This window comes from Roseofilum halophilum BLCC-M91 (genome assembly GCF_030068445.1).
Lineage (GTDB): Bacteria > Cyanobacteriota > Cyanobacteriia > Cyanobacteriales > Desertifilaceae > Roseofilum > Roseofilum halophilum.
The window spans coordinates 1-42503 of the sequence record NZ_JAQPOK010000062.1; the positions used below are offsets into that span (position 1 = coordinate 1).

Consider the following 42503-nt stretch of genomic DNA (forward strand, 5'->3'; position numbering starts at 1 on the left):
GCGGTAATGGGTAATGGGTAATTGGTAATGGGAAAACCATTTTTCACGCTATAATCCCCATTTTTCAGGCTTTTCATGGGAAGGCACTCAACCCTTAAAATTTCGATAACTGTACCTCATAACATCGAAAAGCGCTGTAAGCTCCGGGAAAAATTAGGAGACGACCTGAAGAAATATAATTTTCGTTCTAAGGTAGAGAAAATAAATAGGGCTTCTCAATCTTCACAATATGGTCACTGTTTACAAGTTGATACTGTTAATGTTGGTGGTCAGTTTATACAAACGATTAAAGATGTACAAAACCGATCGCCCTCCGAGTCCTCTCCCCCAAACTCCACTACCCAACATCCCTCACCTATCATCGACTTAACCGACGCACCGGAACTCACCGACTTTTACAACCGCACCACCGAACGCTCCACGCTGAAACAGTGGATATTAAAAGACAAGACGCGCTTAATTGCCATCTACGGTTTGAGTGAAATTGGCAAAAGCACCCTCACGCTCAAACTCATCGAAGAGATCCAGAGAGAATTTGACGCGATTATCTGGCGCAGTCTGAGCCATACTCCCACCTTATCGACGCTGCAAACTGAACTGAAAGAATTTTTGGCCCCATCTCAACCGAACCCATTACCAACCCTTCTTGACACTTTTCGCCACACTCGCTGTTTAGTCATCCTCGATGATGTGCAGAGTCTTTTTCAACCCGGTAAACTCGCGGGGGAATATTTAAGCGACTATAAAGACTATGGCCAATTTTTTAAACAAATCGCCAGAACACTGCACTACAGTTGCGTCATTCTCCTGAGTTGGGAAAAACCGAGAGAAATTGACACATTAGAAGAAACCCATCGATACACGCGCAGTTTGCACCTCAAAGGATTAGAATCTGAGGCTGAGGAAATTTTGAGAAAAGCGGAATTAGTTGACGAGGAAAACTGGCCAGAGTTGATCGAGTTGTATCAAGGACATCCCGTCTGGTTAACGATTATTGCGGCAACAATTCGGGAACTTTGTGATGGTCAAGTTTCCCGCTTTTTAGCCGATCCCCCCCTTGAAAAGCAGGGGCAAAGAGAAGAGATATATTTAGGAGACGTAAAACCCATTCTAGAAACTCAGTTAGAACGATTATCAGACTTAGAAAAACGAGTGATGGTTTGGTTAGCTCGTCAGGAGGGAGGGATCGATCTGGTGGCAAAATTGCCCGATCGCGAGTTCTCTAAATCCCAATTATGGGATGGGATGCGATCGCTAGGAAGACGGGGATTAGTGGAAAAACAATTAGCAGGAGAGCGATCGCACTTTGTCCTCCATCCCCTCTGGCAACAGCATTGCCTTGAGCTACAATAGTCGGTAGCGTGGCTGACAAACCCGGTTTCTGGGTTCACAATAATTAAATCATCATGTCCTATGGCACAACTCACCCTCAATATTCCTGACGAACTTGCTGAACGTCTCCGACCTCTACAGAATCAACTTCCGGAACTCCTCTGGCAGTTGTTAGAAATTCATGGATACTCTGAATCAACTCCATCTACAGCAAGTCATTCTCACCCAGAATCTTCTGCTGTGTATCAAGAAATTCTTGAGTTTCTGCTCCAGCGTCCTACCCCAATGGAAATTTCTGATTTTAAGGTTTCACTAACAGTTCAGAAGCGGTTGCAGACTTTATTAGACAAGAATCGCGAAGATAGACTAACTCCATCAGAAACCGCCGAGTTAGATGCTTATGAACAGCTGGAACACTTGATGTTATTACTGAAAGTGAAAGCCTATTCTGTGATGCAATCATGATCGGTTCCCAATTGCGTAAGCTGGTTACAGAACGGGCAGAAGGACGTTGTGAATACTGTCTAATTCATCAAGATTTTTCTATTTATGCTCACGAAATAGACCACATTATCCCTATCAAACATGGCGGAAAAAACCATCCTGATAATTTAGCTTTGTCTTGCTTATCCTGTAATCGCCATAAAGGTTCTGATTTTGCTACCATTGACCCTAACACGGGTGCAATTATTCCTTTATTTAACCCCCGTAGCCAAGTCTGGACGGAACATTTTATCCTGCGTGAGGGTATAATCGAAGGCTTAACTCAAATGGGTCAAGGGACAGCTAGATTACTCCAGTTCAACACTGCTAAACGGATTCTCCAACGTCAGTTGTTGATTGACCAAGAAAAGTATCCCTAGCGGTTAGGGTGCATTAGTGACAGCGTAACGCACCTACAGGATTGACCTACGGTAATTTGCTGCGCTATTTATTATTGAAACAGTGATGAAAACTAGGGAGGAAACATGAATTCATACGGTATAGAGCGGGAATGGTGGACGCAACAATGGTTAGATTTACTCAATTCCTATCGGTTCAAGAAACGACTGGAGCGGGGGCGCAATTATGCACGAGAAGGGAATGTTTTATCGATTCAGTTTCGCGAGCAAAAAGTGGTGGCTGAGGTGCAAGGAAGTGATGATGAACCCTATCGTCTTTCGATTGGGTTAGATGCGTTTACTTCGGAAGATTGGGATCATGTGATTGAAACGTTATCGGAAAAAGCGATTTATGTGGCTAAGTTGTTAGCAGGAGAAATGCCGGATAATATTGAATCGGTGTTTGCTGCTAATGGGTTAAGCTTATTTCCGTTTACGTTGGGGGAAGTCCATTCTCGATGCAGTTGTCCGGATAAGGCGAATCCCTGCAAACATATCGCGGCAGTGTATTATTTGTTGGGCGATCGCTTCAGTGCCGATCCCTTTGTGCTGTTTCAATTGCGCGGCAAAAGCAAGGATGAGATCATCTCTGCGCTGCGTGAAAAGCGGGGAATTGCACCAGAAAACCCAGAGAATGAACACCCACCCCTAACTTATCCCCAGGTTGCTCTAGACCAGTTCTGGCGCTACGATCGCGAATTAGAATCCTCCCTCGTGGTAATTGCGCCCCCAGGGAGTTCAGAGACGGTGTTAGATGTGCTAGGGCCGATTGTACCAGAGCGCACTAAAACCCCTGAATCTAAACCGTTAATGGCTTACCTGAAAACCTTATATCAGGATGTGAGCTTAAACGCCACGCGATCGGCTTTCCGGGGAGACTAAGGTAAGATTCTGGCGATCGCCAGAAAAACTGTGACCCTTCCCTCAACCCTAAAATACAACAATGATGCTCAATCGACGCAAATTCATAACTTATATGACAGGTGCAAGCGGTACAGTGCTGCTGAGTCAATGTAGTCACAAAACCCTGAGCCGATCGCAAACTTTTCCCCAGAACTATATCAGCCAAGACGGATTATTATCCGTGGATATGGTTGCCCAAGAAACACCCATGCAGTTAGGCAGAAATCGGCTGAAGCAATGGGGCTATAATGGGCAAATCCCTGGGCCAAGACTAGAAGCAAAACCGGGAGATACAATTAAAATTAATTTTCAAAATCAATTACCGCAAACCAGCAATCTCCATTATCACGGGTTGCATATTCCCCCCACAGGTACAGCAGATAATGTGTTTGTTGCGGTTCCCCCAGGAGAACAATTTAGTTATGAATTTACCCTCCCTAAAAAACATCCGTCGGGAACCTTTTGGTATCATCCCCATTATCATGGACAGGTAGCCGAACAGGTGTTTAAGGGATTAGCAGGCTTATTGATTGTGCGGGGAGAATTAGATGAAATTCCAGAAATTCAAGCCGCTTCTGAACAGTTTTTAGTCTTCCAAGATTTTACCGCTAATCCTAATCCTAACCTCTCCCGTGGAGCGATTATGTTAGGCAGAGAAGGGGAATTGGTAACGGTGAATGGAAAACTTAAGCCAGAGTTTTCCATTCCTACCCAAGGTTTGGTACGCTTGCATCTGCTTAATGCGTCGATTTCCCGGTTTTATCGCCTATCTTTAGATGAACATCCGTTTTATTTAATTGCCACCGATGGAGGTGCAATTTCGGAACCCGTAGAATTAACCGAGTTACTCTTAGCACCAGGAGAGCGAGTACAAGTTTTAATTCAAGGCGATCGCCCCCCATCCCAGTATCAGTTACTCAGTTTACCCTATGACCGGGGAACCATGGGCATGATGGGCCATATGGGATTATCCTCTAGCAGCAACCCAACCCAGGCGATCGCCACCTTTAACTATACCGAACCCGTCGCCCCCACTCCCCTACCCAAAACCCTAATCCCCATCACCCCTTTACCCGAACCTCAAACCCTGCGTCAGTTTACCCTCAATCATGGCATGAATCCAGGCATGGGTATGGTGTTTTTGATTAATAATCAAGCCTTTAATCACCAACGCATCGATGTTAAGGCCAAATTAAATCAAATTGAAGATTGGGAAATCATTAATTTAGGAGGAATGGATCATCCCTTTCATATCCATGTCAACGCCTTCCAAATCATCAGTCGCAACCAAACCCCTGAACCCCTTTTAGCCTGGAAAGATGTGGTTAACGTGCGTCGCGGAGAAACCGTGCGCTTGCGGATTCAGTATCAAGATTTTATCGGCAAAACCGTTTACCACTGTCATATCCTCGATCATGAAGATCGAGGCATGATGGGCATTTTAGAGATAGCTTAATTTCCCAAGAGTATTCTCTATCGAGTTAACTTAACCGGCAGATCATGGCTAAAAAACAAAAATTTCCGTTCCTAGTTGGCTCCAAATGGACAGCCAGACAAACGACCTGGGGATGGCGACATTTTCAGGTCACCAACCGCAAAAATCAGGGAAAGTTTATTTTTGCGGAAATGGTGGCTTCTTGCGATCCCAATGTGCGCTTTTGGTTAAACGCTGCCCAACTGAAAGACCGTGACTTATGGCAACCGGGATGGCAAACTCTCCAGGAGATGGCGGAATACAACACAAAGTGCGGTAATGAGGCTTTCCGGCCGGAAAGCCCCTAAAGATTATCGTAAACCCACTCTTGCGAAGCGCTATAACTGCCTTAGCCCACTGCGCGTTTGTAGGCTTCATCCAGAACTTCGGAGAGCGTCGGATGGGTATGGACTAAATGGGCGAGGGTGTGGATGGATTCCCGTTTGGCGATCGCCGCCGATGCTTCATGGATCAAATCTGCTGCATGGGGGCCGATAATGTGAACGCCGAGAACTTCCCCATTATCCTTACGGTAGATGACCTTAGCCATACCTTCGGTCTCTCCTTCGGCGATCGCCTTAGAATTGCCCTTAAAATAAGACCGTACTGTAGCCACCTTAAAGCCTTCCGCCTCTGCAAGTTCCTTCGCTTGCGGTTCGCTCAACCCCACATAACTAATCTCTGGATGAGTAAACGCCGCCGCCGGAATCGAGCGATAATCAATGGTACGGGGGCGATCGCACATATTTTCCACTGCCACAATCCCTTGAGCCGAAGCCGCATGGGCCAACATCATCTTACCCGTCGCATCCCCGATCGCCCACAGATGGGGAACTTTTTCGCCATCCGACAACACCGCCATCGTATCGTCAACGGGAATAAAACCGCGCCGATCCAACTCTACCCCCACTGATTCTAAGCCCATATTCTTCGCCGTAGGAATCCGCCCCGTTGCCACCAAACAAGCATCAACTTCTAAAACCTCTTTAATTTCCTTCGTTTTCGCATCCGCTAACTCAATCACAACCGGAGATCCCGGCGTAACTTTCATCGCCAACATCCCCACACGGGTTTCAATATCACGAGGCGCAATCAAAGTCCGTTGTGCTTGTTTGGCAATATCGGGATCGAACGTCGGCATCAACTTATCCAACGCCTCAATCAGCGTCACCTCGCAGCCCAACGCCGTATACACATCCGTAAACTCTAGGCCAATATAGCCGCTACCAATCACCGCAATCCAGGGGGGGAGAGACTCCAGACGCACCGAATGGTCGCTCGTAAACACCGTTTTACCATCAATTTGAATTCCTGGAGGCACAAACGGAACCGAACCCGGAGCCACCATAATATCTTTTGCCGTAAACGTCTTCAAATCTCCCTCATTTTCCACCGTCACCTTTTGGGGAGCTGCCACCTTACCCCAACCGCGCAGAATATCCACCTTCAGCCGCTTAAGACTATTCGTCAGGTCAGATTGAATTTTATCGACTAAATTATTAGCATGATCGGCGATCGCCTGACGCTCAAAACTCACACCCCCCACTTGAATCCCCAAATCCTTCAAGTGATCCGCATCCTGCAACTCTCGCACCCGTCCAGAAGCAGCCAACAGAGCCTTAGAAGGGATGCATCCTCGGTTAACACAGGTTCCTCCCATCTCTGCTGCTTCCACAATCGCCGTTTTTAGCCCACAACTGACAGCATGGAGAGCTGCCCCATGTCCCCCAACTCCAGCACCAATAATGATCAAATCGTAATCAAACTCACTCATGCTTTGCTCCTGCTTCTGTAATTCACTAACTCGTTTGACCTTGATTTTACAATGCTTCGGGGTTCAGACGATTCAGCGCGTTATAACAGAAGACAAACTCAAGTATGGTGGCATCAACAGAACCTGGCGTATTCTTTTTACCGTTATGAATCAAAATCCACAAGACCCACACACCCATGCCGAACAAGAATTTCAGCACTCCCTGCATCAATTGGGAGAAACCCTGAAAACCGGTAAAATTCCCCAATCTTCTACCCAAAAGTCAGACCCCTTGAGAACCCATCAGTTTCAAGAACCAGAGCCTATGGATGAAGCTACCCTAGAGGAAGCAGCAGCAGACATTGAAGAGTTTATGAACCAATTATCAGAGGATGAATAGTCCAATAGTCCCTTAACCTCCAACCAACCATGAACCCAACCTCCCTGAAAAGTCCCCTGATCTATCCCGAACCCGATGGAGCGCCCATGGCTGAAAGTGACCCCGCTCGCGATTACCTCGTTTATGGCGTAGAATCCCTGAAAGTTTACTTTCAAAATCGTTCGGATGTTTACGTTTCTGGCAATCTCTGGCTCTCCTACGAACAGGGTGTCCCTGATGCAGTGATTTGTCCCGATGTATTCGTCGTTTTTGGAGCCGAAAATCGCCCCCGCAGAAGCTACCGCGTCTGGGAGGAAAATAACCGTCATCCCGATTGGGTTTTAGAAGTGACTTCCATGAGTACCCGACATAAGGATGAGCGCGATAAACCCACGACTTATGCCCAAATGGGAGTAACGGAATATTTTCAGTATGACCCCAGTGGTGATTATTTGCAGCCTCGTTTGCGAGGACGCAGGTTAGTCAATGGAGAGTATCAATTATTGACTCTCAATGAGTTAGCCGATGGGACATTATCCGTTTTCTCTCAGGCTTTAGGTTTGGAGATGCGAGTGTTACCAGATGGTAAGTTACGGTTTTTTGACCGGGAGAGTGGGGAGTATTTACGCAGTCCGGATGAGTCGGAACGCGATCGCCTTTACGAACGCCAACGCGCCCAACAAGCAGAACTAGCTCTAGAGGAGGAACGCAGACGCGCCGAACAAGCAGAAGCCCAATTACAAAAATTACGCCAGCATCTGCTAGAACAAGGCATAGATCCCTCCAACCTATAGTCCCTTAACCTCCAGTCAACCATGAACCCAACCTCCCTCAAAAGTCCCCTGATCTATCCCGAACCCGATGGAGCGCCCATGGCTGAAAGTGACCCCGCTCGCGATTACCTCGTTTATGGGGTAGAATCCCTGAAAGTTTACTTTCAAAATCGTTCGGATGTTTACGTTTCTGGCAATCTCTGGCTCTCCTACGAACAGGGTGTCCCTGATGCAGTGATTTGTCCCGATGTATTCGTAGTCTTTGGAGTGGAAAACCGTCCCCGCAGAAGCTACCGCGTCTGGGAGGAAAATAACCGTTATCCCGATTGGGTTCTAGAGGTGACTTCCATGAGTACCCGACATAAGGATGAGCGCGATAAACCCACGACTTATGCCCAAATGGGGGTAACGGAATATTTTCAGTATGACCCCAGTGGTGATTATTTGCAGCCTCGTTTGCGAGGACGCAGGTTAGTCAATGGAGTGTATCAGTTATTGACTCTGAATGAATGGGCTGATGGTACGTTATCGGTGTTCTCTCCAGTTTTAGGGTTAGAGATGCGCGTACTGCCAGATGGTAAGTTACGGTTTTTTGACCGGGAGAGTGGGGAGTATTTACGCAGTCCGGATGAGTCGGAGCGCGATCGCCTTTACGAGCGCCAAAGGGCTGAACAAGAATTCCAACGGGCTGAACAAGCAGAACTCGCTCTAGAGGAGGAACGTAGACGCGCCGAACAAGCAGAAGCCCAATTACAAAAATTACGCCAGCATCTGCTAGAACAAGGCATAGATCCCTCTACACTGGAATAAGTTAAACCGGGATAGACCGATCGCATCGGTTATCCCTGATTTACAATACTATTGATCCCATTGTTCATTGTTAATTGTTAATTGTTCATTGTTAATTGTTCATTGTTAATTGTTCATTGATTGTTTCATGGCTCAAACCCAAGCTCTAGTCATCCTTTCCGGTGGACAAGATTCGACCACCTGTGCTGCATTAGCTACCCAACAATTCGATCTCGTCCATGGGCTGACGTTCGACTATCAACAGCGTCACCGGATTGAGTTAGAAAGCGCTCAGGCAGTGGCTAAAAAGCTGGGATTGGCAAGCCATGAAATCGTCTCTGTGGGGCCAATTTTGGCGAGTACGAGTCCTTTGGTGAGCCAAACCCCTTTGGCGGAGTATGAGAGTGCGGAAGCGCTGCCAGGGGGCCTTGAGGCCACGTTTATTCCAGGACGTAATATTTTATTCTTGACCTTAGCGGCGAATCGAGCAGCCCGTCTGGGGATTCGCGACATAGTGTTAGGGGTGTGCGAGACCGATTTTGCCGGGTATTGGGATTGTCGCCAGAGTTTTATTGATGCCATGGGTGTAGCGTTGGGTGAGGGGATGTATGGGGATGGTGGAGCCTATCAGATTCATACCCCCTTGATGAATTTGACGAAAGCGGAGTCAGTAAAGTTAGCTCAGGAGGTATTAGGCGATCGCTTCGAGTCGGTGATGGAGTTAACCCATACCTGCTATGGGGGGGTGAAGGGGGGATGCGGTAAGTGCCATGCCTGTATCTTAAGAGACCGAGGGTTTCAAGAAGCGGGGGTTAACGATCCGATTTGGAAATATCGGGGGGCTGTAGTACAGGAATCGGAAGATAATACTTATGGCGATCGCGCGATCGAACACGCTGCCAACAGTCCCCTAGAAATTTGGCCCAACCCTTCCCCGAATCATGATTATGCGATCCATGTGGAACATCCAGAGTTTACCGCCCTTTGTCCGCGATCGGGTTATCCCGATTTTGGCACAATTGTGCTTGATTACTTTCCGAGTCAATCAGTTTTAGAACTCAAAGCCTTTAAACTTTATATCAACAGTTTTCGGCAACAAAGAATCAGCCATGAAACCGTAGTTAACCAGGTTGCCGATCGCCTAATGGCAGAAGTCAAACCCAAAGCACTGCGAATTATCGGCGATTTTACTAGGCGCGGAGGCGTAAAAACCGTGATTACCGCTTATCGGGGTGAACAAATACAGTTTCCAGAGTATCAGCCCAATGTGCTTTAATTCCTCTGGGTATGAGGGGCTAAAAGTTATAGTAGAGAAAAATGCTGTAAAATCAGGCATTAAAATACCGTACCATCGCTTTCAATGAGTAGGGGAGGAATTCCACCGGGGCGAAGTTGGGCGGCAATTTTTCGTCCTGCTGTCCAACTTCCACCTTGCAAGAGTTTGACTAGGGGAAATTCATCGGCAGTTAAGCTGAATTTTTCCCGGATAATTTCGGCAAGTTGGTCGAGTAAAATCAGGGTTAAGGCTCGCCATTCAATAATCAGTTCTGAATCAACGTTATGGGAGACTTGCAACTGGGAAGGATCTTTAAGTTCTAATACGCCTAAGTCTAAGAACAGTCCGCCATTGCGATATTCAGGTAACCCAGTGAGTTGATTTAAATCGGTGATAATTAATCCCAGTTCTTGCAAGGGTTCCAGGAGCGAGTAGGTTAACCATTGGGAGAGTTTATGAAAAGGAATCAATTGGGAACCTATGCCAGTATTGGGTAGGGCAGAATGTTGCCAAACATCCCCTAGGTTAACGCCATCGAGGGTTAAGCGTCCAGGCCAAATTTCTCCCAGGCTTTCTAGAATGGTTTGGAAAATGGTAACAGTAGATAAGCGATCGTTTTGGGTTTGTATTAGCCAACCGTGAATTAAATCGCTCGGACGGGGGGGAGAGCCGGGAAAAAATTGGGGAGAATTAGAGAGAACTTGACCCAATTTTTGCAGCAGTTGCAGTCGTCCAGAGATGCCAACTAAGGGATTTTCAGGGGTAACTTGAAAGGCGGTTTCTAGGGCGGGTTGGGTGAGGTTTTGCAGGGCAAGACTATCGACTTGATAGGGATGCTCTGGGTTGCTGGAAAAGAGTCCTTGGTAAAAGCTGTGAAAACTGGCAACGGCTAATCCTTCAGAACGGCTATAAATCTGGTTGGTTTGCGGTTCTTGATAGTGCCATTTTGCTCCTGCTCCGGCATCTAGGAGGACGCTGATTATGGCTAAGTCGAGTTTTGATTTGGCTTGTTCTAGGGCAGAGGAGCGCAAGAGAGATGCTTGCAGTTGCTCTAAGCGAGATTTTCCCCCTATTTCAAAATGTCGCCACCGGGAATGAAAGGGAACGTTGAGATCGGGATATTCGCTGCGGATGACTTCAATGACGTAATCAGCAACATCGGGTAGTTTGGATAGGTGGCAATGAAAGCCGGATAGCTGGTGAGATTGGGCTAAGTTGAATAGGATTAAGGCGCGATCGCGAATGGTTTGTGGCGCTCTTAACTTTCTGATAACGTCCTGCATCCATCTTCCTCCTTATCCTCTCCAACCGCTTGCAAAACATTGTGATTTCGTAGGTTGGGTTGAGGAACGAAACCCAACAAATACGTTCGGTTGACGTTGGGTTTCACTGCGTTCAACCCAACCTACGGGAAAATGGCGAAGGCATTGATAAAGGAACTGCATTAGCTATAATCCTGAAACTCATCTAAGGGAGCATCAAAATCATCAGAGAGGATGACGCGATCGCGATAATGCGACCCATCGCTGACGCGATCGCAGCCAAACCGAGCAGGAGGAGATGCAGACACAGGCGCGATTTTAATCTGTTGATCCTTCTGGTTCGTGATCACAATTTCTTGTCCTGCAAACGCCATTTCTAGCAGCTCGGCAATTTTAGGTAAGGCTTGATTAATATCAATATTCTCCATATCTCACCTCAAGATGCGCCTAAACTGGCTAAGACTTCCCGTAAAATGTCCTCGGAAACTCGATCGGTAATTTCAGCGTTGGCTCCTGCTCCTCTACGTTCTTTATTAAAAGTCTTGTTAGAAAAGTAGGGTAAAATAAACCGTACCCGACCCGATTTTACCTTTTTATCCGTTTGCAAACTCTCCAAAATGCTGTCAATGGTGACTTCGGAGGGAATGCGCGTAGGGAGTCCGGCTTTTTCAATTAAGGCTAACTGACGCTGATCCCAATTTTGTCCCCATCCTCCCATCTTCAGAGCTATTTTACTGGCTGCCACCATGCCGATCGCCACTGCTTCCCCATGAATCACCTGCTCGTAACCCGTTAAACTCTCGATCGCATGACCAATGGTATGCCCATAATTGAGAATCGCCCGTAACCCCGCTTCCTTCTCATCCTGACTCACCACCTGAGCCTTGGCTTCACAGGAGCGAGTTAAAATCAAATTCAATAACTGGGGGGGAACCGCCTCAAACCGATCCAGCCTAGTTTGCTTTTCAAGCTGCTTAAACAGCTCCAAATCCCAAATCACTCCATACTTAATCACCTCCGCCATTCCTGCCCGAAATTCGCGCTCTGGCAGGGTCTTTAGCACCTGACGGTCAACCAAAACGAGGCGCGGTTGATGGAATGCCCCAATCAGGTTTTTGCCGAGGGGATGATTCACCCCCGTTTTGCCCCCAATAGACGCATCCACCATCGCCAGTAAGGAGGTAGGGACTTGGACAAAATTAACGCCTCTGAGCCATGTAGCAGCAGCAAACCCCGTCATATCGCCAATCACACCGCCTCCCAGAGCAAGTAGGGTAGAGGAGCGCTCTAGACGATGTTCCAGGGCACAATCATAGATGGTTTGAATGGAATCTAGGGTTTTGTGTTGCTCTCCGGCGGGGATGAGATGGGAAAAGACCGTAAAACCGGCGTTGGTTAAGGAGGCTAACGCCCGTTCTGCATAATAATCGGCGATCGCCGGATTAGAAACCACCAGCACCTTATTCCCCAAATTCAACTGAGCCATAGGAAAGCCAAGCTCATCAAGACTCCCTGGGGCGATCGCAATCTCATAGGACTTATCCCCCAACTCCACCCGCACCGTAGACCCTGAAACTAATCCATCCATCATCGCTTTGTGGTTCAACTCTTTGTCAATCAGTTGTATCCTAGTTTACGGAATGTTGCGATTAATCTCAAGACTTTACAATCTAGTTAACACAAGGAGAAAAAACATGAGCATTGGTGGAGCCATTACCTACGTTGCCTTCCTCGGAGGCATGATCGGTGTAGCGATTGCCCTGTGGTTTGGACTACGGGCGATTAAGTTAATCTAACCTTCCCTCCTGTGCCCTGAGCGCAGTCGAAGGGCACAGGAAGGGTAGGAGAACATTAAAACGGTGAAATCATATGGTCGATGTTCCCGAACACAATCAGGCAAACCAAAAATCCCCACAGGAAAAGCTTCGAGAAACGGTCAAAATCAACCTATACTATATCGGTTTAGTGGCGATCGCCTCGACAACGGCCCTCCTGGGTAACGCACTCCATATTCCCGTATCCTGGCTCGTTGGCCCCATGCTCTTTGGTCTCATTTGGGCCATTGTCCGAGGAGAAGCACAACCGCTCCCCTCTATTTTTTCCATTATTGGTCAAGCCATTATTGCCCTCACCACAGCAACCCGTTTCTCCCTAGACACGCTAATTTTAGTAAAAACCTACGCTCTACCTCTTCTGGGTTGCATCACCATTACCGGCCTATTAAGCGTTTTCAATGGCTATCTTCTCAGTCGTTGGGCTGGACTTGACAAAGCAACCGGTTTTTTAGGCTGCCTTCCTGGAGCCGGGCCGAGCTTAATTGCCCTCAGTGAAGATTTAGGCGCAGATGCGATCGCCGTTGCCTTTCTGCAATACCTACGCATTCTCTTAGTCTCTGTGATTGTCCCTTCCCTGGTTACCTTCTGGTCGGGCGAAACTATAAATCAACCCATCCCTCCCCCTGATGTCTCTGCCTCAACCTCTAGCCTTTCCCCTAGCCTCAACCTCGGTATTTTAGCCCTCTGCTCTCTTTTCGGTGTCCTCATAGGAAGGGGGATAAAACTGCCCGCAGCCGTCTTTCTCGGCCCCTTTTTCCTCGGCTTAATCACCTTCTGGAGTCTCCCCTATCCCCTGCACGTTCCCGCTCCCATTTTTGCAGCCGGTTTGTTATTGTTCGGATTGTCCATTGGCCTCAAATTCGATCGACAAGTAGCCCAAAACCTGATTAAATCCATGGTGATTCAACTAGGATTAGTGATGATTTTAATCGCCATTTGTTTAGGGGTTGGCTATGAATTTCATCAACTCACCCACATTGACACCTTAACCGCCATTTTAGGCACAACACCAGGGGGAATTAGTTCCATGACGGCAACCGTCATCGAAATTGGAGGCAATGCGGGCTTAGTGGTCGCCATGCAAATGACCCGCATGTTCCTGATTTTATTACTCAGTCCCTGGTTGGCCTCATCTCTACTGTCTTCTCAACCCGTGAAAGAATGAGATAATCTCCCCATCCCTAACGGGTGACTCTAGGCAAACGATGCTTAAAGCTACATAAAATTTCCCAAGAAATCGTTCCTAGAATAGTGGCCCAACGATCGGCAGTAAACTGATGGTCTCCATCTTGTCCCAAAAGAGTGACCACTTCGCCCACTTGCAGATCTCGAATATTGCTCACATCAAGCATTAACTGATCCATGGTGATGGCTCCCACTTGGGGAATACGTTGCCCTCGAATGCCCACTTGTAGTTGATTGGAGAGGTTGCGGGGAACACCATCAGCGTAACCAATACCGACGACAGCAATCGTCATATCGCCCGGAGCAATATATTGATACCCATAGCTAATTCCTGTACCCGCAGGAATGGTTTTGATTTGGGTGATCCTTGCTCTGACTTGCATCACCGGTTTGAGGTGAATAATTCCTTGTAGATGGGGTGCGGGATAGAGTCCATAGGTGGCTAGTCCGACGCGCACCAGGTCATAATGGCAGGTGCGATCGCATAAGGTAGCCGCAGAATTGGCTAAATGGAGCTTCGGTAACGGTAACCCCATGGCTTGAATTTGGGCGATCGCCGCTTCAAAGCGCTGATGCTGTTGGTTCATAATCTGCGGATCGGGACTATCGGCTGTTGCCAAGTGGGAATAGACGCTGCCAATCTGGAGATAGGGGAGGTGGGAAACCCGTTGGTAAAACTCCGCTCCTTCTTGCCACGGAATGCCTAAACGGGACATTCCCGTATCCAGTTTCAGGTGGACGGTGAGGGTTTTTTGCAGTTCATTGAGGGTTTCCGAGACAATTAAGGCTTGTTTGGCACTACAGAGCGTCGGTTGCAGATGCCAATGGGCGATCGCCTGGATTTGTTCAGGGGTATTAACCGCTCCTAAAATTAGAATCGGGGCTTTGATTCCTGCTTCCCGTAGTTGTATTCCCTCTGGAATGGTTGCCACCCCTAACCAACTTGCCCCCGCTTCTAGGGCCGTTTCAGCAACGGCGATCGCCCCATGACCATAGGCATCTGCTTTCACAACCGCCATTAACTGGCACTTCTGGCTCAAATGCCGTTTAATTTCTCGTACATTATGGGCGATCGCCCCTCGATCGATTTCGACCCAAGCTCGCTCCCGTAAAGACACACTTGGCCCGCTCTCTGGTAACGACGAATGATTCGATTTGAGTTTCAGCGACGATTCTTGACTGAGCATATTCACTCCCACAGACCACACCAAATTTATCCCACACTGTATCCGGAGTTCCGGATTCCTACAAGAGGAAATGGGGACGATTAACCAGGGATCTGAACGCCGAGAAAAAAAAATTGGATTGGGGGTTGACAGATCCAAAAACCTTAGTTAGGATAATTAAGGTGAATAAAACAAGCCCCCATCGTCTAGAGGCCTAGGACACCTCCCTTTCACGGAGGCGACAGGGATTCGAATTCCCTTGGGGGTATCAAGAATACCAAAAAAAAGGAGAGAGTCGTAACCCACTCTCTCCTTTTTTTGCCTTGCCATTTTTCAAAGCACGATCGGCTCCTGGCGATCGCAAAGCGTATGCATTTCCCCTTCAGAGTCGATGATTTTAATTTCTAGGCGATAATCGCGCTCCGGCTGGATTGCTTCTGGGTGATAAAATTGGGCAATCCAACCACTATAAACATAATCCGGTTTTCCCCAATATTGGGCCACATCGGGACGCAGACAAGTGGGTAAACAGCGCTGCTTCAGGGTTCCATTGAAGTAAATTTGGATATCTTCCACCGTTATATCAGAGTGTAGGACAACAACCCATCCTTCCAATTCTAAAATTTCCCCTTGGCTATCTAAAGCAGGTTTAAGGGTGGCGCTCTCTAGATGAGATTGAATATTATTAGACCAAATATTATCTAATATTTTGGAGCGCCACCAATTGGACTGAGAGCGAATCGCGTCTTTCCAATTGGTTTTGGTCGCTGGTTGAGCCGGAATTCCATGGGGTAATAAAGTTTTTATCCAGTTTAAGTAAATAATCCGTTCTTTTTGGCGATCGCTCACAGCTTTAATCATAATCATATCTGTTTCTAAATCCACCTTTTCGGGCCAACTGAACGCACAGCACCAACCGGATTTTTGCGCCCATTGAGGATCGATTTCCAGCACTTGCACCGCTTTCTGAGACAGATAGAACGGGATGCAACGTTGCCATAATTGATGAGTGCGGGGTTCTCCAGATTCCCCCCTGTTTCCGATCAGCCAAACTTGAATGTCTACCACCCCATGATCCGGTTGCACAATGGCACTCCATCCCCGCAGGAAAAATCGCCCCTGAGCGTCCATAAAATAGCTCTCTAGAGCGCCTTTGGGCGTATAATCGATGTTTAAATCAGAAAAGTCGCAATCCGGGGTTTTAACGACCACATACAAGTCTTGTAGCGTAAAAGCTCTGGGAAATCGAGTATAAGAGACTTCATTCCCCATAGACGCGGCGATCGCCCCCTTAACAAACTCCTCCGTCACCCAACTTGAGCCATATTCTGCCCGATCCAGAGATTGACTTTCGCTTTGCTCCACAAATAAAATCCCCGATTCCGGCATATCATAACCCGGTGGTTTCACGGCTCCATCGTGAACGCTAAAAAGCAATAATCCATCAGGTAAAAGTAAATCATATAAACCCTTAAGCCATTGAACAAAGCGATCTTTTGGCAAATGGCTAAACAGGGAATAGACTACAATACAATCAAACTTTTCCTCACAGCGATAACCCTCCGGATCGATCGCCGAATAAATCCCATTCACACCCAATTCTTGGCTCACAAAATCAACCGCATCTGGATAAATATCAGAAGCCCAAATCTTTTGCGGATCGAGCTTTTCCACCCAAAATCGCGTTAATCTTCCATAGCCACAAGCAAACTCTAAAAAACGGTCTATCTTATGCCAACCCTGATGATGCCATTGAATGACCTGATCTACGCGATCGACAATCTCCTGAGCTGACTTAAAATAGGCAAGAATAGCTTGCTCCTCTTGCCCTTGATAACTTTGTGCATCGAGCAAAAACAGCAGCATCTCATCTTGGGGATGAATGTCGGTATTCAGAGACTTAAAGCCAGAAAATTGATCCGCCAAGTATTCTCCCAGTAGATCATAAGTAGATGGCTGAATTTTTTGATTGCACATTTTGGACATTAAACTCTTAACGATTATAATCTGATTTTACGTTTTTTTGTTTGAGTTCCGCTATGACATATAATGTTAAAGTTGAGCGGTGTGGAAGCATCTTACGATGTTTGAGGGAGGTGACTTTCATAAGATTTGGATTTGAAAAGCATGAACAAGACTAACATTGATGCCGGAATGGATATCGTAACTGATGTCGTAATAGTGGGGAGTGGATTTGCGGGACTCAGTGCTGCGATCGCCGCCGCTCAAGCAGGAGTATCCGTCATTCTGGTGGAAAAAGAAGCAAGCTGTGGGGGAAACTCCCTGGTCAGTGGTGGTGCTTTGACCGTCGTGGGTTCCCCGATTCAGACACGAGAAGGCATTACAGACTCCTTTGCCTTGCTCAAGCAAGATATGTTAACCGCAGGCAGACAACTGAATAATGTGGCCTTAGTTGAGACGATGGTTCAGGAATCCTACCCAACGCTGCAATGGCTTACAGAGGAACTAGGGGTAAAATTCAAGGATCGGGTCGATCAGTATGGGGGTCATTCTGTACCCCGCAATCACAATCCTGAAACGCTTTCAGGCTCTGAAATCCTGACCGCAATGCTGACCCAGGCCAAGTCCCTAGGGGTTGAGATTAGAACCCAAACCCGACTCATTCGGCTCTTGACAACACCGGCTCAAACGAACACCACGCCTCCGATGGTTACGGGGGTTGTCGTCAAAACCCCCGATCGGGAGATTAAGCAGATTGGGGTAAATCAGGGCGTTGTATTAGCGACTGGTGGGTTTTCTGGCGATCGCGCTTTTCTGCAACAACAGGCTCCCCACTTACCAACTGGATTGGATCATACCAATGTTCCGAATGCCACCGCCGAAGCCCTGATTGAGGCGATACGGATTGGTTCCCAGTGCGTGGACTTAGAGCAGGTACAGCTTGTCCCTTGGGTCTCCCCAGATGAAACGGGATATGGCATTGCCCCTCTATTTGGCAGTTACACCGTTTTAGCCTATGGGTTGGCCATTGATCCGGTAACTGGAAAGCGTTTTATTAATGAGCTGGCCGATCGCAAAACCTGGGTAGACACCCTATTGACCCTGGGACATCCTTGTATTGGCATCGCTGATACGGCGGGTATGGAAAATTCTGGGATTGATATTGAACCCTATTTAGCCGATCAAGCAGTCGTCAAGAAATTTTCAACCCTATCTTCCCTTGCCGCAGAATATAGCATTCCCGATACCGCATTACAGCAAACCCTGGATCGATACAACTACTTTGTGGAACAACTCCATGAAGATCGAGATTTTGGCAAATCCTTACGCGATCAGGCAAAACCCTTAAACCCGCCATTTTATGGTGTACGCTTATGGCCTAAAGTGCATTACACCATGGGGGGGGTGAAAATTGATGCTCAAGCACAGGTTCTTGGGGTTGGGGATCTTCCCATTGCCGGACTTTACGCTGCGGGTGAGGTCACAGGTGGAATGCATGGGGCTTGTCGTTTAGGAGGCTGTTCCATAACAGAATGTATTGTGTTTGGTCGCATTGCAGGGCAAAATGTAGTTAAGCATAGCATTACTTAAAATCATGATTAATCATCAAGAACGATACGATCGCTCGGCCCCTGATTACAATCAAGATGTTGCAGAAAGAAACTATGATGGCTCTAAAACTGTGGGATAGTATTGATGAATAAAAATAGCCACAAGCAAGACAAACTCTCCTTAGATGAGATAGTGACGGCTGGTTTGTGTATGGGTTGTGGACTGTGCCGCAGCATAGCCGGTTCGGAGCGAGTGGAAATCGCCATGACCCCTGAAGGAAGAGAACGACCGATCGCACTGAGTCCATTAGACGAAAAAACTTTGGAAGCGATCGACGCCACTTGTCCGGGGATACGGGTTCCCAGCGCAGAGCCAGAATCGATACCCGAGGGGGCAGAGACGGACATTTTATGGGGACCCGCCACGCAAATGGCGATCGGCTACGCAACCGATCCAGAAATCCGCCACCGTGGTTCTTCAGGCGGCGTGTTGACAGCTCTAGCCACCTACTTATTGGAGAGCAAAGAGGTGGATTTTATCCTTCATGTCGCCGCTTCAAAAGAAAGACCGATCGTCTCCGAACCCCGCCTGAGCTTCGATGCTGTCAGCGTCTTGGAAGCATCCGGCTCCCGCTACGGTCCTGGGGCGCCCTTAGCTAATTTTATGGAGGTTTTGGACTTCAATCGGCCTTTTGCAGTGGTCGGCAAACCCTGCGACATTACGGCGATGAGGAACCTAGAGCGTCGCGATCCGCGCGTGAAAAAACTGATGCGCTATTGCCTGTCTCTGATTTGTGGGGGGATGTCCGATTTATCCAAAATACTGAGCGCACTCGACCAGTTCGGCATCCGAGAGTCAGAACTGCGAAGCTTCCGATATCGCGGCTACGGCAATCCCGGTTTGACCCGAATGGAAACAAAAGACGATAAGACTTTTGCCCTAACCTACAACGACTTATGGGCAGACGAGGCCAATTGGGGAACCCAGCCCCGCTGTAAAATCTGTCCGGATGCCGTGGGCGAAGTGGCAGATATCGTGGCAGCAGATTGCTGGCCGGGAGCGAGTCCGACTGGGGAAGATGAGGGATTCAACGCGATCGTCGTCCGCACCAAACGAGGACAAGAACTATTCGAGAAGGCTATGGCCGATGGGGTGCTGACGACGATCCGAGAGATTACATTTCGCGATCTAGATCGCTTTCAACCTCATAAGGTACGGCAGAAAAAAGCCGCCTGGGCTCGTTTTGCAGGTATGCGTGCTGCTGGCTTGCCGGTGCCAAATACGGAAGGCTTGCGGCTGGAAGAACTGGCGCGGGAACAGGGCTGGAAAAAACTTCTGGCTCAAGCACGGGGGGCGCGCGATCGCGTGAAAACAGGCCGACTTGGAGAACCCTCAGCAACGAGAGAACCCTCAAAAAATGACGAATCATATGGTTTTTATTAAAGAAATGGCCTATCAGGCACTTCCCTATAGGCAACGCAAAACTGCTCTATCCAACAGTTTTAGAGTAGATGCTCTACTAAAGCAAGATATGTTAACCGCAGGCAGACAACTGAATAATGTGGCCTTAGTTGAGACAATGGTTCAGGAATCCTACCCAACGCTGCAATGGCTTACAGAGGAGCTAGGAGTAAAATTCAAGGAGAATGTATTGTGTTTGGTCGCATTGCAGGGCAAAATGTAGTTAACCATAGCATTACTTAAAATCATGATTAGTCATCAAGAACGATACGATCGCTGGGCCCCCGATTACAATCAAGATGTTGCAGAAAGAAACTATGATGGCCCCCAATATATTGTCAACTATCTTATGGAGCTAAAAGACAAAGGGCAAATTGCTATTCATCCAACCCCTGAGTTCAAAGTCATTGATGTGGGGTGTGGATCGGGCCTCGTGGGTCAAGTCTTACGAAACCAGGGTTATCACCATATCGATGGAACAGATTTGTCCCAAGGCATGATCGGGGAAGCTAAAAAAACAGGAGCCTATCAAACCCTGATTGGCTGGCAAGACTTAAATCATCCCCTCCCCTTTTTTCTACAGGGTCAGTACGATCTGACCATTTGTTGTGGCGTATTTGCTTTGGATTTTGTCAAACCTGAGTCCTTGAAATGGTTAGCCCAAGTCACTAAACCGGGAGGAATTGTCGCCCTGTCTACCAAGACAACCTATTACGACACCTACGATTTTGAAGGCTATTACAAGCAATTACAAACAGAGGGTAAAATTCAACTGATTGATTGTCGGATGAATCAGCCTTATCTCGGTGCTGAAGCCGATGGTCATTACTGGGTGTTTTCAGTCAAAGCGATGTGAAAAAATAGGATCGAAATAGCGCCCAATAATCTGCAAGTTTTAAAATGGTAAAAACCTGTTTGTTTGTCAATAATCGCGAGCCTTACCCTGAAACCTGTTTTGACCATATTTCTGGTATTGATATGGTGTGGTACCAGGATCATTCCGATCGCTTTTCCCTAGAAGAAGCGATCGCCAACAACCCCACAACTCAGATCTTAATCACCACCCTGATGGACTGGAGTGCAGCTCATCTTAAGCAGTTTCCCAACCTTGAACTGATTATTACGATTACGACGGGAACTGACTACATTGATAAAAATTACTGTCAACAGCACAACATTAAAGTCCTTAATACCCCTGGCTTCACGGGGGCATCCGTTGCTGAACATGCCGTTGCCCTAATGTTGGCCGCAGCAAAACGGTTGGTTGATTTTAACCACAAAATTCGCACAGGTGACTATCAAATCTTTGAGCATCAGGGCATTGAACTGTTTGGCGCTCAAGCTGGCATTATTGGCATGGGCCGGATTGGATCGCAGGTTGCCCAAATGTTACAGGGCTTCGGGATCAACGTTGTCTACTGTAACCGCACTCAGAAGGTCAGTGATTTTGGGGTGCAGGTCGATCTCGATACATTAGTGAACACTAGCGATATCATCTTTTTAACTCTCTCCTTAAATGAGACTTCTCGTCAGATGATTAATCAAGACACCCTTGCTAAAGTCAAACCCGGTGCTATTCTCATCAATATTTCCCCTGACGATCTCATTGAGTTTTCTGCCCTCCAAAGCGCCTTAACCAAGGGTCAGCTCTCCTATGCGGGCTTAGATATTCACCATGAGGACGATCGATTCTTGAACCTGCCTAACACTATTTTGACACCTCGCCGTGCTTGGTATACCCAAGCTGCCTTTGAGCGTCGGATCAAAATTTTTAGTCAAACCCTTGCCGATTATATGCAAACTCAGCACTAGCTAGTATTCTGTCAGGATTATTTTGCGATGACTCTCAAGCTTTTACTCATTCAGGGGGCGAACATGGCCTCTCTGGGCGATCGCCAAGGTAGTACCTATGGCGATCTCACAGCCGATCGACTTAATCAAATGTTGCAACAACATGCCAGTAAATTGGGCTACAAACTCGATGTTTTTTACACCAATATTGAAGGTGAAGCGATTAATAAAGTCTATGCTAGTGTGACGGATGGCATTGATGGCATCCTGGCAAATCCAGCAGGCTTCACCTACAATGCTTATGCTCTGAGAGATTGCCTCACCTACGTTGCCCCTCCCTATCTGGAGATTCATATCACCAATATTGATAAACGAGAGATCAAATCAGTTCTATCCGTGGCAGCCGCAGGAGTTGTCTATGGATTTGGTATTGATTCCTATTTTATCGCTCTTGAAGCAATGTTGAGGCTGCTTAATCATGAAACCTATCAAAATCATTGAAATCTGTTCTGAACTCGGTGCGGCCCAATTGGGAGCGAGTATGGGGGCTGATGCAATTCGCATGGCTGCCCACAAAGCGGGGAGTGATTTTTTTAGCAAATATCCAACGATTCGATTGCCCGATCGCAATTATTTGTTATCCGATCGCCAGCACAATCAGGGCTGTTCTCACGTTAAACGACTTCGCTATATCCTCGAAACCTGCCAAATCGCCTGTAATACAGTAACGGAAGTATTGGAGCAGGGTGAGTTTCCTCTCGTGTTTTCAGCCGATCACTCCTCGGCTGCCGGAGTCATTGCCGGAGTTAAGCAAGCCTATCCTGAAGAACGCCTCGGCATTATTTGGATTGATGCCCACAGCGATATGCACTCTCCCTACACCACCCACTCTGGCAATATGCACGGAATGCCCCTCGGTAGTGCGCTAGGCTTGGATGCAGAAGCCAGAGAATGGTTGAATACTAAGCCCAATCCCTTGCCCTTGGCAACCCAAAAACAATGGACGCACCTGAAGGAGTTGGGAGGCATTTCACCCAAGGTACAGCCTCAAGACTTAATTTTGATTGGAGTGCGCTTCTTTAAACCGGAGCATTCTATTTTGATTCAACAATTAGGAATTACACTCCACGGTGTGGCTGATATCCGAGAGCAAGGTGTAGCATTGCATATCGAGCAAATCAATCAGCAGCTCCAGGACTGCGATCGCCTTTACGTTTCCTTTGATGTGGATAGTTTAGATTGCCATACCGTCTCTTTTGGCACGGGAACGCCTGAACCGGATGGGTTGTATTTGTCTGAGGCGATCGCCCTGCTAAAATCGATCGTGGCGAATCCTAAAGTCTGCTGTTTGGAGATTTCGGAAGTCAATCCTGTCTTGGATAATAAAGGTAACGCAATGGGTGAGGCTGCTTGGCAAGTCTTAGAAAAGATTACTTGAATATGACCGATACAGCAGTTTTCGCTGCTATGCGGTACATTTCGATCCCCCCAACCCCCCTTAAAAAGGGGGGCAGTAAAAGTACCCCTTAAAAAGGGGGATTTAGGGGGATCTTTTCTGACTGTACCTCATTACCGCGCGAAGCGCTGTATGTTCGATCGCTTCTGGCTGGCAGCGATTTTCTTGGGGTTATGGAAGATGGATTCGCGACAAATTGTGCATCCATTAAATAATTGGCTAATCGGGATAATCCTATCTCAATATGATGAGAAGGACAAGCAAAGTTTAAACGGAGAAAAGCATTATCGCTCTGGTGAAAATCAACCCCCGGACTCGAACATAAGGCATGGTTTTGAGCCAAATCGAGAGATAATGCCATTGCACTTTCCTCCGCTTTCGTCACATCAACCAAGGCAAAAAAACCGGCTTGGGGTTGAGTGCGAAGGGATAAGCCTAAATCTTGGGCTGTCTGTTTGAATAAATCCCAATTTTGCCGTAGCATCTGCCCGTGTTGACTCACTAAAATATCCCAATGCGGCATGAGTTGGGTGGCAATGATTTGACTGGGTAAACTGGTACACATATTCAAAACCGCCTTGACATTGGTCATCAGTTCCACCCGATCTTCAGGCACAATTAAATACCCGACTCGAAAACCTGCAATAGCCAGAGATTTAGAGAGACTATTGACAATCAGGTGGCGATCGCAATGATGAATGGCACTGGGGATAGATTGATCGGTTAAGGACAAAGATTGGTAGACTTCATCAAAAATCACGGGGATTCCCAAATTAGCGATCGCCTCCAACTCTTCCCGACCTAGGAAAGATCCGTAGGGGTTGCTTGGAGAATTAATAATAATGGCTTGGGTTTGGGAGGAGATGTACTGGGGTAACGCTTCGAGATCGATCGCGTAACCCTTCATGGGAACAAGGCAACAAGTCCCATTCAATATCTCTACCATCACTTTATAGGCAGGATAACAGGACTCTGGCAAAATCACCTCTCCTCCCGGTTTCAGCAGCATTGCCAAGGCGATCGTCAATGCACCCGATGCACCATCCGTAATGCACACGCGATCGGGTGTTAGATCGTAGTTATACCAATCCTGATAATACCGGCAAATGGCAAGGCGCAAATCCATTATGCCGTTGATATCACCATAACCAATGTAGTCCTTCAGCAACGTATTGCTGAGTTGAACGTTAACGCGATCGAATGGGTTGAAAGAGGACACCCCCTTGCCCAGGTTGATCGGTTGAAACCCCTGATGTTCAGTTGTCTCAAACGCCTCCATAACAACATCCATCGCCAATGATGGATAAGAGCAGTAGTATTCATTCATGATGTATCTACCTCATGTGTTTTTTCATAAGGCGTTCTATCGCAAAACGGGGGATCTTAAGGTATCGATCGCCCCTAAAACTGATTCCAGGGTCTTATAATCCTGTCGGGACACCCGGCTGACCAAATCATGCAGGTTGTTAGTATATTTCTCTTCTAACTGTTTGCTCCAAACCGGATCGATATTTTTCTCTGCCAATTTTCGATAAAGCTGTTGAACAGCAAGAGGAGGATGGGTAAGGGGTAAATGATCTTGACAAAATTCTCTGACTGCGGCTTCCAGGTCGATTCCTTCAGGCTGAAGTTGGTGATGGGTCAGATATCCTTCTAGAGAGGTATTGCCACCAGCTAGCCCGAAACTGTTTAGCGTCACATCTATCCATTCGCAACCATAAGCCACAGCCCGATCGGAATTCCGAATCGCATATCCCTGAGTATCATGGGCATGAAAACCAAGGGCTTGTGGGCAAATTTCCCGCGCACTCGAAATCAATGTCTGGACATCGCTGGGATAAAGCGCACCTCTAGAATCGGCAAGATAGACAATATCGACATCCCTAGAGACGGCGATCCTGCTAAGTAACCCCTTAATTTCCTCAAGGGAATAAGATGATACACAAATGAGATTGAGACTGATGCGGATATCTTTACACTGTTGCTTGATGGCGTGAGCTATCTCTAAGGCATGATCTATCAGCTCGGCAGTGCAAGGCATTCGTAATAGTGAAATATGCTCAAGTTTATCAGCTACTGCGGCTTGCCAATCCCCATCTGCCGGATTCAACATACAGACTAGATTCATGTCTGGGTGAAACTGTCGAAGTTTAGCGAGAAATTCTGGCGGACAACCATTGACCGCAGTTGTTTGCAATTGGGGCGATCGGACAAACCCAACTTCAACATTGCGTAAACCCTGTTGATGTAAAAAGGACAATAAATGGTTCGCATTTTCCCACGAAAACTGCCAACGGTTTAGGTAACCTCCATCCCTCAGAGTTACATCCAATATAGTATCTAGCATATTATTGCCTCTTATGCATCAAATCAGCAAAACCAGTTTACACCATAACGGTAAGTTATAGGAATACTGACTAAAAATTAATTAATTTTAATCGGAAGTTTCTTGACAAAAAATGCTTATGCACTAAAGGTATAAAATTATTCCTCTATCAGACTTTGAGCGATCGCAAAAAATGACCTTAAAAAACCCCTTCTTTATTGCTTTTGTTGTTCTAATACCGATTTGACATGATTAAATTCTACTTCAATTTGGGCAATTTTCTGTCCTAATTGCACCAAACTAGCGGTTTTCGCCTCCGCTTCTAAATCTCGACACAAGTTCGCCAAAGCCTTAGCGCCAAAGGTTCGCGAACTGCCTTTCAGGGTATGAGCTTTAATCGTTAAAGTTTCTGTATCTTCAGTTTGGGCAGACTGTTTCATCTCTGCCAAAATTTTCGGCACATCTTGCAAAAATTGATCGATCAACTCAGTGAAAAATTCAGGGTCATCTTCGCTGTCTAACTCATCTCGCAAGCGATTAAATGTTTCCCAATCTAAGCTTTCTTCTCTGCCGGGATTCATCGCCAAATTTAACTTCACTGGAGCGGATATACTCTGCATTTCTTGCAGCTTACTTTTGGCTCGCTCTAACGCCGCTTTCAGGGCTTCCGCTTTCACCGGTTTGCTGACATAATCATCCATCCCCGCTTCTAAACACTGCCATTGATTTCCATCGACAGCTCCAGCAGTCATGGCGATAATATGGGGACGTTGGGATGTTGGCCAAGTTTGACAGATATATCGAGTGGCTTCGAGTCCATCCATTTCCGGCATTTGCACATCCATTAAAATGATATGATAAAATTGCCGTTGCAGAGCATCTATCACTTCTAAGCCATTGCTAACCACATCGGCGCGATAGCCTAAACGGTCTAACATTTTAATCGCTACTCTTTGATTGACGCTGTTATCTTCAGCCAAGAGAATGCGTAGAGTATAAATTGAGAAATCTTCTGGAGAAGTTTGCGGTTTTTCTAATGGGGCGTTCTGGTTGCCTGTCTCTAGTGGGCTGACGGCAGGTTCCGAGAATGGAGGTTGATGCTTATCTTCTGAAGGATCTGAATCATGGGTATCCGGAGTATCGGGAATAAATTCTGTGCGGGAGGCATGGGGATCAATGGTGCGTCCTGCACAAAGACTGATTAAAATTCGGTGAAATTGGGAGAGTTTAATCGGTTTGGAGAGGGTAGAATCAAATTTTTCTTGGTAGGATTTGTCGATTAGGCTGGTAAAGGCGAGTAAGATTAAGGGCAGGGAGTCGCGATCGCGATATTGACGAATCCGATCGACTAAATTTTCTAAGGATTCTCCCCCTGGAAGCGCTCCCAAAACTGCCACATCGAAGGGAATCGAGCGCTCCATCCAGTTCATGACTTCTTCGGGTGTACTCAGCTCTAGACTATTCATTCCCCAGCGTTGGGCATGATCTTTGAGAATGCGGCGATTGGTTGCCGAGCGATCGACAATTAAGATCCGCTTGTCTCGTAACTGAGGCTGACTATTGCGTAAATGGATGGGAATCGGCGATCGCGCCCCTTCAGCCACAATAGTAAAATGGAATTCTGCTCCCTCTCCCTCTTCACTCTCGACCCACATTTTACCGCCCATTAACTCACTTAAGCGCTTACAGATGGATAATCCTAAACCCGTGCCTCCGTAGCGACGAGTCGTCGAAGCATCCACCTGGGAAAAGGACTGAAAGAGCTTATTTTGCCCCTTCTTAGAAATACCAATCCCCGTATCTTTAACCATGAATTTTACGTCATAAGACACTTTTTGTCCCGGATCGGGAATCGGACTCGAAGAACCCCCGATACGGCTTGAAGTCACCTGTACCCAAACTTCCCCTTCTTGGGTGAATTTAACACCATTGCCAATTAAGTTGACTAAAATCTGCCGTAACCGGGTCACATCTCCCACTAAAGCATGGGGGGTTTGAGGGTCGATTTCATAGGCCAAATTCAGACCTTTTTCGGCCGCATGGGTACTTAATAATTCTAAGGAGTCTTCGACACATTCATATAAATCAAACGGTTGAGTTTCTAACTCCAGTTTACCCGCCTCTATTTTAGAGAAATCTAAAATATCATTAATAATCGTCAACAAAGAGTGGCCGCTATTGCGAATCGTATCTACATAGTCTAATTGTTCTTCATCGAGTTCTGTATCCAACAGTAAACCCGTCATTCCTAACACCCCATTCATGGGAGTACGGATTTCATGACTCATGACCGCTAAAAAGTCAGATTTTAGCCGAGTAGCGGATTGAGCTTCTTCCAGAGCCAGATCCAACGCTTTATTTTTAGATTTGAGTTCTTGGGTAATCTTGGTTTTTTCTTGTTCGGCTAATTTTATCGCTTGGATATAGTCTCGAATTTGCCGAAGTCCCGGATAAAAAATCAAGGCTCCTTCCAGGAACAACACCACTAAGGTTAATCCAAATACGGCTAATTGAACTTGGCGAGCCGTATTGAGGCGGGGGGCACTCTGAGCATACCATTGGCTAGTCATGGCCTCGATCTGGCGATCGCAAGTTGCCCCTTGCTGCCATAACTGCTCCTCTGACACGCGAGGGGTTGCTTCTCGATTCACCAGAGTTGCCGTCAGCTCCCACATCTGCTCATAACAACTCTCTATTTCTGCCCACCTCTCTCCTAAGTCAGCCTGATTTAGCCCCACCTGTAGCCCTAACGTCTCCTCTTCGAGATCCTCATAAATCTCTTGCCATTGTTGACGAACCCGAACTAAATCTTCCACTCCAGGGAGCTGCTCAAACTCCGTAAAGTCCTGAGTAATGGCAACCCCTTGTTCAGTCACCCTTGTAGTTAAGCGACGATAATTCTCCATTAACTCCAAAACCCGACTGTAGCCAATCTGCTGTTTCAGAGTACGCTGAATCAAAATTTGACTCGACATCGACAACACAGCCACAATGCCCAAAGAAGCTAAGGACAGAATGGCTAAACGCCGAATCGAGGGGCGAGACATTTCTGGGTTGGAAGAATCATCTAGGTTTGGATTCACGGCATTTAAGGGTTAAGCTAGGGCAATCTTTCAAGATCGAGGGACAATATATAGGGTAGCTCTAGGATAGGAACGCTGTATGTAACTTTATCGCAGTGAGTTATATCCTCACCCTTTCCCACCCTATGACAGGTTTTTGTTAATCTAATCATCATGCTCCTGACTGCCCAATTATTACTAGATTACCAACGCTGTCATCGCCGAGCGTTTCTGGATGTGTACGGGGACGATCGCCAACGAGACCCTCCAAGTGACTATCTGTTGAAATTAAGACAGGATAGTTCCGCCTACCAAAAAACGATCCTGGCCCATCATTCCTATCATAAACCAGAGTATGCCCACGGCAATTGGCAAGAAGGAACGTTAGCGACTGTTGCTCTGATGCAAGAGGGGGTAGACACTATCTATCACGGGGTTCTGTGGCTTCAGGAAGCCGATTTAGAGGGGCTGGATTTCCCCCCTTTTCTGCGTCAGCACTGGGCAAATTTCTCTTATTTGAGTCGTCCGAGTTTGTGGGTAAAAACGCCGGGAGAGTCAAAGTTTGGCCCCTGGAAATATACTCCAGTGGAAATTAAATGGGGAAAACGTCCGAAGCGGGAATATCAAATGGTCTCCGTGTTTCATGGTTGGATTTTAAGTCAGATCCAAGGAGAATGGCCGAATACAGTAGACCTGATTTTAAGGGATCGATCGCCCTATACAGTGGATCTGGTTCGTCTTTGGCCCGACTTTCAACGCCTTCTCTCCCAACTGCTGACGATGCTCCTAGAAGAGTCTGAGGAACCGGAAGTATTTATCAGTCGGCAAAAATGCAGCCTCTGTCAATGGTTAACAACTTGTCATCAAGTTGCCCAACACCAAAACCATCTGTCTTTGATTCCGGGAATTACGCCGAAACGCTATGAGCGTCTTCAGGAATTGGGGTTAACTTCCCTAGAATCTTTAACGATGCAACATTTACCGAATTTAAGCCAAGAGTTTGGCCACAAGGTAGGTCGGCAAATCATTCGCCAAGCGCAATCGAGTTTAGAGCAACGGGCCATCCCCCTTCACCCTTGGAGTCCCGAAGATTTTCCCATTACCCCGGTTGAACTCTATTTTGATATCGAAACCGAACCGGACTTAAATCTAGAATATCTCTTGGGCGTTTTGGTCATCGATCGCACGGCGCAACGCTCCCGGTTTTACCCCTTTTTAGCCGAATCCCCCGACGATCAACAGAGGATGTGGCAAGAGTTTCTAGAACTGGTGAATCGCTATCACCCGATGCCCATTTTCCATTTTTGCGAATACGAAGTCAAAGCCGTCAACACATTAGCCCAACGGTTTGGCACACCCCAATCGGAATTAAAGCCCCTGATTCGGCGGTTTGTGGACATCCACGAACGGGTGACTCGGTTTGTCACCTTACCCATTGAAAGTTATGCCCTGAAAACCATTGCCCGATGGATGGGGTTTGAATGGCGAGATGAAAGTGCCAGTGGAGCGCAAACCGTCTATTGGTACGACCAATGGCTCCAAAGTGGCGATCGCACCTTCCTAGAGCGGATTATCTGCTATAACGAAGACGACTGTCGAGCCACCTACCACGTCAAAGACTGGTTAGTGGCCTTCCTCCAACAAATGCCGCCCCCAAATCAACAAATCCCGCTTCAGTCCGTCCATGTTGGCAATTTCGGGCAAATGGCCCCAACAGTCAAATCCCAGCTTCTGGAATAGGGAGATACTCGGTTGATTGTGGGAGAAAATGAGGGCGACTAAGCTAGTGATTCCCAAACCCGGCCCGGAGGCGATCGCCTGGGTTAATAACTCCCGACCAATCCCTTTACGGTGAAATCCAGGATCAATGTAAATACTCACTTCCGCCGTCGATTGATAAGCAGGACGGCCATTTAAAAAATCATTCAAACTCAGCCACCCCACAATCTGGCCATCTATCTCCTTGACCCACAGGGGCCGGGAACTCGGAGAATGGTCTTGATACCAGGGTAGACGACTTTCAACGGAAATTGGCCGCAGATCGGCCGTGGCCAAACGGCAAGGAACAGAGGCGTTGTAAATTGCAACTATTTTCGGTAAATCAGCTTCACGGGAATATCTGATGGTCATGCCAAGCAAAAATTTAGGCTACCCAAACGCAAGGAAAATATCAGAGAGCAGTATAACCGATGGAGAGAAGTTCAAGGTTAAGATCAATACAGAATTAAATCTGATGGGTCAGATACCGGCAAAATCCGGGAACTGAACCCCCTGTAAAACCGTTCAACCCAACAACCCAACCTATGGATAACGATAATTTGATTAATCAATTGCTCATGCTGGGAGTCGGAACCACTTCTATCGTCGCTGAGAAGCTCAAAGAGGCCAGCGACGAATGGGTGAAAAACGGCACGATTAACCCAGACCAGGCAAAAAACATGATGGATGACTTGGTAGAAAAGCTCAAAACTGAGCAAGGAAGTTTTGATGAACAGTTTCAACGCCAACTGCGGAATTTATTGATGGATTGGGGGGTTCCCCGTCAGTCCGAGATGGATGAATTGCGAGGAAGGCTAGACCGATTGGAGCGCCAGGTGCGAGACTTGGAAAATAAACTTTGGCGTTAATGACGCTGTTGAATCGACGATCGCATTGAGGAAAACTTACGTGAAAGAAATTTGGATTACCTTTGGGGTAATGGCGACCTGTGCCGTGATTTTGGTGGCAGCACAACTGTTTAGCTCCCCCAGTCAGGCGAATGCTGCTAAGGTATCAGAGGTTTCCCCTCCGGGAATCACTGAAATGAGCAACCAAGGAGAAACTGAACTGATGGCTAGTGCCGAGAATAGCAGTGAAAATTTAGCCCCCGCAGAAGCGACAATGACTCCATCGGGTCTCAAGTATGTCGATCTGGTGGTGGGAGATGGAAAAAGCCCCAGTAAAGGCGATAAAGTGGTGGTTCACTATACGGGAACCTTGGAAAATGGGAAAAAATTCGATAGTTCCCGCGATCGTAATACCCCATTTACATTCACCATTGGCGTTGGCCAAGTGATTAAAGGCTGGGATGAGGGCGTAATGTCCATGAAAGTCGGCGGACGCAGACAGCTCACCATTCCCCCAGACTTAGGCTACGGAGCTAGAGGCGCAGGCGGTGTCATTCCCCCCAATGCCACCTTGGTTTTTGATGTGGAACTCTTAGACATTAAGTAATCCCCTGGTGGGCTGTACTGAGGGCAAGGCACAAGATCCCCCCCAACCCCCCTTAAAAAAGGGGGGCAGCAGAAGAAAGTCCCCCAATTCATCGGGGCATTTTCCGCAAGCGGACATGAAAGGGGGATCAAAACGTACCTCATAAAAGAAGTCTAATTTCAATCGATTACAATCAAAATAGGAGATTCCAAGGGGAGAAAGCCACCATGTCGGAGTGCGAAAATACCGAAAACCCACCCCGTCGCCGCCGTCGTCGGAGTAGTCAGGAACCACAGAATCAGAACACTCAACTGAAGCGAAATCGCCGGTTTAGCAGCAGCCGCCCCCCCGTCACTGAAGAACAACTGCAACCGGGGGCAAATTTATCAGGTGCGATTTTGAGCGATCGCAACCTCAAAGGAAAGAATTTACAAGGTGTTTCTTTAACTTCTGCCGTTTTGCGAGGAGCAAACCTAGAAGATGCAGATTTGACAGGTTCCGATCTCAAACTCGCCCACCTCCACAACAGTCAAATTAACGACAATACCCGCCTCGATCCGAAGTGGAAATTGGTTTGGGAACTGGTGAATTTGAGCAATGAAAATCGGGACTGTTCCCACACCGATTTGTCCTTTGCCAATTTGGATGAGTCTAATTTACAAAGCATTAATTTTTCCGGTGCAAATTTATCCCAATGTCGCCTCAGTAGTTCAAATTTGAGTCGATCCAACTTTGAAGGCGCTAATTTAACTCAGGCTTTTGGCGCTACAGCCAATTTTAAGAGCGCCAATTTTAACGAAGCCAAACTCAATCGGGTTCACTGCGATCGCTGCGACTTTTCGGGAGCGAACTTTCAAGATGCCGATTTATCGGATGCATCCTTGCAAAACTCCAATTTTAAGGGGGCAGATTTCCGGGGCGCAAATTTGAGCCGTACTCGTTTGGACAATTCTTGTTTGGAAGGGGTGGCGATCGACGATCGCACCCGTTTAGATGGGCGATATCTAGCGCTGTGGAAACTCTTCAACCCCACCCATGCGGACGGCAATTTGCAGGGTTTGTGGTTCCAAAAGGGAGATCTGCGCGATCGCGACTTTCGAGGCTACAACTTCAGCAATGCTGTTCTCGGAAAAACCGATCTCAGAAATTGCGATTTTAGCGGTGCAAACTTAGCCAATGTCAGCCTCAACCGTGCCGATTTGCGGGGCGCTAATTTTCTCGGCGCGAACCTGACGGGAGCCGATCTGAGACTCAGCGTTATTGATAAAAATACCCAACTCGATCCGAAATGGAAATTATTTTGGCAGTTGGCAAATCAAGACACTCAAAACTTGCAACTCCAGGGACAAGATTTGCGGGGATTGAAATTAATCGCTCTCGAATTAACCGATATTAACTTCAGGGGTGCAAATCTCAAAAATGGCAGTTTTAACAGCTCAACTTTAACTGGGATTGATTTTAGTCAAGCCGATCTAGAATCGGTGGATTTTACGGGGACAAAATTTGATGCGATTAATTTTTCTGGGGCAAACTTGACAGATGCCAAGATGTTCGAGGCAGATTTGCATGACATGAACTTGCAGGGAGCAACATTGATTAAAGTCTCTCTTTGTAAAGGTAATCTCAGTTCCCAAAATTTACAAAATCAGAATCTCAGCCAAGCCAATTTTCGAGAGGCAAATTTGAGCAACGCGGATTTATCGGGGGCGAATTTAAGCCAAGCTAACCTGAATCGCAGCAATCTCACAGGGGCTAATTTACACGATGCCAATTTGGAAATGGCAGTCATTTCGGGAGCGGTTTGGGAGGGGGCAACCTGCGATCGCGCCAATTTTTCGCTCATCTCCTGTACTGACGTTGATTTGAGTCAAGTTAGCTTGCAGGATACTAATTTCCAAGCCGTTTATTTGCCGGGTGCGAACTTCAGCCAAGCTAACCTGTCGGGTGCAAATTGCGATCGCGCCAAACTGCCGAAGGGAAATTTTCAAGCGGCAATGTGTAACGGTGTCAATTTCCAAAATGCCGATTTAGAACACTCAGATTTCAGCCATTCGAGCCTGTGCAGTGCCGATCTTCGGGGAGCAAACCTGTGCGCAACGAATCTCACAAATGTGGCGATCGATCGTTCAACTCAATTCGATCGCACGGGACGGATTTTGTGGGAATTGCAAAACAGAGGGTATTCGGGACAAGATCTTCAAGGACTGGATTTGAGCGATCGGGATTTCCAAGGAGTTAACTGGGATGGTGCGAACTTAGAAAATGCTAATTTGAGCAACTGTAATTTTGCCGGAGCAAGTTTGGTTAGAGCAAACTTAAAAGGGACGGCTCTATTTAAAACTAACTTCGATCGCGCCCATCTCAGCCGTGCCAATTTAGAGGAAATGAGGGGCGATCGGATGCTCTCATTTCAGCAAGCAAACCTCAGCCATGCTAATCTCCAACATCTCAATTTGTTGAATTTATCCGGTGCAAATCTTAGCCACGCCAACCTCACAGGAGCGAACTTATCGAGAGCAAATCTGAATGATGCCGATCTGCGAAATGCCAATCTCAATCAAGCCAATTTAACCGGAACAGAAATCAATCAAAATACCCAACTCGATCCCAAATGGCGGTTAGTTTGGCAACTTCTCAATCAAGAGAATTTTGAAGCAGATTTGACGGATGCCGATTTGAGCGAAGCATACTTGGCTAGAAGTGAGTTCATCGGCGCAAATTTAACGGGTGTCAATTTTACGAATACGAATTTAGAACAAGCCAATTTAAACCATGCCAATTTAGACGGCGCGAATTTAGACGGCGCGAATTTGGAGGAAGCCAACTTAATTGGAACGGTGATTTCCGGAGCATTAAATCTGAGCGATCGCCTCCGAGAACTGTGGGAACTTGCCAACCCCTCTTCGGATCGAAAAGATTATCAAAATGCCCATTTAGAAAATGCCAATTTTGCCGAGATGGATTTGCGGGAGTGCAATTTCAGTTATGCCAACCTGACAGCCGCAAATCTGGAAAACGCAAACTTAGAAAATGCGAACCTGGAAGGGGCAAATTTAGAAAACGTAGAGTTTCAAAGGGCGAACTTACAAGGGCAAGATTTGGAAGGTGCATATTTGGTGGGTGTGGATTTACGAAATGCCAATTTAAGCCAGGCGAATTTGACGCAGGCGCAGTTATTGGGGGCGCAGTTATTGGGGGCTAATTTGAGTTCTGCGAAAACGCGAGATGCCAATTTTGGCGATCGCACCTCTACTTCTATCGAACGAATCATTCAAGCCATCCGAGAAGCGCGATCGCCCGATTTATTAGAACAGTTGAAATTAGCTGGTTTGAATCCCAAAACCGATTTAGCCGGACAAGATTTGAGCGGACTGCAATTAAACAAGATTAATTTATCGGGTTTTGATTTGCGGGGAGCAAAATTGATTCAAGCCAATTTAAGTGAAACCGATCTCAGTCAGTCAGATTTGACGGATGCAGATTTAACCGGGGCATTTTTAAGCCGAACAACTCTCGATCTCGCCAATGTTACCCGTGCTAACTTCCAGGATGCTTCATTGCAAAATATCACAAAAATTTCGGAAGCAAACTTCACCGATGCCAATTTTTCTAAGGCATTAATCCAGAATGTTGATTTTCACAATAGCACAATGCAAAAGGCGAGTTTTACATCGGCTCGGTTGTATATGAGTCGGTTTAGTAATGCCGATTTGACGGGGGCAGATTTACGCAAAATGCAGATGAATTCTGGAAGTTTAGGTTCTCCAAATCTGACGGATGCGGACTTGCGGGGTGCTAAATTAGGGGTTTGTGGAAATAACATTAATTTAACCCGAACAAAAATTGATAAAAAGACTCAAACTGACGATCGCTTTATGGCATTGTGGAATCGGATGAATTCCAATTAAAGGTTATTGCTGGTGCGTATTTCAACCAAACTTCATCAATTTTTGTAAAAAGTGCTTTACAATATTGGTATGATATCATGACTGATTGGGATTTGGCAGATTAATGTACAAACTAGAATAGACTTAAATCCAGATGATCGGGAGTTAATTATGGAATTATCACCAGCTTACTTAAAATGGCGGGAAGATACGATTCAACTCGGACTTGAACGAGGACTGGAGCAGTTGCGGCAGACTAAACGTTTAATGATTGAAACCTTGTTTAGAAATAGGTTTGGTTCTTTAGATGAGGAGTTAATGGCAATTACAGCGCTTCGCGTGGTAATGGGTAATGGGTAATGGGTAATGGGAAAACCATTTTTTACGCTATGCGTGCCCATTCTTCAGGCTTTTCATGGGACAACACTCTCAAGGAACATTTCGATTACTGTACCTCATAACATCGAAAAACGCTGTATCGATCGCTTGCTGGAATTGTCTCCAAAAGAGGCGGTTTCGGTGAGTATGCAAAATTCCCGCGAAGAGTTGTTAGCACGCTTTAGCCAGTAGAGTGAAGGAATGGGGGATATAGGGAAGACACGGAGACGCGGGGAAACGGGGATGCGGCGATCGACAATTACCGATTACCGATTACCGATTACCGATTACCGATTACCGATTACCGATTACCGATTACCAAAATGCCTGATTCTTCTAAATCATCTCGCTCTTTAGCGGGAATTGCCGGGTTAGTGGCGATCGCCACCTTAGTTAGTAAAGTGGCGGGTTTAGTTCGCCAACAGGCGATCGCGGCCGCTTTTGGCGTGGGTGCGGCGGTAGATGCCTATACCTATGCCTATGTGATTCCCGGTTTCCTACTGATTCTGTTAGGGGGGATTAATGGCCCGTTTCATAGCGCCATTGTCAGTGCTTTGGCCAAGCGCAAGCCGGAAGATGCTGCACCGTTGGTAGAAACGATTACCACATTAATCAGCCTGATTTTACTGCCGGTGACCCTATTTCTGATGGTGGCAGCCGATCCCTTAATCAATTTGGTGGCTCCGGGACTGTTGCAAACAGCAGAAGGAATGGAGATTCATGCGATCGCCGTCGAACAACTGCGGATCATGGCTCCTATGGCGCTTCTTGCGGGTTGGATTGGGATTGGATTTGGCACATTGAACGCGGGCGATCGGTATTTTCTCCCCTCCATTAGTCCCCTGTTCTCTAGCTTGACCATTTTAGCCAGTTTAGGCGCTCTATTCCTGCAATTAGGCTCCGATATCATCAACCCCGAATATGCTCGCATCGGCGGTCAATTCCTGGCCTGGGGAACCCTGGCAGGTGCGGCGATCCAATGGTTCGCGCAACTGGTGGTGCAATGGCGATCGGGGTTGGGAACCTTGCGACTCAGGTTTCAGTTTCGCCAACCGGGAGTCGGTCAAGTGTTGCGGGTTCTCGGCCCGGCGACCCTTTCTTCTGGCATGATGCAAATTAATGTTTATACTGACCTGTTTTTTGCCTCCTTCATCCCCCAAACCGCCTCAGCCTTGGGATATGCGGGATTATTGGTGCAAACACCTCTGGGTATTCTCTCCAATATGCTCCTGGTTCCTCTGTTACCCGTTTTTTCCCGACTCACGGAACCCGAAAATTGGCCAGAACTGAAGCAGCGCATCCGCCAAGGGATGATTCTGACAGCCCTAAGCATGTTACCGTTGGGGGGGTTGATGATTGCCCTCAGTGATGCGATCGTCCGGGTAGTATACGAGCGCGGAGCCTTTGACCCGCAAGCCTCCCAGTTTGTCTCTAGTTTACTGGTGGCCTATGGCGTTGGCATGTTTGTTTACTTAGGGCGAGATGTATTGGTGCGTGTCTTTTATGCCCTCGGAGATGGCCAAACCCCCTTTCGGATTAGTCTGATTAGTATTGTCTTAAATGGGGTATTAGACTATGTATTAATTCAATCCTTTGGCGCGCCAGGTTTAGTGTTAGCGACCGTTGGCGTTAACCTGTTTTCTATGGTAGCGATGATTGTTTTGCTGGATCGAAAGCTTCAGGGTTTACACTGGCAAGAGTGGATGCTTCCGATACTGAGCTTGACGGGGGTAAGTGCGATCGCCTCCTCTCTAGCGTGGTTCATTAACGACACCTTAGAACAACTCTGGACAACCCCCAGCTTCCTCTTCCATCTCCTGCAACTCTCCATTTCCGGAGGCATCGGTTTAGGTATTTTTGTCCTCCTCTGCCTCCCCTTGAAGTTACCGGAAACCCAATCCTTTATCGCTCGGATCAGACAAAAATTAGGACGGTAATTTTTGGGTAGAGTGACAGAAGAGGGATATGTACAGTTATAGTCGATTCGGATTTTCTTACCAAGCTTTGTTTCGGTACTAATTATCTTGATCTTCAATAGACAGTTGTTCGATTGAATCAATCAATTCTTGTAATTTCATGGATTTAACGCAAATATCCGTAGTGGCAATCCAAGCACTAATATACCCCATCTTCAAGTCAATCAGCCCATCAGAAGAGAAATTTAACTTGGAGTGAGCAGGCGGAGATTGGGAATCTCTACAAAATCTTTGGCATTGTGAGTAACCAGGGGCAGATCGTGGCGTAATGCGGTTGCTGCAATCCAGGCATCTTGGGGCGAAATAGGCTTCCCTATTCTTTGACGATCGCCCCGAATCTTTGCCCACTGACGACACAGAGGTTGATCTGTGGGAATGACCAAGTAATTCAATAGGTATGATTCCAATTGTCGCATCCGGCGATCGCCCCACTGACGAACTACTGCCCATTGAAACAGTTCAGCGACCGTCATAAAAGAAAGAGCCAACTGATGACCGATCAAAAGCGGCATATAGGGTTGGGCATAATTACTACCCTTAAAAATAAAAGAACTAATATCTGTATCGATTAAAATTACAGCCATAGGATAGTTTGTATCTGGGGTTAGCTATCAGAAGCATTTTTTCGTTGTTCTTTCAGAAATGTTAAGAAATCTTCCATCGAATCCTCTTCTGGCCAAAATGTAGCGACCCATTCCTGAGCATCCTGGAACCTTTTAGGCTGTTGATTTTCCATTAATTGAGATAGAGATACCCCTTGCCAAAATTGAGCATTCTTATTTTCCAAACCCTTTACTCGATCGCCAGAGTAGTAATGATCTTGTAAGAAACTCAGAACTTGCTCCCGTTCCTGTAACGATAGTCGATCGATCGCTTGCATGACAACTTCAATGTTTGAACTCATTTTCGCTAAAAATTAAACATAGTTGGTTTAATCATAACTCAATCCCTGATGATTAATCACTAAGGGCGATCGCCTCCCACCGATGAACCCAAGCTCAGATTTGCTAGAATCCAAGTAATATTCAGAGATTTAATGAGAGACCATGCGATCGCCGTTGCTGTCTGCTCGCGGAAACCTCTTGACCCAGGGGTATTTTTACTGTTAAGATATATTGCGTAATGTTTATTACGCTGAAATCTATAGTTAACGGCCCTTAAATATATATGTCTCTTCCCATTCGCAATGTTGCCATTATTGCCCACGTCGATCATGGCAAAACAACTCTTGTGGATGCCCTGCTCAAGCAATCGGGTATTTTTCGCGAAGGGGAAGAAGTCCCCGATTGTGTCATGGATTCTAATACCCTAGAACGGGAGCGGGGAATTACAATTCTGTCTAAAAACACTGCGGTTCACTATAAAGATACCCTAATTAATATCGTTGATACCCCAGGCCACGCGGATTTTGGCGGTGAAGTCGAGCGAGTTTTGGGCATGGTAGATGGCTGTATCCTGATTGTGGATGCCAATGAAGGGCCCATGCCTCAAACCCGGTTCGTGTTGAAAAAAGCCCTGGAAAAAGGCCTGCGTCCGATTGTGGTGGTCAATAAAATCGACCGGCCCCAAGCCGATCCCTATGGAGCGATCGATAAAGTCTTAGATTTATTCCTAGAACTGGGCGCAGATGACGATCAATGTGAATTTCCTTACTTGTTCGCTTCTGGAATTCAAGGCTATGCCAAAGAAGACCTAAAAGACGACAGTCAGGACATGCAGGCCCTGTTTGAATCGATTTTACATCACGTTCCCCCGCCGGTTGGCGATCCGGACAAGCCCCTACAACTGCAAGTTACGACCCTAGATTACTCGGAATACTTAGGTCGGATTGTGATTGGTAGAATCCACAATGGAACCATTCGAGCCAACCAACAAGCAGCTCTAGTCAAAGATAACGGTGAAATGGTCAAGTCTAAAATCTCTAAACTGATGGGATTTGATGGACTAAGCCGGGTAGATATGGAAGAAGCTTCCGCCGGATATATTGTGGCTGTGGCTGGCTTTAGCGATGCCAACATTGGGGAAACGATTACTTGTCCCAATGAACCCCAAGCCCTCCCCTTGATTAAGGTGGATGAGCCAACGTTGCAAATGACCTTCTCTGTCAATGATTCCCCCTTTGCGGGACAAGAAGGGCAATTTGTCACCTCTCGTCAATTGCGCGATCGCCTCTTCCGGGAACTCGAAACCAACGTCGCTCTGCGTATCCATGAAACCGACTCCCCCGATTCCTTCCTCGTCTCCGGACGCGGTGAACTGCATCTGGGTATCCTCATCGAAACCATGCGTCGGGAAGGCTACGAATTCCAAGTCTCCCAACCCCAAGTCATCTATCGCGAAGTCAACGGCCAACCCTGCGAACCCTATGAATGTCTGATTCTGGACGTTCCCGAAGAATCCGTAGGCGGATGTATGGAACGGCTCGGTCAACGTCGCGGCGAAATGCAAGATATGCAAATGGGAGGCAATGGCCGCGCTCAACTCGAATTTGTGATTCCCGCACGGGGTTTAATCGGGTTCCGAGGTGAATTTATGCGCCTCACCCGTGGTGAAGGCATTATGAATCATAGCTTCTTTGAATATCGTAGCCTAGGGGGAGAGGTGGAAACCCGCCGCAATGGGGTTTTGGTCGCCTTTGAAGAAGGAACCGCCACCTTTTATGCCCTCAAGAATGGGGAAGACCGGGGCGTGTTTTTCATTACTCCGGGAACCAAGGTCTATAAAGGCATGATTGTGGGCGAACATAACCGCCCCCAAGATTTGGACTTAAATGTTTGTAAAACCAAACAGCTCACGAACATGCGATCTTCTACGGGTGATGAACTGGTACAATTGCAAGCTCCAGTACAAATGAGTTTGGAGCGTGCTTTGGAATATATTGGATCGGATGAATTGGTAGAAGTTACGCCGGAGTCGGTGCGCTTGCGGAAAGTGAGCAAAAAGCTGGCGAAGCGTTAGGAGTAAGCCCTGTCTGCCCTGTCTGCGGACAGACGGGGGACGTACCTTAACAGAGAAAACTGCTGGATTACCTATTGCTGATGGTAGATTGGCGGAAATTATGGCGAAGTCTCTTTGCCCGTTTAGCGCGATGGTGGAAAACGCTGCGGCAAAAGTTTCGGGGGACTGGGGCGGCTGGTTCGGATGCACCGGTCGGGCCTCCCCTTAGCTATACTCACTATGAATTCCTGTTTCATGAGCTTCTAGAAGGGGTAAGTACGCAAGGATGGGGACGCGCAGAGATTCGGGATTTTTTCCGGCAATGGCAAGAACGGACGACTGAAGGGGAGTGGTTGGGATGGTTAGAGCGCTTTGGTGAGCGGGTTTTAGGCTCTCGTGCCCCGAATCTGGAGTTGGCTGAACGGATGGTGCAGTTGAGGGCTGTTTATCCAGAAGCTTTGGGGCAACTCTCCGGTGAGATTGGGTCAGCCCTGTTGCAACGCCCTAGGGAAGCGGAACCGGAGGGGGTGGAAGAACTAGAGGTGGAGGAAAAACCGGCGAGTGTTCCGCTTCCGGTGAGTGAGAAACCTCCAATTTCTCCGCCTCCTGAGCAGCAGGTGAGGCCGAAAGAGAGTCCTAAACTGGCCCAGAAACCGGCCCAGAAACCGTCTTCACCGCGTCCAGAGTTACCGTCTTTGAATAGTTTGTCGGGGGTGTTTCGTTTGTTGCAATTACAACCTCAGATGGCGCAACAGTTGGCGAAGCAGATGGGTATTGAGGAGAGTAACCCGGAGAAGGTGTTACAGGAGTTACAGGTTAGGGCGCTGATGAAGTCCAGTATGAAGCAGGAGCAACGGGGGAATTTAGGGGGAGCGATCGCCTATTTGGATCGGGCGATTGATTTAAATAGCCAGTCGGCGATCGCCTGGGGCATGAAAGGAGATCTATTATTTAAGTTACAAAAATTTGAACAGGCGATCGCCGCCTACGACCGAGCCACCACCCTAAATCCTGACGACGAACAAACCTGGTACAACCGGGGAATGGCAGCCTTTGAGCTACAGCAATTTGAGGTAGCCTTAGCCAGTTTTGAGCGATCGCTCGATCTCCAGCCGAGTTTCTATCGAGCTTGGAAAAACAAGGCCATTTCCTTATTGAATTTAGGACGCTATCAGGAAGCACTAGCAGTGTGCGATCGCGCTTTAGAGACAGAACCCGACGATCCCATGCTACAAACCTGTCGAGACAAAGCACAGGAAAACTTAGAAAGGGAAAATCGACCATAGTGCCGTGATATCAAGTTCGCTTATTCATGTCCGCGAAGCGGAAATACCCTAATTAAAAATCCAGGGAGCAAGATGCTCCCACTCCAGTCATACAGCGCTTCGCGCGGTAATGGGTAATGGGTAATTGGTAATGGGAAAACCATTTTTCACGCTATAATCCCCATTTTTCAGGCTTTTCATGGGACAACACTCTCAAGGAACATTTCGATTACTGTACCTCATAACATCGA

At 47.1% G+C, this 42503-nt stretch carries 40 protein-coding genes and 1 tRNA gene; 29 read left to right on the forward strand and 12 right to left on the reverse strand.

Features of this window, described 5'->3' with window-relative positions; translation table 11 throughout:
• Positions 1 to 75 precede the first annotated feature (75 nt).
• From PJF56_RS07125 to PJF56_RS07150, 6 genes are all read left to right on the forward strand, one after another.
• On the forward strand, positions 76 to 1353 hold the full coding sequence (locus tag PJF56_RS07125; protein ID WP_283761957.1) for an NB-ARC domain-containing protein: 1278 nt from the start codon (positions 76 to 78) through the stop codon (positions 1351 to 1353).
• A gap of 60 nt (positions 1354 to 1413) precedes the next feature.
• Entirely contained in the window at positions 1414 to 1797 is a 384-nt protein-coding gene (locus PJF56_RS07130; RefSeq protein WP_283761958.1) for a hypothetical protein, read from the forward strand.
• Positions 1794 to 2195 (forward strand): HNH endonuclease, encoded by a 402-nt coding sequence (locus PJF56_RS07135; protein ID WP_283761959.1) that lies wholly within the window; start codon positions 1794 to 1796, stop codon positions 2193 to 2195. The genes PJF56_RS07130 and PJF56_RS07135 overlap by 4 nt, the downstream gene beginning before the upstream one ends.
• Before the next feature lie 105 nt (positions 2196 to 2300).
• Positions 2301 to 3095: an SWIM zinc finger family protein gene (locus PJF56_RS07140; protein ID WP_283761960.1), complete on the forward strand. Its 795-nt coding sequence runs from the start codon at positions 2301 to 2303 to the stop codon at positions 3093 to 3095.
• A 94-nt stretch (positions 3096 to 3189) separates the two neighbouring features.
• Positions 3190 to 4572: a multicopper oxidase family protein gene (locus PJF56_RS07145; RefSeq protein ID WP_283761961.1), complete on the forward strand. Its 1383-nt coding sequence runs from the start codon at positions 3190 to 3192 to the stop codon at positions 4570 to 4572.
• A gap of 44 nt (positions 4573 to 4616) precedes the next feature.
• Entirely contained in the window at positions 4617 to 4898 is a 282-nt protein-coding gene (locus PJF56_RS07150) for a TIGR02450 family Trp-rich protein (RefSeq protein WP_283761962.1), read from the forward strand.
• 41 nt (positions 4899 to 4939) lie between these two features.
• Here PJF56_RS07150 and lpdA read toward each other — a convergent pair whose 3' ends face one another.
• Positions 4940 to 6364 carry a dihydrolipoyl dehydrogenase gene (lpdA, locus tag PJF56_RS07155; protein WP_283761963.1) on the reverse strand — a complete coding sequence of 475 codons (1425 nt, stop codon included), beginning with the start codon at positions 6362 to 6364 and terminating at the stop codon, positions 4940 to 4942.
• 145 nt (positions 6365 to 6509) lie between these two features.
• Here lpdA and PJF56_RS07160 point away from each other — a divergent pair, with 145 nt between their 5' ends.
• The 4 genes from PJF56_RS07160 to queC all read left to right on the forward strand — a co-directional run bounded on the left by PJF56_RS07160 (position 6510) and on the right by queC (position 9560).
• Positions 6510 to 6743: a hypothetical protein gene (locus PJF56_RS07160; protein ID WP_283761964.1), complete on the forward strand. Its 234-nt coding sequence runs from the start codon at positions 6510 to 6512 to the stop codon at positions 6741 to 6743.
• A 29-nt stretch (positions 6744 to 6772) separates the two neighbouring features.
• Positions 6773 to 7516, forward strand: a complete 744-nt coding sequence (locus PJF56_RS07165; RefSeq protein WP_283761965.1) for a Uma2 family endonuclease — start codon at positions 6773 to 6775, stop codon at positions 7514 to 7516.
• Positions 7517 to 7537: 21 nt separating this feature from the next.
• Positions 7538 to 8305 (forward strand): Uma2 family endonuclease, encoded by a 768-nt coding sequence (locus PJF56_RS07170; protein WP_283761966.1) that lies wholly within the window; start codon positions 7538 to 7540, stop codon positions 8303 to 8305.
• A gap of 127 nt (positions 8306 to 8432) precedes the next feature.
• Entirely contained in the window at positions 8433 to 9560 is a 1128-nt protein-coding gene (gene queC / locus PJF56_RS07175) for a 7-cyano-7-deazaguanine synthase QueC (RefSeq protein ID WP_283761967.1), read from the forward strand.
• Between the two features lie 59 nt (positions 9561 to 9619).
• Here the strand turns inward: queC and PJF56_RS07180 are convergent, their stop codons facing one another.
• The 3 genes from PJF56_RS07180 to aroB form a co-directional block, all read right to left on the reverse strand.
• A complete protein-coding gene (locus PJF56_RS07180) occupies positions 9620 to 10843 on the reverse strand; it encodes a URC4/urg3 family protein (RefSeq protein ID WP_283761968.1) in 1224 nt (407 codons plus the stop codon).
• Positions 10844 to 11004: 161 nt separating this feature from the next.
• On the reverse strand, positions 11005 to 11250 hold the full coding sequence (locus tag PJF56_RS07185) for a type II toxin-antitoxin system Phd/YefM family antitoxin (protein ID WP_283761969.1): 246 nt from the start codon (positions 11248 to 11250) through the stop codon (positions 11005 to 11007).
• 8 nt (positions 11251 to 11258) lie between these two features.
• Positions 11259 to 12410: a 3-dehydroquinate synthase gene (aroB, locus tag PJF56_RS07190; protein WP_283761970.1), complete on the reverse strand. Its 1152-nt coding sequence runs from the start codon at positions 12408 to 12410 to the stop codon at positions 11259 to 11261.
• Positions 12411 to 12516: 106 nt separating this feature from the next.
• On the opposite strand from aroB, the gene petL reads away from it, so the two are divergent.
• A complete protein-coding gene (petL, locus tag PJF56_RS07195) occupies positions 12517 to 12618 on the forward strand; it encodes a cytochrome b6-f complex subunit PetL (RefSeq protein WP_283761971.1) in 102 nt (33 codons plus the stop codon).
• 73 nt (positions 12619 to 12691) lie between these two features.
• On the forward strand, positions 12692 to 13822 hold the full coding sequence (locus PJF56_RS07200) for an AbrB family transcriptional regulator (RefSeq protein WP_283761972.1): 1131 nt from the start codon (positions 12692 to 12694) through the stop codon (positions 13820 to 13822).
• A gap of 16 nt (positions 13823 to 13838) precedes the next feature.
• Here PJF56_RS07200 and alr read toward each other — a convergent pair whose 3' ends face one another.
• Positions 13839 to 15029, reverse strand: a complete 1191-nt coding sequence (gene alr, locus PJF56_RS07205) for an alanine racemase (protein ID WP_283761973.1) — start codon at positions 15027 to 15029, stop codon at positions 13839 to 13841.
• A 174-nt stretch (positions 15030 to 15203) separates the two neighbouring features.
• On the opposite strand from alr, the gene PJF56_RS07210 reads away from it, so the two are divergent.
• Positions 15204 to 15276: transfer RNA gene (locus PJF56_RS07210), tRNA-Glu, on the forward strand.
• A gap of 65 nt (positions 15277 to 15341) precedes the next feature.
• Here the strand turns inward: PJF56_RS07210 and PJF56_RS07215 are convergent.
• Entirely contained in the window at positions 15342 to 16985 is a 1644-nt protein-coding gene (locus PJF56_RS07215; RefSeq protein ID WP_283761974.1) for a class I SAM-dependent methyltransferase, read from the reverse strand.
• Between the two features lie 150 nt (positions 16986 to 17135).
• On the opposite strand from PJF56_RS07215, the gene PJF56_RS07220 reads away from it, so the two are divergent.
• The 7 genes from PJF56_RS07220 to PJF56_RS07250 all read left to right on the forward strand — a co-directional run bounded on the left by PJF56_RS07220 (position 17136) and on the right by PJF56_RS07250 (position 23211).
• Positions 17136 to 18560, forward strand: a complete 1425-nt coding sequence (locus PJF56_RS07220; protein ID WP_283761975.1) for a flavocytochrome c — start codon at positions 17136 to 17138, stop codon at positions 18558 to 18560.
• Between the two features lie 105 nt (positions 18561 to 18665).
• Positions 18666 to 19964 (forward strand): Coenzyme F420 hydrogenase/dehydrogenase, beta subunit C-terminal domain, encoded by a 1299-nt coding sequence (locus PJF56_RS07225; RefSeq protein WP_283761976.1) that lies wholly within the window; start codon positions 18666 to 18668, stop codon positions 19962 to 19964.
• Positions 19939 to 20205 (forward strand): hypothetical protein, encoded by a 267-nt coding sequence (locus PJF56_RS07230; protein WP_283761977.1) that lies wholly within the window; start codon positions 19939 to 19941, stop codon positions 20203 to 20205. Before PJF56_RS07225 ends, PJF56_RS07230 begins: the two co-directional genes overlap by 26 nt.
• Before the next feature lie 24 nt (positions 20206 to 20229).
• Positions 20230 to 20838: a class I SAM-dependent DNA methyltransferase gene (locus tag PJF56_RS07235; protein WP_283761978.1), complete on the forward strand. Its 609-nt coding sequence runs from the start codon at positions 20230 to 20232 to the stop codon at positions 20836 to 20838.
• 122 nt (positions 20839 to 20960) lie between these two features.
• Positions 20961 to 21794, forward strand: coding sequence for a 2-hydroxyacid dehydrogenase (locus PJF56_RS07240; RefSeq protein WP_283761979.1), 834 nt, complete (start codon positions 20961 to 20963; stop codon positions 21792 to 21794).
• 27 nt (positions 21795 to 21821) lie between these two features.
• Positions 21822 to 22274 carry a type II 3-dehydroquinate dehydratase gene (locus PJF56_RS07245; protein ID WP_283761980.1) on the forward strand — a complete coding sequence of 151 codons (453 nt, stop codon included), beginning with the start codon at positions 21822 to 21824 and terminating at the stop codon, positions 22272 to 22274.
• A complete protein-coding gene (locus PJF56_RS07250) occupies positions 22252 to 23211 on the forward strand; it encodes an arginase (protein WP_283761981.1) in 960 nt (319 codons plus the stop codon). The genes PJF56_RS07245 and PJF56_RS07250 overlap by 23 nt, the downstream gene beginning before the upstream one ends.
• Positions 23212 to 23299: 88 nt before the next feature.
• Here the strand turns inward: PJF56_RS07250 and PJF56_RS07255 are convergent, their stop codons facing one another.
• The 3 genes from PJF56_RS07255 to PJF56_RS07265 all read right to left on the reverse strand — a co-directional run bounded on the left by PJF56_RS07255 (position 23300) and on the right by PJF56_RS07265 (position 28638).
• Complete coding sequence (locus tag PJF56_RS07255; RefSeq protein ID WP_283761982.1) at positions 23300 to 24556, reverse strand: pyridoxal phosphate-dependent aminotransferase; 1257 nt, start codon at positions 24554 to 24556, stop codon at positions 23300 to 23302.
• 36 nt (positions 24557 to 24592) lie between these two features.
• Positions 24593 to 25576 (reverse strand): beta/alpha barrel domain-containing protein, encoded by a 984-nt coding sequence (locus tag PJF56_RS07260; RefSeq protein WP_283761983.1) that lies wholly within the window; start codon positions 25574 to 25576, stop codon positions 24593 to 24595.
• A 194-nt stretch (positions 25577 to 25770) separates the two neighbouring features.
• A complete protein-coding gene (locus PJF56_RS07265; protein ID WP_283761984.1) occupies positions 25771 to 28638 on the reverse strand; it encodes a response regulator in 2868 nt (955 codons plus the stop codon).
• A gap of 153 nt (positions 28639 to 28791) precedes the next feature.
• Here PJF56_RS07265 and PJF56_RS07270 point away from each other — a divergent pair, with 153 nt between their 5' ends.
• Entirely contained in the window at positions 28792 to 30357 is a 1566-nt protein-coding gene (locus tag PJF56_RS07270) for a TM0106 family RecB-like putative nuclease (protein ID WP_283761985.1), read from the forward strand.
• Here PJF56_RS07270 and PJF56_RS07275 read toward each other — a convergent pair.
• Positions 30241 to 30747, reverse strand: a complete 507-nt coding sequence (locus PJF56_RS07275; RefSeq protein WP_283761986.1) for a GNAT family N-acetyltransferase — start codon at positions 30745 to 30747, stop codon at positions 30241 to 30243. The genes PJF56_RS07270 and PJF56_RS07275 overlap by 117 nt on opposite strands.
• A gap of 173 nt (positions 30748 to 30920) precedes the next feature.
• Here PJF56_RS07275 and PJF56_RS07280 point away from each other — a divergent pair, with 173 nt between their 5' ends.
• From PJF56_RS07280 to murJ, 6 genes are all read left to right on the forward strand, one after another.
• Positions 30921 to 31244, forward strand: a complete 324-nt coding sequence (locus PJF56_RS07280; RefSeq protein ID WP_283761987.1) for a phasin family protein — start codon at positions 30921 to 30923, stop codon at positions 31242 to 31244.
• A 70-nt stretch (positions 31245 to 31314) separates the two neighbouring features.
• Positions 31315 to 31830, forward strand: a complete 516-nt coding sequence (locus PJF56_RS07285; RefSeq protein WP_347179475.1) for an FKBP-type peptidyl-prolyl cis-trans isomerase — start codon at positions 31315 to 31317, stop codon at positions 31828 to 31830.
• Between the two features lie 206 nt (positions 31831 to 32036).
• A complete protein-coding gene (locus PJF56_RS07290) occupies positions 32037 to 35717 on the forward strand; it encodes a pentapeptide repeat-containing protein (RefSeq protein ID WP_283761989.1) in 3681 nt (1226 codons plus the stop codon).
• Between the two features lie 150 nt (positions 35718 to 35867).
• A complete protein-coding gene (locus tag PJF56_RS07295) occupies positions 35868 to 36056 on the forward strand; it encodes a hypothetical protein (protein ID WP_283761990.1) in 189 nt (62 codons plus the stop codon).
• Positions 36057 to 36062: 6 nt separating this feature from the next.
• Positions 36063 to 36266, forward strand: a complete 204-nt coding sequence (locus tag PJF56_RS07300; protein WP_283761991.1) for a hypothetical protein — start codon at positions 36063 to 36065, stop codon at positions 36264 to 36266.
• 131 nt (positions 36267 to 36397) lie between these two features.
• Positions 36398 to 38011 carry a murein biosynthesis integral membrane protein MurJ gene (gene murJ / locus PJF56_RS07305; RefSeq protein WP_283761992.1) on the forward strand — a complete coding sequence of 538 codons (1614 nt, stop codon included), beginning with the start codon at positions 36398 to 36400 and terminating at the stop codon, positions 38009 to 38011.
• 224 nt (positions 38012 to 38235) lie between these two features.
• Here the strand turns inward: murJ and PJF56_RS07310 are convergent, their stop codons facing one another.
• The gene (locus tag PJF56_RS07310) at positions 38236 to 38634 is read right to left on the reverse strand and encodes a type II toxin-antitoxin system VapC family toxin (protein ID WP_283761993.1); all 399 of its coding nucleotides are present in this window, start codon (positions 38632 to 38634) and stop codon (positions 38236 to 38238) included.
• A gap of 20 nt (positions 38635 to 38654) precedes the next feature.
• The gene (locus PJF56_RS07315; RefSeq protein WP_283761994.1) at positions 38655 to 38954 is read right to left on the reverse strand and encodes a hypothetical protein; all 300 of its coding nucleotides are present in this window, start codon (positions 38952 to 38954) and stop codon (positions 38655 to 38657) included.
• Positions 38955 to 39217: 263 nt separating this feature from the next.
• Between PJF56_RS07315 and typA the strand changes: the two genes are divergently transcribed.
• Both typA and PJF56_RS07325 read left to right on the forward strand, forming a co-directional pair.
• Positions 39218 to 41008 (forward strand): translational GTPase TypA, encoded by a 1791-nt coding sequence (gene typA / locus PJF56_RS07320; RefSeq protein WP_283761995.1) that lies wholly within the window; start codon positions 39218 to 39220, stop codon positions 41006 to 41008.
• 80 nt (positions 41009 to 41088) lie between these two features.
• Complete coding sequence (locus PJF56_RS07325; RefSeq protein ID WP_283761996.1) at positions 41089 to 42273, forward strand: tetratricopeptide repeat protein; 1185 nt, start codon at positions 41089 to 41091, stop codon at positions 42271 to 42273.
• Positions 42274 to 42503 lie beyond the last annotated feature (230 nt).

Coding starts and splice junctions, on each gene's coding strand:
- PJF56_RS07140 (WP_283761960.1), top strand. CDS start 2,301: ATGAATTCATACGGTATAGAGCGGGAATGGTGGACGCAACAATGGTTA.
- PJF56_RS07255 (WP_283761982.1), bottom strand. CDS start 24,556: ATGAATGAATACTACTGCTCTTATCCATCATTGGCGATGGATGTTGTT.
- PJF56_RS07325 (WP_283761996.1), top strand. CDS start 41,089: ATGGTAGATTGGCGGAAATTATGGCGAAGTCTCTTTGCCCGTTTAGCG.
- PJF56_RS07135 (WP_283761959.1), top strand. CDS start 1,794: ATGATCGGTTCCCAATTGCGTAAGCTGGTTACAGAACGGGCAGAAGGA.
- PJF56_RS07245 (WP_283761980.1), top strand. CDS start 21,822: ATGACTCTCAAGCTTTTACTCATTCAGGGGGCGAACATGGCCTCTCTG.
- PJF56_RS07225 (WP_283761976.1), top strand. CDS start 18,666: ATGAATAAAAATAGCCACAAGCAAGACAAACTCTCCTTAGATGAGATA.
- PJF56_RS07235 (WP_283761978.1), top strand. CDS start 20,230: ATGATTAGTCATCAAGAACGATACGATCGCTGGGCCCCCGATTACAAT.
- PJF56_RS07285 (WP_347179475.1), top strand. CDS start 31,315: ATGGCGACCTGTGCCGTGATTTTGGTGGCAGCACAACTGTTTAGCTCC.
- PJF56_RS07220 (WP_283761975.1), top strand. CDS start 17,136: ATGAACAAGACTAACATTGATGCCGGAATGGATATCGTAACTGATGTC.
- PJF56_RS07250 (WP_283761981.1), top strand. CDS start 22,252: ATGAAACCTATCAAAATCATTGAAATCTGTTCTGAACTCGGTGCGGCC.
- PJF56_RS07160 (WP_283761964.1), top strand. CDS start 6,510: ATGAATCAAAATCCACAAGACCCACACACCCATGCCGAACAAGAATTT.
- PJF56_RS07150 (WP_283761962.1), top strand. CDS start 4,617: ATGGCTAAAAAACAAAAATTTCCGTTCCTAGTTGGCTCCAAATGGACA.
- PJF56_RS07170 (WP_283761966.1), top strand. CDS start 7,538: ATGAACCCAACCTCCCTCAAAAGTCCCCTGATCTATCCCGAACCCGAT.
- PJF56_RS07215 (WP_283761974.1), bottom strand. CDS start 16,985: ATGTGCAATCAAAAAATTCAGCCATCTACTTATGATCTACTGGGAGAA.
- typA (WP_283761995.1), top strand. CDS start 39,218: ATGTCTCTTCCCATTCGCAATGTTGCCATTATTGCCCACGTCGATCAT.
- PJF56_RS07300 (WP_283761991.1), top strand. CDS start 36,063: ATGGGAAAACCATTTTTTACGCTATGCGTGCCCATTCTTCAGGCTTTT.
- PJF56_RS07200 (WP_283761972.1), top strand. CDS start 12,692: ATGGTCGATGTTCCCGAACACAATCAGGCAAACCAAAAATCCCCACAG.
- PJF56_RS07310 (WP_283761993.1), bottom strand. CDS start 38,634: ATGGCTGTAATTTTAATCGATACAGATATTAGTTCTTTTATTTTTAAG.
- PJF56_RS07280 (WP_283761987.1), top strand. CDS start 30,921: ATGGATAACGATAATTTGATTAATCAATTGCTCATGCTGGGAGTCGGA.
- PJF56_RS07240 (WP_283761979.1), top strand. CDS start 20,961: ATGGTGTGGTACCAGGATCATTCCGATCGCTTTTCCCTAGAAGAAGCG.
- PJF56_RS07145 (WP_283761961.1), top strand. CDS start 3,190: ATGACAGGTGCAAGCGGTACAGTGCTGCTGAGTCAATGTAGTCACAAA.
- PJF56_RS07270 (WP_283761985.1), top strand. CDS start 28,792: ATGCTCCTGACTGCCCAATTATTACTAGATTACCAACGCTGTCATCGC.
- petL (WP_283761971.1), top strand. CDS start 12,517: ATGAGCATTGGTGGAGCCATTACCTACGTTGCCTTCCTCGGAGGCATG.
- PJF56_RS07165 (WP_283761965.1), top strand. CDS start 6,773: ATGAACCCAACCTCCCTGAAAAGTCCCCTGATCTATCCCGAACCCGAT.
- alr (WP_283761973.1), bottom strand. CDS start 15,029: ATGCTCAGTCAAGAATCGTCGCTGAAACTCAAATCGAATCATTCGTCG.
- PJF56_RS07260 (WP_283761983.1), bottom strand. CDS start 25,576: ATGCTAGATACTATATTGGATGTAACTCTGAGGGATGGAGGTTACCTA.
- PJF56_RS07290 (WP_283761989.1), top strand. CDS start 32,037: ATGTCGGAGTGCGAAAATACCGAAAACCCACCCCGTCGCCGCCGTCGT.
- PJF56_RS07125 (WP_283761957.1), top strand. CDS start 76: ATGGGAAGGCACTCAACCCTTAAAATTTCGATAACTGTACCTCATAAC.
- PJF56_RS07180 (WP_283761968.1), bottom strand. CDS start 10,843: ATGCAGGACGTTATCAGAAAGTTAAGAGCGCCACAAACCATTCGCGAT.
- PJF56_RS07315 (WP_283761994.1), bottom strand. CDS start 38,954: ATGAGTTCAAACATTGAAGTTGTCATGCAAGCGATCGATCGACTATCG.
- PJF56_RS07275 (WP_283761986.1), bottom strand. CDS start 30,747: ATGACCATCAGATATTCCCGTGAAGCTGATTTACCGAAAATAGTTGCA.
- PJF56_RS07185 (WP_283761969.1), bottom strand. CDS start 11,250: ATGGAGAATATTGATATTAATCAAGCCTTACCTAAAATTGCCGAGCTG.
- aroB (WP_283761970.1), bottom strand. CDS start 12,410: ATGGATGGATTAGTTTCAGGGTCTACGGTGCGGGTGGAGTTGGGGGAT.
- queC (WP_283761967.1), top strand. CDS start 8,433: ATGGCTCAAACCCAAGCTCTAGTCATCCTTTCCGGTGGACAAGATTCG.
- PJF56_RS07295 (WP_283761990.1), top strand. CDS start 35,868: ATGGAATTATCACCAGCTTACTTAAAATGGCGGGAAGATACGATTCAA.
- lpdA (WP_283761963.1), bottom strand. CDS start 6,364: ATGAGTGAGTTTGATTACGATTTGATCATTATTGGTGCTGGAGTTGGG.
- PJF56_RS07130 (WP_283761958.1), top strand. CDS start 1,414: ATGGCACAACTCACCCTCAATATTCCTGACGAACTTGCTGAACGTCTC.
- murJ (WP_283761992.1), top strand. CDS start 36,398: ATGCCTGATTCTTCTAAATCATCTCGCTCTTTAGCGGGAATTGCCGGG.
- PJF56_RS07230 (WP_283761977.1), top strand. CDS start 19,939: ATGACGAATCATATGGTTTTTATTAAAGAAATGGCCTATCAGGCACTT.